The sequence below is a fragment of the Rhizobium leguminosarum bv. viciae USDA 2370 genome (genome assembly GCF_002008365.1).
Taxonomy (GTDB): Bacteria; Pseudomonadota; Alphaproteobacteria; order Rhizobiales; family Rhizobiaceae; genus Rhizobium; species Rhizobium leguminosarum.
Map to the genome: position 1 here is coordinate 340,291 of NZ_MRDL01000025.1, position 44,844 is coordinate 385,134.

Genomic DNA, 44,844 nt, shown 5'->3' on the forward strand with positions numbered 1-44,844 from the left:
TTTCGGGCATTGAGACGGATGCCGGCAATCTCGCCATCGTGCGCGCCGTCGTCGGCATCGGCTCCGGCTTCAACGCGACGACGCTGGCCGAAGGGATCGAGACGGAAGAGCAGTTGCAGAAGCTGCGCGCTGAAGGCTTCAGTGAGGTGCAGGGCTATCTGCTCGGCCGGCCGATGCCGCAGCACGAGGCAGAGGCGCTGATCCACGGCCGCGCTCTGAAGGCGGCTTCGTCACGCAGATAGAGTCGTTTAAGCGACAGCTGGGAGTGGCGTCCGAGGAAATGCGTGCCGCCGGATCCCATCAAGCATTCGTCATTTTGAGAAAGGTGGGCGAAGCCGCATAATTGTCGTGGGCTGGAAAGGAGGATGTTTATGAAACGCTTTTCATTCTCGATGATCGGACTGGCGCTCGTAACCGCCATCATCGCCAATCCGGGCATTGCATTCGCCTGCAACAAGCTGATCGGCACCTGAGCCGCACCCCCCGCTTCCAAGGCGCGGCTTTGGCTGCGCCTTCTCTTCACGCGGGAATGCGAAATATCGGTGCCCGAAGGCTGCCCCTTGCGCCCAAGGACAATCCTTTCTATATCGGTGCCTCATCGAGAGACGGCGGCCGATCCCGCCGGAGATCAGCAATCCGCCGCAATTGCAGCGCAAGGGCGGATCGTGACCGCGCAGAATTGGCACCATCGTTGAACACACTGGATTTTGACAAGAAGCCGGAAGAGACCCGTGTCGTCGTCGCCATGTCGGGCGGCGTCGATTCATCCGTTGTCGCTGGCCTTCTCAAACAGCAGGGTTACGACGTGCTCGGCATTACGCTGCAGCTTTACGATCATGGCGCCGCTGTTCACCGCGCCGGCTCCTGCTGCGCCGGCCAGGATATCGACGATGCGCGCCGCGTTTGCGAAACACTCGGCATCCCGCATTACGTGCTCGATTATGAAAAGCGATTTCGCGAGACCGTGATCAACCCCTTCGCCGAAAGCTATGTGGCGGGCGAAACGCCGATCCCTTGCGTTTCCTGCAACCAGACCGTCAAATTCGCCGATCTTCTGGCGACCGCCAAGGAGCTCGGTGCCGATGCACTGGCGACCGGCCACTATATCCGCTCGGGACCGAACCCTTCGCCCGAAAATCCCGGCCGCCGCGCGCTTTTCCGCCCTGCCGATGCCGACCGCGACCAGAGCTATTTCCTCTTCGCCACGACGCAGGAACAGATCGATTATCTCCGCTTTCCCCTGGGCGGCCTGCCGAAGGCCGAAACCCGCAGGCTCGCCGAAGAGATGGGCCTCGTCGTTGCCAAGAAGGCCGACAGCCAGGACATCTGCTTCGTGCCGCAGGGCAAATATTCGGACGTCATCACCAAGCTGAAGCCGAATGCGGCGCTCGCCGGCGAGATCGTCCATCTCGACGGCCGCGTGCTCGGCACCCATGAGGGCATTCTGCACTTCACGATCGGCCAGCGCCGCGGCATCGGCATCGCCACTGGCGAGCCGCTCTACGTCGTCTTTCTCGACGCCCGCTCGCGCCGCGTCATCGTCGGACCGAAGGAGGCGCTGGAAACGCACCGCGTCTACCTGCGCGACGTCAACTGGCTGGGCGACGAGACGCTTTCGGAAGCCGCCTCCGGCAACGGCTTTGCCTGCTACGCCAAGGTCCGCTCGACACGGGCGCCGGCACCCGCCGTGCTGCATATCGATGCAACAGGCACCTATGTCGATCTGACGGTCGGCGAGGCGGGCATCGCGCCCGGCCAGGCCTGCGCGCTTTATTCCGCCCCCGGCGACAACGCCCGCGTCTTCGGCGGCGGTTTCATCGAACGTTCCGAGCGTGAACCTTCGGCGGAAGCCTGCCTGAAGGCCCTCTTGGCCAGCCCGGTCGCCGCCTGAAACCGATAGGTAACGACGGCCGGCAAAGCCCACCGTTTTTCTCGATCATGCGCTTGACACAAAGCCGAAGCGCACCTTATAAGCCGCTCATCCCACGAACCGGCATCGCTTCGCGAGCGGGTATCGTTGACCAGTGGCGGAGTAGCTCAGTAGGTCAGAGCAGAGGAATCATAATCCTTGTGTCGGGGGTTCAAATCCCTCCTCCGCTACCATTTCCTTATTGCAGAATTAGCGATTTTTTCGGCTCGATTTTGAGCCGGTTCCGAAGGCCGTGGTAGCACATTGATCGCAGCGTCAAACGTCGCGGCGAGGGGACAAAAGCAGTTCGACCTCCTGCAGCATTTCCGCCAACGCCGAGGACAGGCCTATCTGTAGAGCGTCAAAAGCAATACAGGCATCTTCGTCGCCCAAAGTGGGATGCGACAGCGATAATAATAGCCCATACGGCAAGCGAGAACATGACCGCCGCTAACCTCATCCCGACTGGTTGCATCATTTCCTCCATCCCAGCATAACCGTGCCTCCTCGCACGATCCCATGCTAGCAAGACGCAACCCGGTCAGCTATCGCAAGATATTGGTATCAGATAGCCACAGCAGGGCGAACTTGGCAAAGATGCAAAGATTTCGGCGATACGACGCCCCTTTCCCCCTCCGTCAAACGATGAAATGAAAGTTGTCGTATCGCGCGCCATAATAATCCGGGCCGCTCGTCTCTGTGATGACGGGCTCCGTGTCGAGCACGAGATAGTCGATGTCGCCGTAGGCGCTGAGATCGATCACTTGCGGGTCATGAATGCTGTCGGCGGTGACGTTGACCGTGACCAAGAATACGGTATCGCCGTTCAGCTTACCTTCGATCGTCAGAACGTTGTCATAGTCCGATGTGCCGTTTGCGACACTGAATTGCTCGATCTGAAAGTGACCGCCATCGGCGGCTTGGATGGGTGTCCAGAACACGCCGCCTGACAGATAATGGTTGCCGTCGGCTTCCTTCTGTACCGTTGCGTCGTCACCATCGTGCCAAGCACCCCAATCAAAGCCCTTGTAGCCCGTCGGGAAGTCGTATTTGCCGACATCCTCGAAATTGACGAATACGTCGCCATGTTCCGGCAAGTCGACCGCGATGTTGAGCAAGCCGAAATCGGTGGCGCCTTTGCCATCCGAGATCTTGAAGTTGAACTGGTCGACGAGTTGGTCTCCCGGGCCGAGCGCTGATACCACCGGGTTGGAATGATCGAGTTCATACGTGTAGTTGCCGTTGGAATAGACGGTCAGCGTGCCGTATTTTCCCTCGACTGTGGTGGTCGTGGCGGGCCCGTTCGGATCGGCCGGTTGCGGAATGCGTTGTCCATTGACGAAGTTGAGACGCACCTGATCTCCGTCGGCATCCACCGAACTGGTATTGTCCAGGATGTTGCCGTCGATCGGGTTGTCGATGTTGAAAATAGGCTGGTATACATCACCTGCGACCGGCTTGTGGTTTGCCATTTCTACCTCCCGTGTGATATTCTGCTCGACTATGCAACCCTATCGGGTATCTGGCAACCAAAATTGAGGGAGCGTCAGAGCAATTCCGCCCGTCAACGCCACACATTCCGGTCGATTACAGCTCAACCGCACAAGTAGAGGGAGCGGCATAAACGTCGATCCTGATTATGAACCAGGATTTACGTCTGATCTTACGTTGCTGCCGCTTCGTCGATCATGGTGTTTCTCGCCTTTTCAGGCGATCCATCAATTCGGCCAGCGGAAAACTTTCAGGCAGGATAACAATGACAGGTCAATCATGACGTCGTCATGACGATATACTGCATGAATTGCTCGGCGCGCCAAGAGCAATCTTGAAGGCGAAAGGGGAGCAATTAGCAGAGCCCGAGCTTCTGCCGATCACCCCATCAATGCAGTCCGCCGACCCCGAGCAGACTCTCGACAGCCTCGTGATCGCTGGTGAGGCTCTGCGGCGTTCCCGTCCAGGCCAGTCTGCCGCGTTCGAGAATGACGACCTGATCGGCGAAATCGAGCGCGCTCTGGATGCGCTGTTCGACCAGCACGATGGTCATGTCTCCTGTCTTGGCGAGGTCGGCGAAGGCAGCCATCAATTCCTCGCAGATAACGGGCGCAAGGCCCTCCAGCGGTTCGTCGAGCAACAGGACGGAAGGGCGGCCGAGAATGGTGCGGGCCGTGGAGAGCATCTGCTGCTCGCCGCCGGAGAGCTGGCTGCCGAGATTGCGGCGGCGCTCCTTCAGGCGCGGGAACATCGCATAGGCTTCCTCCAGCGCCGTCTTCGGTCGCGCCTTCAAGCCAACGAAAAGGTTTTCTTCGACTGTCAGCGTCGGGAAGATGCAGCGTGCCTGCGGCACATATCCGAGGCCCTTATGCGCGCGCGTGGCGCTCGGTGCTGCGCTGACATCCGAACCGCCGAGGCGGATGCTGCCCTCGTATCGCCTGGTCTGGCCGGCAAGCGTTGCGAGCAGCGTGGTCTTGCCCATGCCGTTGCGGCCGAGCACGGCAAGCCGGGCGCCTGCCGGCACGGAGAAGGAAATGCCTTCGAGCACTCTTGTTGGCCCATATCCGGCCGACAGATTTTCGACCTCAAGCGATATGGCTGGCATTGGCATAGCTCCCGAGATAGGCCTCGCGCACGCGCGCATCCTTGGTGACGTCTTGAGGCAGGCCGTCGAAGATGATCGCGCCTGATGCAAGCACGATGACGCGTTTGGCAAAACGGAAGACGAGGTCCATGTCGTGTTCGATCATCAGCACGGCGAGATCGGCAGGCAGATCGGCAAGCGCCTGCTCGATGCGGCCGGTATCGCTTTGCGGCACGCCGGCTGCCGGCTCGTCGAGCAGCAGCACCTTCGGCTTCAGTGCCAGCGCCACGGCGATCTCGAGAAGCCGCTGCTGGCCATAGGCGAATTCGCTGACCTTGCGATGCATCAGCAAAGCCAGTCCGAGCTTTCCAAGGAGATCGTCGACCTCTGCCATGACATCGGGCATGCGCAGGAAATTGCCGAACATGCGCCCAGTCTTTCCGTCGCGTTGAAGGACGGCAAGTCCCACATGTTCGGCCGGCGTCATGTCCTGGAAGAGCCGCGTCACCTGAAAGGAGCGAACAAGGCCGCGTCTGACCCTGCCGATCGCGTCGATATTCGTTACCACCTCGCCGCCGAGGCGAACCTCACCGGAATCGGGAGAGAGATTACCGGTCACGAGGTTGACGAAGGTGGTCTTGCCGGCGCCGTTCGGGCCGATCAGCGCGATGCGATCGCCAGGCGACATCGTGAGCGAGACATCATTGGTGACGGCAAGGCCGCCGAAGGCTTTCTTGAGATTGGCGACTTCGAAGACCGGGCTCATGAGCGTTGCTCCCTGCGGCGGCCAACGAAGGCTGCTGATGTGCCATAGAGACCTTTCGGCGCAAAGAGCACGACGACGATCAGCAGCGCGCCGACCATGGTCAGCCAATGGAAGGGATTGGCGGCCGAGACGTAGTCCTCGAAGAGCATGAAGATGACAGTGCCGGAGAGCGCTCCGAAGAGAGAACCGGTTCCGCCGAGCACCAGCATAACAAGCGCTTCGGCCGACTGCGTGAAAGACAGGCTGTCGAGGCCGACGACCTGTGTCGAAATCGCATTCAAGGCGCCGCCGACACCGGCAACGGCGCCGGAGATCGCGTACATTCTGATCAGAGCTGCCTTCGGCGAAGCGCCCATGGCGCGGATGCGCAGCGGATCCTGCTTGATAGCGTGGCAGAGCATGCCGAAGGGCGAGCGGACCAGGAATCGTAGCAGCACAAAGACGATCAGCAGCAGCGCCATTCCGAAGAAGAAGGCGGTGTGACCGTAGAGATCGAATTCGAAGAGGCCGAAGACCGGGTCCGGCGCGATGCCGGAAAGTCCATCGCTGCCGCCTGTCCAAGACGAGGCCTTGTTGGCGAATTCATGGAAGAGGTTGATCAGCGCAATCGACAGCATCAACTGCGGCAATCCATGTGCACGCAGGATGATGACGCCGCAGAGCAACCCGGCAAGCGCGCCGCCTGTGATGCCGGCCAGTATCATCAGCAGCGGGTCATTGATGCCGTAATGCGCCGACAGGATCCCGGCGGCATAGGCGCCGGAGCCGAAAAGGGCGGCATGGCCGAGCGTTGCCACGCCGCAATAACCGGTCACGAGATCGAGCGACAGGACGAGCAGCGCGATCGTGATCATCCGAGTCAAAAGCGCGAGATTATCGGGGAAGGCGAAGTAGCCGATCGCGGCAATGGCTATGATGACCGCTATTCCGGCGAGATCGCGGCTGATGAATCCGCGCCGATGCTGGAGACGTTGGTTTTCGTCGTTCATGACAAGCGCCATGTTATTTCGCCCTTCCGGCAAGGCCGCGTGGGAAGACGCAGATGATTGCGATCACGGCGAGATAGAAGAAGAATTCGCCGAATTCCGGCATCAGATACCGCCCGGTCGTATCGATCGCGCCCAGCAGCAGACAGGCAATCAGCGCGCCCGGAATGGAACCCGCGCCGCCGACGGAGACGACGACCAGGAAGGTGACCATGTAGCGCAGCGCATAATAGGGTTCGACGGGCAGGAGTTCGGCGCCGACCACGCCACCGAAGGCGGCAAGCCCGACGGCAACGGCAAAGCTCACCGCATAGATGATCTCGGTGCGCACGCCGAGTGCCGCAGCCATCGCCGCATCATCGACGGAGGCGCGCAGCTTGACGCCGAAGCTGGTCCTGTCGATCGCGAACCAGAGGGCGAGCGCCACGGCCAGGCCGCAGAGGATGACGAAAAGCCGGTGAACGGGAATGGTGCGGAAGCCGAGATCGGCCGATCCCTGCAGCGCACCGGCAAGCGGGATGGTCTTCAGCGTCGGCCCCATCATATAATTGGCGATGCCGATGACGCAGAAGGTGATGCCGATGGTCATCAGCACCTGGGTCAGTTCCGGCGCGCCATAGATCCGGCGGTAGAGAAAGCGTTCGATCGGAATGGCGACGATGATGGTGATAACAACGGCGGCGATGACTGCCGTGGCATAACCAAGGCCGAGGTCGCGGGCGACATAGGAGGCGATATAGCCGCCGATCATCGCGAAAGCGCCGTGAGCGAGGTTAACGACACGCATCAGCCCCATGGTCACCGAAAGGCCGATCGATATGACGAAGAGCACCATGCCATAGGCAAAGGCATCGACGGCTATGCTGAAGACTGTCTGCATGGACATACCTTGCTTCGATGCGACGGGCTCGACGCCTTCGGGCAGTCCGGAGAGATCGGAAGTCTGCCCGAAGCACTGCCCAAGCCCGTCGCATGTTGTGATGCTCGATGTTACTTGACGGCCGCCAGGCCCGGATCGCCCTGCTTCTCGAAGGTCTGAACCTCCTTGTTGATGTAGGTCCCGTCATCGGCCTTGGTGACTTCGCGCAGATAGATGTTCTGTGTGATGTGGCGGCTTTCGGGATCGATCGAAACCGGCCCGCGCGGGCTGGTCCAGGCAAGGCCCTTGACCGCATCGACGGCCTTTTCAGCATCCTGCTTGCCGCCCGTCGCCTCGATCATCTTGTAGATGACATACATGCCGTCATAGGCGCTGACCGCGGGAAAGGAGAGTTCGGCCTTGTTGCCGATCGCTTTGGTCGCCGCCTCGACGAAAGCCTTGTTCTCCGGAGAATCGTGCGACACGGCATAGTGGAACGTCGTCTGGATGCCGAGTGCCGCATCGCCGAGCGCCGGCAGATCGGATTCCTGGGTCAGATCGCCCGGCGCGAAGAACTTGATGCCGGCCGTCTTCAGGCCATTGTCGTTGTAAGCCTTGACGAAGCCGAGCGTCGTCGGACCTGACGGCAGGAAGGCGAAGACGCCCTCGGCGCCGGAATCCTTGATGCGCTGCATGATCGGGCTGAAATCGTTGGTCGCAAGCGGCATGCGGATTGCCTCGACCACCTGACCGCCGGCCTTTTCGAAGCCGGCCTTGAAGGCATTCTCGGCGTCGATGCCGGGGCCGTAATCGCTGGCGACCGAAATCACCTTCTTGACGCCGGCATCGAAGGCGACCTTGGCGATCGGCGTCGAGGTCTGCCAGGTGGTAAACGAGGTGCGGACGACAAGCGGGCTCTTGGTGACGATCGCCGAGGTGGCGGCGTTCATGATGACCATCGGCACGTTGCCCTGCTTCAGGATTGGCGTCACCGCCATCGCATCGGGGGTGAAATAGAAGCCGGCCAGATATTGGACCTTCTCCTTGACGATCAGTTCCTGCGCCAGCGCCTTGGATTGGGCGGGATCGGCCTGCGGCACGTCGCGATAGACGATCTCGACCGTGTCGCTGCCGACCTTGTTGCCGTTGACCGCCATATAGGCGTCGATGCCGGCCTTGAAGTTCTTGCCCTGCAGCGCGAACGGACCGGAGAACGGGCCGATGACGCCGACCTTGATGGTGTCTGCATAGGCCGTGCCGCTGAGCACGACGGCCGCAACGGCGGCTAGAAATAGCTTCTTCATTCTCTCTCTCCCTTTTTGGCGCACTCCCGCGCCGTATTCGCTAGCCGCCCAAAATTGAGCGTTAGCTTGTCATGCGAAATGGTGATGTAAAATGAAATAAATGCCGTAATCCATGACCTGGCGATTATGATTGTGCATCGAGGATGCAGAATTATCCTCGTCTCAGAATGGTAATCCCACATAATTCTCCGCGAGCGCCATCGAGGCGGCGCGGGAATGGGTGAGATAGTCGAGCTCCGCCTCCTGGATTTTCTGGTCGAAATCACCGGTATCCGGAAAACGATGCATCATCGTCGTCATCCACCAGGAAAACCGCACGGCTTTCCACACACGGGCGAGCGCCTTATGCGAGTAAGCGTCAATGCCACTATTCGAGCCTTCGCGGTAATGCTCGATCAGCCCGGAGAAAAGGTAATGGACGTCGCTGGCGGCAAGGTTTAATCCCTTGGCCCCGGTCGGCGGGACGATATGGGCAGCGTCGCCGACCAGGAAAAGCCGGCCGAAACGCATCGGTTCGGCAACGAAGGAGCGCAGCGGCGCAATCGATTTCTCGAAGGACGGCGCGGTCGCCAATGCCTCGGCATGATGCGTCGGCAGCCGCCGTCTCAACTCGTCCCAGAAGCGATCGTCGCTCCAGTCATCGATTTTCTCGTCGAGCGTACATTGGATGTAGTAGCGGCTGCGGGTGGCCGAGCGCATCGAACAGAGCGCAAAGCCCCTTGGATGGTTGGCGTAGATCAGTTCATGGCTGACAGGCGCCACGTCGGCAAGGATCCCCAGCCAGCCGAAGGGATAGATCTTCTCGAAACTCCTGATCGCCCGTTCCGGGACGGCCTTGCGGCTGGCGCCGTGAAACCCGTCGCAGCCGGCGATGAAGTCACAATCGATGCGCTTGGCAACACCGTCTTTCACATAGGTGACGAAGGGAGAAGGGCCGTCGAAGTCATGCGGCGCGACGTCGACGGCATCGTAGATCGATAAGGAGCCGCTTTCTTCGCGCCGCTCCATGAGATCGCGCGTCACTTCGGTCTGTCCGTAGACGGTGACGCGCCTGCCGCCGGTCAATTCGTGAAGGTCGATGCGATGGTCGCGTCCGTCGAAGGCCAGCGAGAAACCGTCATGCGGCAGCCCCTCGGCATGCAGCCTCGCGCCTGATCTGGCCTGATCCAACAGCCCGACGGTGCCTTCCTCCAGAACGCCGGCACGAACCCGGCCGAGGATGTAATCCTTGTTCACACGATCGAGGATGACATTGTCGATGCCGGCTTCGGTCAGAAGCTGGCCGAGCAGCAGGCCGGATGGCCCCGAACCGATGATGGCGACCTGAGTTCGCAAATGCTGCCTCCCTGCATTTTTGCGTTTTGTCAGATTCTGCCGTGCCGCGCTTGCCGCAGCAATGGACATGCCGACCTTAAAATTGCACTAATCGAACATTGGTGTCGGCGAAGCCCCACGGAGCCCCATGAGCAGACAGGTCCCTACCTATGAACTCTACGGCGAAAAGACCGGGCGAGAACCGGATTTTTGGGTGCATTGCGAAACAATTCGCTCTCGCAGCAGTTTGCATCACTGGGAGATTCGCCCGCACCGCCACGAGAGTTTCTTTCAGATATTGTACATCGAAAGCGGTTCGGGCGATGCGATTTTCGGCGAAAAGAGCCATGCCATCCGTCCGCCGGCCATCATCACCGTGCCGCCCGGGCTCAATCACGGCTTTCGTTTTTCACGCGATATCGACGGCCTGGTGATCACCCTGTTGAGATCCCATCTCAGCCATCCGCCCGGCGACCGAAGCCAGCTCGGCGAATGGCTGGCGGCGCCGCATCTGACGCCGCTCGATCCCGATCATGCCGAGGCAGCCTATGTCATGCAGACGTTGAGGCGGCTGGGCGACGAATTCGAAAACCGCCGCAGCGGCCGCAATGAGGCGTTGGCCGCCTATGTCGCCCTGGCGCTACGGCTGACGGCAAGGATTTCCCATGAGGGGAATACGCATGAACTTCCGCCCAACGAGAACGAGCGGCGGATGGAAATGCTGAGCGAGCTCATTCAGCAGCATTTTCGATCGCACAAGCCCGCGTCTTTCTATGCCAGAGAGCTTGGGGTTTCGCCGACGCACCTCACTCGCATTGTCCGGTCGATGACCGGCAACACTCCCCACGAACTGATCGCCGGCAAACTCGTCGAAGAGGCGAAACGCCAGCTGGTTTTTACGCTGGGCAGCGTTCAGGAGATCGGGTTTCGGCTCGGCTTTGCCGATCCCGCCTATTTCTCGCGCTTCTTTTTTAAATATACGGGAGAAACGCCGCGGGTCTGGCGCATGAAGGAAAAAGTCCGGCTCGAACATGCGTAGGGTTCCGGCATTCCGGGTGCGACGCGCTCGCGGACAGGCATCCGCGAGGGTCGCCCGGTGGGGATCGCCCTACCAGGCTTCGGCGCCGTCTTCCGTGTTGCGGGCGCGTTCGTCGGCGCGGGTCTCGTATGCCTCGCATTCCCCAGCTGACTTGACGGTATCGGCTGAGCCATCCGGCCGGGCTTCGGGCGTCATGTAGAAGGCGAGCGCCTTTTCCAGCCGGGCGGCGGTGAGCGTGGCAGCGAAACCCTTCATGTCGTTTCCTCGGTCAGGGGCTTAGAGCTTTCCCAAGACACATAGCCTACGATATGGCCATTCTGGAACAGCGCTCCGGTCGTTTTCACCAACTTTAGACGTTGCTTGACATTTGCTACCGCCGGATGGTCTCCGCCGACCAGTTCCGCGCGACTCTGTTTGGTTTTGGCTTCACGCCGTCGGCCATGTCCAGTTCCGCACAATCTCGCTGTAGATGCCTTCGAGATAGGTGTTGGCGACCATGCCCGGCCCGCCATGGCCGGGGCCGCACATGTAGATGATATCGAGGTCGCGGGCGCGGATCAGGCGGTTCAGATGCGCATAGATGAAGTTGAGGCCGGGTGTCGTGCCCCAATGGCCGAGCAGGCGGGGCTTGATGTGCTCTGGTTTCAGCGGCTCGCGCAGCAGCGAATTGGATAGCAGATAGATCTGGCCGATGGAGAGATAATTGGCGGCGCGCCAATAGCGGTCGATCAGAGTGAGTTCGGCATCGGTAAGAGCGGCGGTCGAGACATGCTTTTCCATGGGTTTCTCCCGTTCGAAAATGTCTTCAACGTCAATTCTACCGGCGGATGCCGGCAAGCTGTTAATCTGGATCACCCGCCGCGAAGAAGAGACAGCGCCTCGTCAGCGATGACCTGTTCCTCATCGGTGGCGATGACCTGGGTGGCGATGCGGCTTTCCCTGGTGCTGATCGTAAAATCATTGGCGGCATTGGCCTTTTCGTCGATTGCAAGGCCAAGCCAAGACAGCCGCCTGGCCACGCCGGCGCGGATCTCTGGTTGATGTTCGCCGATGCCGGCGGTGAAGACGATGGCGTCAAGCCCCTTCAGCGTTGCCGCCATGCGGCCGATTTCGCCGGCAATGCGCAGCGTGAAGAGGTCGACCGCCTGGCGCGCCTGCGGCCGGCCGTCCTTCAACAGCTCGCGTGTATCGGCGCTGATGCCGGAGACGCCAAGCAGGCCGGATCGGTGATAGAGCAGGTCTTCGATCTCCTCGAAGGATTGTTTCCTCTGACCGGCCAGATGCAAGATGACGCCGGGATCGAGCCAGCCCGGGCGCGTCGCCATCGGGATGCCATCGAGCGTCGAAAAGCCCATGCTGCAATCGCGGCTGATGCCGCCATCCAATGCACAGAGGCTGGCGCCGCTGCCGAGATGGGCGACGACCACCTTTGCCGCGCGCGGCGCCTTGCGGCGAAGCTCTCCGGCGATGAATTTATAGGAAAGGCCGTGGAAGCCGTAACGCTTGATGCCCTCGTCATGCAGCGCGCGGGGAATGGCGAAGCGGCGAACGAGATCGTCCTGCGTGGCGTGGAAGGCGGTGTCGAAGGAGGCGGTCTGGGCAAGATGCGGTTTCAGATGCTTGAGCGCGCGGATGAAACGCAGCGCCTGCGGTTGGTGCAAGGGCGCAAGCGGGGTCAGCGCATCGATGGCATCGATTGCGGTGGCGTCGAGGGCGATCGCCCTGGTGAAGCGGTCGCCGCCATGGACGACGCGGTGGCCGGCAGCGTGCGCGGCGGTCATGTCGAAATGATCGGCGAGAAGCGCGAAAGTCTCATCGATGACGCCGTGCAGATCTTCTGTCACCTCGGCCTTCATCGGAATCTCGAAGGTCTGCGGCCCTTTCGTCAGGCCGAGCGACAGCGGTTCGGCGCGGAAATCGATCACGCCCTTGCCGATGCGCCGTGCCTTGCCGCCGTCTATCGCGAAGATGCCGATCTTAACGGTCGAGGAGCCGGTGTTGAAGGTCAGCAGCAGGCCGGTCGATGACATGTCTTCTAAGACTCCGCGCGGGTGTGAGATGACCGAACTTAGCGTCGGATGTCCAGGCGGGAAGGATTTATTCGCTCGGGGCGCGCTTTGTTGCTGCATAGACAACCATCGTCCGCCGCTTGGGATCATAACGCGGCATCTTTTATGGAGGCGAGGGTACCAGGCGCATCACCGTCAATATCGTCGGACATCAGTGGCTTACGGGCGGCTCAGTCGGGGCGTCATGAGAGCTTCACGCGGCGGAATTATTAACAAAAGGCAAATTTGCAAACGGAATAAGGAACTATGCCATGGCCGATATTGCCCCTAGCCAGGTTCATAGCGACACGTCCCACCCTCTCCACAGTTCGAATTCGGCCGGCAAGTGGTTCTTGCCGCTGTTTGCGCTCGTTCTGGTCTGCGGCCTTGGATATGTTGCCTATGCACTCGGCCGCGACCTCACGACCGCAGTTGCCGTTCCCTGGATTCTCCTAGGCCTTGCGTTGCTCATCGCGCTCGGCTTCGAGTTCGTCAACGGCTTCCATGATACGGCCAATGCCGTCGCCACCGTAATCTACACCCGCTCCATGCCGGCGGAATTCGCCGTCATCTGGTCCGGCTTTTTCAACTTTCTCGGCGTGCTGACCTCGAGCGGCGCCGTCGCCTTCGGCATTCTGGCCCTGCTGCCGGTGGAATTGATCCTGCAGGTCGGCTCCGGCTCCGGCCTTGCCATGGTTTTCGCGCTGCTGATTGCCGCGATCGTCTGGAACCTGGGCACCTGGTATCTCGGCCTGCCGTCGTCGAGTTCGCATACGCTTGTGGGATCGATCATCGGCGTCGGCCTTGCCAACCAGTTCCTGGCGCCGGCAGGCACTGCGACCAGCGGCGTCGACTGGTCGCAGGCGACCAATATCGGCCTGTCGCTTTTGATCTCGCCGCTGATCGGCTTCGGTCTTTCCGCTGTTCTCCTGCTGGTCATGAAGCTTCTGGTGCGCAACAAGGCGCTCTATGCCGAACCGAAGGGCAACCAGCCGCCGCCGCTCTGGATCCGTGCGATCCTGATCTTCACCTGCACCGGCGTCAGCTTCGCCCACGGCTCCAACGACGGCCAGAAGGGCATGGGCCTCATCATGCTGATTTTGATCGGCCTGGTGCCGACGGCTTTCGCGTTGAACCGCACGCCCGATGTCAACTATCTCGAAGCCTACAAGACGGCATCGGCTCAGGTGGAAACCGCGCTCGGCAAGTATGTGAAGCCGGGTGTTGCTGTCGCAGACTACAAGGCCGAAGTCAGCAACGCCGTCAAGAACAAGACATGGACGGATGCGACGACGCCGGCCCTGCAGCAATATATCCACCAGACGAGTGCCGAAGTCGCCGGCTTCCCGACGCTCGAAGCGGTGCCGACCAATCTCGTCGGCAACGTCCGCAACGACATCTATCTCATCGGCGAGGCGCTGAAGCTGATCGACAAGCAGAAGCTGCTGCCGATGGATGCCGGCGACCTCGGCGCAGTGACGAACTACCATAAGGCGGTCGACAACGCGACGAAGTTCATCCCGCTCTGGGTGAAAGTGGCGGTCGCGATCGCGCTCGGCCTCGGCACGATGGTGGGCTGGAAGCGCATCGTCGTCACCGTCGGCGAGAAGATCGGCAAGACGCATCTGACCTATGGTCAGGGTGCGGCAGCCGAAGTCGTGGCGATGGTCACCATCGCCTCGGCCGATCATCTCGGCTTGCCGGTCTCGACGACGCATGTGCTGTCATCCGGCGTTGCCGGCACCATGGCGGCGAATGGCTCCGGCCTGCAATGGTCGACCGTGCGCAACATGCTGATGGCCTGGGTGCTGACGCTGCCGGCCTCGATCGCGATCGCCTTCGTGCTCTTCGTGATCATGCGTCAGGTTTTTTAGGGCGTCCCGTCAGGCCGTGGAGGCCAGGCTGGCATTGCGATCGCTGATGAAGATGCCCGCCTCGGCGGCGGGCATCGCCTTGCCGAAGAGATAGCCCTGGCCGATGTCGCAGCCGAGCTGCAGCAGGAAGGCGAGCTGGCCGTGCTCCTCGATGCCTTCCGCAGTCGTCTTGATGTTGAGGCTCCTGCCGAGGCCGAGCATGGCGCGGACGATCTTTTCCTGGCGTTCTTCGTCGCGATAGGTGGCGATGAAGCTTTTGTCGATCTTGATCTTGTCGAAACGATAGCGGGCGAGCTGGGCGAGGCTCGAATAACCCGTGCCGAAATCGTCGAGTGCGATCTGGATGCCGGCGGCGTGCAGTTCGTCGAGAATGAGGGCGGCGACGGCGGGATCCTGGATCAGCGCGTTTTCGGTGATCTCCACTTCCAGGCGCTGCGGTGGCAGCCGGCTTGCCGAAAGCACCTTCAGAATGCGCGACGTCAGCAATCTGTCTTCCATCTGCACCGGCGAGACGTTGAAGGACAACGTCACATGCTCCGGCCAGGTGAGGGCGTCGCTGCAGGCCTGGGCAAGAAGATCCTCGAACAATGCGGTGATCATGCCGGTTTCCTCGGCGATATCGATGAAGACCGGCGGCGGGATGTTGACGCCGTCGTCGCCGATCCAGCGCGCCAGCGCCTCGAAGCCGCAGAGCTGGCCGGTCTTCAGGTCGATCAGCGGCTGATAGAAGGGCTTGATCGCCTTGTTGGAGATTGCGGCGCGCAGCCTGGTTTCCAACGCGGCGCGTTCCGTAACTTTGTCCTGCATCGAAGGTTCGAAGACGAAATAATGGTTGGGCCCGCGTGATTTCGCCTCGTACATGGCGAGGTCGGCACGGTGGGCGGCATCTTCCAGCGGTTCGGCTTCCTCGACCCAGCGGTCATAGCCGACGCTAGCGCCGACTTCGACGGCAAAACCATCGATATGGATCGGCCGGGTGACGGCCTGGATCAGCAGCCTGGCAAAACGCTCCTCGCGCTGCGCCGTCAGGGCGAAGGCGACGATGATGAATTCGTCGCCGCCGAAGCGGTAGACGCAATCGGCATTGCCGAGCGCGCAGATGCGTCTGGCAACCTCGATCAACAGGATGTCGCCGCCCTTGTGGCCGACGAGGTCATTGACCTTCTTGAAGCCGTCGAGGTCGACGGAGAAGATGGTGACGTTGCGGTCCCACTCCTCGATCTCCGCCTCGTCGTCCTTGATCGGCCGTGAGAGGATCTTGCGCTCGAAGGCGTAGCGGTTCGGCAGCTTGGTCAGATGGTCGTGGGTTGCGGTCCAATCGGCCTTCGACTGGGCAGTGGCGCGCAGTTCCATTTCCTTACGCAGATCGGCGATGCGCAGGACCGAATAGATGAAGCTCATGGCGCCGGCGATGCCGAGCGCCAGAACGAGCTTGTCGGCGCCGTACTCGCCGAAGCCGATCATGAAGGAGACCAGGCTGTCGTCGAGCTGCAACAGCGTGCCGAGGAGCCAGAGGGTTACCCCAAATCCGACGATCGACACGCATTGCCTTCCGGCCCTGCTTTGGAAAAACACCGGCATTATGCCTTCTCCATCTCCCACCATTCGCGGAGATATCACGAAAGTCTGAATGTTTGTTGAAACCAGAAGGCGAATTATCGGAGGCAGCAGCCTGTTGCTGTGCCGCTGAGAGACCGACGGGCTTGGGGGAATCTGGGCGTCGTCGTGGGCGATCCCGGTTCAGGAGACCAGTCGACGCGGGAAAGAACGAAGGCGAGCGTGCTAATGCATCGCTCGCCCTTTCTCGTGCTTCAGGCGGTGGCGATCAGCAGCGGAACGCTGACGATGAGACCAACCAGAACCGTGACTGTGGCGAGACGCATGAAACGCAGCCGTCGCGTGCGCTCGCCACTCCAATCATATGTCATTCTTCCATCTCCTTGGGACAAGGAAGTAGTCCCCGCGAAACCGGGTTCAACAGAGATGACGCGATTTGCTTGTGCAAGGCTGGATAAGAATCAGCAGTTTCTAATGCTGGAAGCGCAGCGACCAGCGCAGTCCGTTGCTGGTCATGCGAACGATGGCGAGCGGCTCGACGTCGCTCAGCCAGAAAGAGGAGAGCGGCGCCTGAAGCACATGGGCGACAGCCGCCCGGATGACGGCCGCGTGGCTGACGGCGATCACATGGCCGCCGAGGGCGGATTCACTGTCCATCCAGCCGGCGACGCGGGTGCGCAGATCAACAAAGCTCTCGCCGCCATGCGGGGCCGCTTCCGGATCGCTCATCCAGGCCATGAGGTTCTCCGGCTCTTCGGCCTCTATCGCCGCGATCGACCTGCCGGCCCACCGGCCATGGTCGCAGTCACGAAGTGCGAGGTCTATCCTGGCTTCGAGGTGGAGCGCTTCCGCTGTCTGGCGGGCACGCAAAGCGGGGCTCATGGCAATGCGGTCGGCGCGCGGCGGGGCGGCCATTTTGCCGGCTTCTTCCGCCGCCTTGCCTTCCAGCGGTTCGTCGAGCGGGAACAGCGCCTTGCGGTTCGCCGTCGTCGCGCCGTGGCAGATCCAGGTGAGGCGCGTGTTCACGGTCGTTCTGATCTCCCGGAATGCGGCTCCGGCGCCGCGCGTCTTTTCGAGAGGCGCAAGGGACGCTGTAGCAGTTTGAATGGCTCCATAATCTATCCCTGAATCAATTCCGATTTAAGGAATTATGCAGCAGGACGCCTCTCTGCCGGCTTGTGAAGTTTCGTTGACAGTCTCTTCGGCGTGCAGATATAACCGTGCTGTTGCGGGTTTGGAAGCCGGTGTAAGTCCGGCGCGGTCGCGCCACTGTGACCAGCGTGTCGAAAGTTCTTCGCGCTGGAAGTCAGACCCTACTGCACAAGCACTCTTTCGACTGAACGCGTCATTCCCGGAGGAATATATGTCTGACACCACTTTCGCGCCCGTTGCGGTACCGGCGCCGATCCCTGTAGGCGAGATCCTGCCCTGGGCGATCTTTGGCGGCCTGCTGATGCTGATCGTCCTCTATTTCGTCGGCACCGAGGAAGGCGCGATGGCGCTGTTCAACGGCATGTATGTGCACGAATTCGTGCATGACGGCCGCCATCTCCTCGGCTTTCCCTGCCACTAAAGCGCGTCGCGATCTTTCAGATTCGCTCGTCGCGCTTTAGGTTTTCGTTTTTACGCATGTCGTTATCGCAAAACCGCTGCACACTTTTGCGCGACATGCTTTAAGGGAGTTCCTGACATGGTTGGAAACCTTCTGCTTCGCGGCATGCTCGCGGGCCTGATTGCTGGCATCCTCGTTTTCGCTTTCGCCCATACTTTCGGTGAGCCGCTGGTCGATGCGGCGATCGCCTTCGAGGAGGCAAGCGCCCAGGCGGCCGGCGAAGCTGCCGAACCTGAAATCGTCAGTCGCGCCACGCAGGCCGGTCTCGGCCTTTTCACCGGCGTCATGGCCTACAGCGTCGCTGTCGGCGGGCTCTTCGCACTTGCCTTCGCTTTCGTACACGGCCGTTTCAGCAGCCTTTCGGCGCGTGGCACCTCAGCCGTCATCGCCATTGCCGCCTTCGTGGCGATCGTCATCGTTCCCAGTATCAAGTATCCGGCCAACCCGCCGGCGGTGGGCAATCCCGACACGATCGGCGTCAGGACCGAGTTGTTCTTCCTGATGATCGTCGTCTCGCTCGCAGCCCTGATTGCCGCGGTGGCGCTGTCTCGCCGCCTTTCCGAGCGCTTCGGTCTCTGGAACGGCGCGATCATCGCCGGCATTGTCTATCTCGTCTGCATCGGCGTCGTGCTCTATCTGCTGCCGCCGATCAACGAGGTGCCGGAGAACTTCTCGGCGATGGTGCTCTGGCGGTTCCGCACGACCTCGCTTGGCATGCATGTGATCCTCTGGGCAGCCTTGGGGCTGGCCTTCGGAGCGCTTGCCGAAAAGCGGCTTGCAGTTAAGGGCGGGCAACGAGGTCGGCCGGCAACGGCATTTCACTGAAAGCGTCGAAGGGCGCCGCTTTGCCGGCGCCCTGAACTTTGGGAGCTAGCCCGACTTTTTCGAGCGAGTATGAAAAGCAGCAGAACCACACCAATCCTGTCGGCGGCGTTAATCACGGCCGCCTTTTTGTGTGTGGTTGCCGGAAGCGCTTCTGCTCATAGCCGTAGCGATGGCGGCAGCCATGCGGGCCTCAATATCCCCGAGATTTCCCATGGCGAGATGGCTGTCATGTCTGACTATCGCAGTGGGATTATCGACCTTGCATCCCGCGCAGTCGATACGAACGAGCCGTTCCGGCGCGTTCTGAACTATGCCGAAATCCAGTATTCCTACTGCCTATGGGGCCGGATGCCGGGCAGTGTGACCGATGAGCAAAGCCCGTTCAACGAATGCGCCCATGCCTATCTCGCGGCGGCCAAGGCGGTCTTGCTTTCGATGCGTGAGATGCCGCGGGAGAGAGCTGCGGCGGATGAAATTATTTCCGCGGTCGATGCCGATATGGTGCGGCGCGGTCTTGCGCTCATCACCTGTCGATTCAGCGGCGAGGCCTTCAACACCGCTGACATCATCAAGCCACGCTGGAGCGGGATACCATTCCATGCCGCCAGCATGGCGTCGATGACGGGGCTTGCCTCCTTGTTCGGCCTTGGCGTGTTTGCGCTTCGCCGTTTCTCGCGGCCGAAAGCTCAATCGTCGGAATAGCGCTGCTCGCGCCAGGGATCGCCATAGATGTGATAACCGTTCTTTTCCCAGAAGCCGGCCTGGTCGGCGGGCATCAGCTCGATGCGGCGCAGCCATTTGGCGCTTTTCCAGAAATAGAGATGCGGCACGACGAGGCGCATCGGGCCGCCGTGATCCGGTGTCAGCGGCAGGCCTTCCCAAGCGGTGGCAAGGATCGCATCCTCGGCGGCGAAATCGGCCAGCGGCAGGTTGGTGGTATAGCCGTCATAACTTGTCAGCATGACGTAAGCCGCTTCGGGCTTGGGCATGGCGAGATCAAGCAGATCGCGCGTCGAAACGCCCTTCCATTTGTTGTCGTAGCGCGACCACGTGGTGACGCAGTGGATGTCGCTGACCTTGGTGCTCTGCTCGATCGCCTGAAAGGCGGCCCAGGTGAGGGTGAGCGGCGTTTCGATAAGGCCGCGCACGTCAAGCCGCCAGGGATCTGTGGAGACAACAGGCTGCTGGCCGAGATCGAGCACCGGCCAGTTCTTGACAAGGTGCTGGCCGGGCGGCAGGCGCTCGGCTTCGGGACGGCTGATGCGGCCGGTCAGGAACTTGCCCTCGGCCGCCCAACGGCGCTTGGATATGGTGAGCTTGCTGTCGGCGGGCGTCTGGTCGTCGCTCATGGGCGGGGCCTCCTTGCGGTGCAGCAATAGGACATCCGCCCCTGCCGGGTGTCAAGTTTCGGCAGGCCCTTGGAAATCCCTGTCCACCCCATAGAGCGCCGCGCGTCCGGCAGGGAGCGCTAAGGACGCTCTATCACTTTGAATTGGCGCATAATCCTTTCCGAAAATCGATTCCGATTTTCGGGGTTATGCGTTAACTTGAGCCGTCGGGTATGCCTCGCTGGGGAGTGGAGGCAGAAAGGGGAGGAGCCGGATCTGTCTTCGAGATATCGTGCGATAGCGGCTTTGCTGGTGGTGCCGCTGATCATCTTCGCCTTCTTCACTTATGGGAGCGCGATTGCGACGCGCGCCTATATGGAGGAGGCTTCGGCACAGGCAGGAACGGCGCTGCGGCTTGCCGTTTCGGCACTCAGCGGCCATCTCAACCGCTACGAGGCGCTGCCGGCGCTGATCGCCGATCACGACGACATCAAGGAATTGGTGAGCGCGCCCGAGGATGCGGCGCTGCGCGATGCGGCTAATCTCTATCTCAAGGAGATCAACGGGCTGCTGAAATCCTCTGACATCTATGTGGTCAAGCCGGATGGAGAGACGATCGCTGCCAGCAATTACGATGGGCCCGGAAGCTTCGTTGGACAGAATTTCAGCTACAGGCCCTATTTCCAGGATGCGATCGAAGGCCGGCAGGCGCGCTTCTACGCGCTCGGCACCACCTCGTTGAAACGCGGCTATTATTTCGCTGCGCCGATCCGGACCGGTGCGGATATTCGCGGCGTCATCGTCTTCAAGGTCGATATTGATATGATCGAATCCTCCTGGGGCGGCGGCGAATACAAGATCTTCGTCTCCGATCCCGAGGGCATCATCTTCATGTCCGGCAGCCCGGAATGGCTTTACGGCGCGATCCTGCCGCTGACGGCGGACCGCATCGCACGCACGGAGGCCTCGCGGCGCTATGCCAATGCCAGGCTGGCGGCGCTGCCAGTGACGCGACATCACTTCGAGCAGCATGAGCTGATGACGCTGGCCGGCGAGCGCGACTCGAGCGAATATCTGGTGCTCTCGCATTATATGCCGGCCGAGGACTGGACGGTGAACGTGCTGATGGAGACGAGTTCCATCCGCGCCCAGGCGCGCACGGCGCTTGCCGCCGTGTTTCTTATTCTCTGCATTGCAGGGCTTACGGTGGCCGTCCTTCGCCAGCGGCGGGCGCGGCTTGCCGAGCGCATGCAGTTGCAAGCGGAGGCCCGCAACGAACTGGAACAGCGCGTCGAGGAGCGCACGGCCGATCTTGCGCGCGTCAACAGCCGCATCGAGGAGGAGATCGCCGAACGGCGGCTGACCGAACAGCAGCTCCGCCAGACACAAGCCGACCTCATCCAGGCGGGCAAGCTTGCCGGCCTCGGGCAGATGTCGGCTGCCCTTTCGCACGAGTTCAACCAGCCGCTCGCCGCCGCCAAGACCTATACGGACAGTGCCTCCGTCCTCATCGACCGTGGGCGGACGGAGGAGGCGCGGGATAATATCCGGCGGATCGGTGGGCTGATCGACCGCATGGCTGCGATCAGCCGGCACCTGCGCAACTTCGCCCGCAAGCCGAACGAGAAGCTCGGGTCGGTGTCTCTCGACGAGGCGATGCATGATACGCTCGAGATCATTGCCTGGCGGCTGAAGGCGGCGGACGCCGAACTCCTGCTGGATCTCGGGCCGCGTCCGCCGGTTGTGCGCGCCGGTTCGGTGCGTCTGCAGCAGGTGCTGGTGAATGTGATTTCCAACGCGGCCGATGCGGTGGAAGGGCTGGATGACAGACGCATCGAGGTTTCGGCCTTCGAGGAGGCCGGCAAGGTGGTGCTGACAGTGCGGGACCATGGGCCCGGCGTGCCGGCGGCGATCGCCGAGCGTATCTTCGATCCCTTCTTCACGACAAAGGGTGTCGGCAAGGGGCTCGGCCTCGGGCTTTCGATCTCCTACAACATCATCAAGGATTTCGGCGGCAGCCTTGCTGCTGCCAATCATCCCGAAGGGGGGGCGGTGTTCCGCATCGAGCTGCAATCGGCGGCAGGGCTGATGCCGGAGGCGGCGGAATGAACGATGCGAAGATCCTGCTGGTCGACGACGAGGAGGAACTGCGCCGCTCGACGGCGCAGGCGCTGGAGCTCTCCGGCTTCAGCGTCGAGACCTATTCGAACGGCGATCATGTGCTGGAGCTGATCGGCTACAGCTTCCCCGGCGTGGTCGTCAGTGACATCCGCATGCCGGGCATCGACGGCATGACGCTGATGCAGAAGATCCGCGAGCTCGACCCGGAGGTGCCGGTCATTCTCGTCACCGGGCACGGCGATGTGCAGCTTGCGGTGAAGGCGATGCGCGAAGGCGCCTATGATTTCATCGAGAAGCCGTTCACGCCCGAGATGCTCGCCGGCGTCATCCGCCGGGCGATGGAGCGGCGCGGCCTCGTGCTCGAAAACCGGCTGTTGAAAGCGGTCGCCGGCAAGCGCGACGATATCGAGGCGCGGCTGCCGGGTCGCACGCAGGTGATGGTGGATTTGCGCTACCGCATCCGGGCGATCGGGGCGAGCGATGCCGATACGCTTATCGTCGGAGAAACGGGTGCCGGCAAGGAGGTTGTGGCGCGTGCGCTCCACGACATCAGCGCTCGGGCGAGCCGGCCGTTTATCGCGATCAATTGCGCCGCACTGCCCGCAAACCTGATCGAGAGCGAGCTTTTCGGCCATGAGGTGGGGGCCTTTCCGGGTGCGGTGAGGCCGCGTTACGGAAAATTCGAACATGGGCGCGGCGGCACGATCCTGCTCGATGAGATCGGCTCAATGCCCTTCGACCTGCAGGCGAAGTTTCTGCGGGTGCTGCAGGAACGGGTAATCTCACGGCTCGGATCGAACGAAGTGGTGGCGCTCGACGTGCGCTTCATCGCGACGAGCAAGGTCGATCTGGAGGCGGAGGTGGCGGCGGGGCGTTTTCGCGCCGACCTCTTCTATCGGCTGAATGTCGCGACGCTGCACGTGCCGTCGCTGTCGCAGCGGCGGGCGGATGTTCCGCTGCTTTTCCTGCAGCTGGTGCGGGAAGCGGCGGCCCGCTATGGCCGCGACGAGATGGCCGTGCCGCCGGACGTGATCTCCGATATCGCTCAGCGCGACTGGCCCGGCAATGTGCGTGAATTGAGGAACGCCGCAGACCGTCTGGTCCTCGGTCTCGACAATGGCGGGCGCCAAGCCGAGGAGGCGACCGGGCTTGCTGAGCGTGTCGCCGAATTCGAACGAGGGGTCATTGCCAGCGCGCTGGTGGCCCATGGAGGCAGCCTCAGGCCGGTCTATGAGTCGCTCGGCATTTCCCGGAAGACGCTCTACGAAAAGATGCAGAAATATGGTCTCGACAAGCGGATGCTGACCACCGAAAGTTAGCCATTTTCGGAAGGAGCATGCTTTTCGAAGTGACGATTTCGGCGGCTGGCCGCGCATTCTCTCCAACCTCAAGGCGCTGATCGAGCCCGGCGAAGTGGTACTGCCTCAGAAAAGTAAGGGTGTGGCTACAGTGTGATGGGTGGATTTCCACCCATCGCACTGCCTGTTTGTTTCCGAATCGACCCATGCTGCATCGCACTGTCGCAAAATCGTCTTTCGAAAGCGGCTGGAATGATTGCGGGTCGATTTTTCCCGGCGGCAAATAGGTGATCCGAACCGGCGCGGAGGATGTGTCGGCGGGCTTGCTTATTTCATCAGGGAGGAAACGATGAAAATTCTGAAGGCCATGCTCGGCCTGACCGCGGCTGCCGCGGTCTCTGTTCTCGCCAGCGTCGCTTCGGCGCAGACCTATCCCGAGCGCACCATCACCATGGTCGTGCCCTTTGCGGCCGGCGGCCCCACCGATACCGTCGCGCGCCTGGTCGCCGAATCCATGTCGAAGGATCTCGGCCAGCAGATCGTCGTCGAAAATGTCGGTGGCGCGGGCGGCACGCTCGGCGCCGGCCGCGTGGCGAATGCCGATCCCGACGGTTATACCATCCTGCTGCACCATATCGGCATGGCGACCAGCGCCACGCTCTACCGCAAGCTTGCCTATGACACGCTCGGCGCCTTCGACTATGTCGGCCTCGTCACCGAGGTGCCGATGACGATCGTTGCCCGCAAGGACATGGAGCCGGCCGACCTCAAGGGGCTGATCGATTACATCAAGGCCAATAAGGACAAGGTAACGGTCGCCAATGCCGGAATCGGTGCGGCCTCGCATCTCTGCGGCATGATGTTCATGAGCGCCATCCAGACGCCGCTGACGACCGTTCCCTACAAGGGCACCGGCCCTGCCATGACCGATCTGCTCGGCGGCCAGGTCGACGTCATGTGCGACCAGACGACCAACACGACGAAGCAGATCCAGGGCGGCACGATCAAGGCCTATGCCGTGACCTCGCCCAAACGCCTCGACGTAATGAAGGACATTCCGACTGCCGTCGAAGCCGGCCTGCCGGGTTTCGAAGTCGGTATCTGGCACGGCATCTATACGCCGAAGGGCACGCCGGCTGAGATCAACGAACGTCTGTCGAAGTCGCTGCAGGTGGCGCTGAAGGATCCGAATGTCGGCGCCCGCTTCGCTGAGCTCGGCACGACGCCATCCTCCGACGCTGATGCGACGCCGGCTGCGCTGAAAGCCAAGCTCGAGAGCGAGATCGCCCGCTGGAAAACCGTGATCGAGGCTGCCGGCGAATATGCCGACTGAGGATTATCCTCGTCCAGGATATGCCGGATGAGCCCTTCACTCTAACCCTCTCCCTGCATGCGGGGAGAGGGTGCCGGCAGGCGGATGAGGGGCAATCGCATCAGCAGCGCATCACGAACCATCTCCAACCCCAGGAGACACCATGAAATCCATCAGTTTCGATACCACCAATGCGATCTGCGGCGCGCTTTTCGTCGTGACCGGTGCTTTCTTCGCCATTCAGTCGCTGGGGCTCGACCTCGGCACGACAGTGCGCATGGGGCCTGGTTATTTTCCCCTGGTGCTTGCCGGCGTGCTCGTGCTTCTCGGCGCGATCATCTTCATTCAGGCTCTCCGCGTAGAGGGCGAGCCGATCGACCCGTTTGCCTGGCGCGGCATGCTCTTCATTCTGCCGGCACCGGTGTTCTTCGGCTTGACGGTGCGGGGGCTGGGTTTTGCGCCGTCACTGTTCTTCACCGCCTTCATCGCCTGCTTCGCATCGCAAAAGATGAACCTGTTCTTCGCGATCATCCTCTCGCTGCTGCTGACGATCTTTTCGGTGGCGGTCTTCAGCTACGGGCTCGGCTTGCCGTTCGAGCGCTTCGGCCCCTGGGTCCGGTTCTAGGAGACGATGATGGATCTTTTCAGCAATCTCGCGCTCGGCTTTGCGACGGCCGGAACTCCGGAAAACCTGTTCTTCTGCCTGATCGGCGTGCTGCTCGGCACGCTGATCGGCGTGCTGCCCGGCATCGGCGCCACGGCGACGATCGCCATGCTCTTGCCAATCACCTTCCAGCTCGAGCCGGTCTCCTCGCTCATCATGCTCGCCGGCATCTATTACGGCGCGCAGTATGGTGGTTCCACGACGGCGATCCTGATCAACATGCCGGGCGAATCCTCTTCGGCCGTCACCGCGATCGACGGTTACCAGATGGCCCGCAAGGGCAGGGCGGGGGCAGCGCTTGCGATCGCGGCGCTCGGCTCGTTCTTCGCCGGCACCGTGTCGACCTTTCTCGTCGCGATCTTCGCGCCACCGCTCACCGCAATCGCGCTGCAATTCGGTTCAGCGGAATATTTCTCGCTGATGATCGTCGGTCTCGTTTCCTCGATCGCTCTTGCGCATGGTTCTGTCGTCAAGGCGCTGGCGATGGTGGCGCTCGGGCTGCTGCTCGGCCTCGTCGGCACCGACATCTATACCGGCACGCCGCGCTTCACGCTCGGCATCCGCGAATATGCCGATGGGCTGAACTTCGTGGCGCTCGCCGTCGGTGTCTTCGGGGTGGCGGAAATCCTGCGCAATCTCGAGGGCGAGTCGACACGCACGGTGCTGATGGCCAAGGTGTCCGGCCTTTTGCCGTCCCGCCAGGAATTCAAGGAGATGATCGCGCCGGTCATTCGCGGTACGGCGATCGGTTCGGCGCTCGGCATCCTGCCGGGCGGTGGCGCCATCCTTGCCTCCTTCGCCTCCTATACGGTGGAAAAGCGGATGTCGAAGACGCCGGAGGAGTTCGGCAAGGGTGCGGTTGCCGGCGTCGCAGGGCCGGAATCGGCAAACAATGCCGGTGCGCAAACCTCGTTCATTCCGCTCCTGACGCTCGGCATTCCGGCCAATCCCGTCATGGCGCTGATGATCGGCGCAATGATCATCCAGGGCATCGTGCCCGGTCCGAACGTCGCCACCGAGCAGCCGGCGCTGTTCTGGGGCATCATCGCCTCGATGTGGATCGGCAACCTGATGCTGGTCATCCTCAACCTGCCGCTGATCGGGCTCTGGGTGAAGCTCTTGACCGTGCCTTACTACGTGCTCTTCCCCGTCATCATGGCTTTCTGCTCGATCGGGGTCTACAGCGTCAACGCCAACGTCTACGATCTCTATGCCGTCGCCTTCTTCGGGCTCATCGGCTATGTGCTGGCAAAGCTTCGTTGCGAACCGGCGCCGCTCTTGCTCGGCTTCGTGCTTGGGCCGCTACTCGAAGAGAACCTCCGGCGCGCCATGATCCTGTCGCGTGGTGATCCGACGACCTTCGTCACGCGGCCGATCAGTGCCATTCTTCTGGCCATTGCGGTTGCCGTGCTGATCGTCGTCTTCCTGCCGAGCGTCAAGAAGAAGCGCGAGGAGGTGTTCGTCGAGGAGGCGTAGAGCATGATGCCGAAAAGTGTGAGCGGTTTTCGGACGACATCATGCTCTAACTCTTTAATTGAGAACAGGATTCAGATTTTTGGCCCGGCCTAAAATCATCCTGTTCTGGGGTTGAACTTGTGGGCCGTTTGATAAACAAAGAATGATCTGATGCGGGCGCCGGTTGGGCGCCCGTTTCGCATGACAGGATATCCAGGCCCCAGGACCATTGCCCGATGAGCATTCCCGCCCGGATCAAGGACGATCTGCCGTTTCTGACCTCCCTGCGCCGCGACCTGCACGCGCATCCCGAACTCGGTTTCGAGGAGGAGCGTACCGCCGGCATCGTCGCGAGGCTTCTCGAAGAAGCTGGTATCACGGTGCATCCCGGCCTCGGCGGCACCGGCGTGGTCGGCACGCTACAGCTCGGCAACGGCTCGCGCAGGATCGGGCTGCGTGCCGATATGGATGCGCTTGCCATGCCTGAAATGGCAGAGCGGCCTTATAAATCGACCGCGCCCGGCAAGATGCATGCCTGCGGCCATGACGGCCATACGGCGATGCTCCTCGGCGCTGCGCGGCATCTTGCTGCGACGCGGAATTTTTCCGGCACGGTGCATTTCATCTTCCAGCCGGCCGAAGAAGGGCGAGGCGGAGCAAGGCGCATGGTCGAGGAGGGGCTGTTTAAGCTTTTTCCCTGCGATGCCGTCTACGGGCTGCATAACATGCCTGGGCTTGCGGTCGATGAGATCGCCGTGGTCGAGGGACCGCAGCTTGCCTCCTCCGACAGCTGGCGCATGACCTTCCGCGGGACCGGCACACATGGCGCCAAGCCACATCTCGGCCGCGATCCGATCACGGCCGCCGGCACATTCCTGTCATCGCTGCAGACGATCGTCGGACGGGTGGTCGATCCGCTGCAGCCGGCCGTCGTCAGCGCCTGTTTCCTGCGGGCGGGCGACCCGAAGGCGCTGAACGTCATTCCTGATATCGTCGAGATCGGCGGGACGGCGCGGGCCTATTCGTCTGATGTGCGTAATCAGCTGGAGACCGAGATCGGACGACTGGCGCAGGGTAGTGCAGCTATGTACGACATCACCGTGGACTATGCATTCGAACGGCGGATTCCGCCTGTCATCAATGACGCGGATGCGACCATGCGGGCGCTCGCGGCGGCCGGCTCGGTGTTTGGCGGGAAGGTGCAGACAAGTTTTCCGCCGTCGACGGCGGGCGACGATTTCGCCTTTTTCGCCCAGAATGCGCCGGGCTGTTACGTCTGGCTCGGCAACGGCCCGGCGGTGGACGGCGCGCTGCATCACAACACGGCTTATGATTTCAACGATGAAGCGCTTGGTTATGGGGCGGCTTACTGGGTGGCGTTGGTCGAGCGGGAATTGAAGGTCTAGCTGGAGTTTGAGGTGGCGGGACGCACGCCCCTTTGTATAGGGTCTGTGCGTCTCGGCTTACATAACCTCCAGCACCGGACTCTCAAGCACTTTCCCCGTCACCACATCGGCAATTCCCCGATCCGTCTGGTGCGGGCCGGCATTGCAGGCGAGCGTTGCGCCGAAGCAGGCCTTGAAGACCCGATAGGGTGGTTTCCAGTCGACAATCTTTTCCATGGCCTTGCGGATGCCGACGAAGGCCAAGGCGGTCTCCTTCAGCGATGCATCCGTCACCAGGCCGGAGAGCGGCAGCCGCAGGATCGCCTCGATTCGGCCGTCCGTGGCGACCGCCATGCCGCCGCCGGCTGATATGACGGCGTTGGCGGCGAGCGTCATGTCGCGCGCGTTGCCGCCAAAGACGGTGAGGTTGTGGCTGTCATGCGAAACAGTGGTACAGAAGGCGCCGCGCCATTCACCCCAGCCGGTGAGGAAGCCGATACGCGGGGTACCATCGGCTTTGCCGTGGCGATGGGCGACGGCGATCATGGCGCTGCCGGCCGGCGGAACGACGAAACCGTCCCTGACCTCGGTTTCGGCCTCGCCCCATTGCGTGAAGCGCGGGCGGTCGATGGTGGCGACGCGGACGCGCTCGCCCTTCGCCGGAATGCGGAAATCATTCTCAGTCAGCGGCGGCAGCTTCACCGAATTGACAAGCGGCGCCGTATCAATCTGCTGGACGGCAGCCTGCATGCTGCCGTTGCGGGCAGCGATGCGGCCACCTGATATGACCAGCCGTGCCCGGAATTCCATGAGGTCGTCGAAGAGCACAATGTCGGCGCGGCGGCCGGCGGCGACAAGGCCGAGATCGGTGCGCTTCAGACGTTGTGCGGCATTGAAAGTCGCGGCACGGATGGCCCATTCCGGCTTCATGCCGTAGCGCACCAAGCGCCTGATGACGTCGTCGAGGCCACCATCTTCCTGGAGTTCGTCGGGAAAGACGTCGTCAGTGCAGAGCGTGACGGTCGGAGGCAGGTGACCGAGACCGTTCAGCACATCGACGAACTCCTTCAGCAGATGGTCGTGCGAGCCGCGCAGCTCGATCGTCAGGCCGGCGGTAAGCTTGGCGAGGAGATCGGCACCGGAGGTAAGTTCGTGGTCGGAGGTGATGCCCGATGCCATGAAGGCGTTGAGATCGGCGCCTTCGAGGCCGCGGGCATGGCCGCAGACGAGCTTGCCGGCGGCGAGGCCGGCATTGACGATGGCCGCCATGCGCGGATCGCCGTCGATGACGCCGCGCATGTTCATCACTTCGGCGATGCCGTCGACGGCGGAGGAGCGCAGCATCTCGGCGACGACGGAGGCATCGAAATCGGCGCCGGCAAGTTCCAGGCCCGGTGCGGAGGGCACGCAGGAGGGCGCGAGCAGGATCATGCGCAGCGGCAGGCAGCGCGCCGCCTCGATCGCCCAGCGCACGCCGTCGAGCCCGTGGACGTTGCCGAATTCATGCGGATCCCAGACGATCGTGGTGACGCCGCGCGGCAGGACGGCGCTTGCATATTCGGCCGGTGTCACCATCGAACTTTCGACATGCATGTGCGTGTCGATCAGGCCGGGCGTCATGATGCTGCCCGAGGCATTGATGATCTCGACGGCATCCGTGCGGCTTGCCGGGGCATGGACGCTTGATATCAGCGCGCCGACGAGGCCGACATCGGCTTCCCGGATTAGGCCTGTCACCGCATCGAGCAACCGGCCACCGGTGATCAGCATGTCGAAAGGGGCGTCGCCGCGCGCAGCAGCGACGGCGCGGGCGCGCAAGGCGGGATCATTGAGATCGGCGGGTTCTTGACGAGGGATGGCGGTCATTTGCGGGCCTCGTTGACCAAAGCGGCGAGAATGATGACACGCGCCATGTCGGCATCGATGTCGGCGGCGAATTGGGCATTGAAGGTCGCATGCGTGGCGCGGGTCTCGACGACGGTGCGGCCACGGGTGAGGGCACCCTGCAGCTCGACGTCAATACGCGCGGGGCGGAAGCTGACGATATCTGGAGTGACGAAGGCGACCGCGGCGGAAGGGTCGTAGATCGCCATGGCTGGGCGGCCGCGGCTGGTGCCGATGCGGATATAACCCGAAAACATATCGGCGATGAGTTCGGCATTGACACCGCCGGCATGGCGCACCGGCTCGGCATCCTCGGGTCTTGCCAGCACCTTGCGGCAGAGGTCGAGATCGACCATGCGCAGCGGCAAGCCGTGGGCGATGACGATCGACAGGGCTTCGGGATCGGCGAGCGCATTGAATTCGGCGGAGGCCGTATGGTTGCCTGATGTGACGCCGCCGCCCATCCAGACGAGTTCGGTGATACGGGCGGCAAGATCGGGTCGGGCAAGCGCCACGGCAGCGATGTTGGTGAGCGGGCCGAGCGCCAGGATGCGGTGCTGGCCTTTGCGCTCCAGCCAGCGGCAGAGTGCTGCGAAGGCATCGCTTTCGGCAAGGGCAGCCGCCTGCGGCAGGCTCTTGCCTGATGTCGGGATGCCGGTTTCGCCAAGGATCGCCTGAGCGGTTTCGAGCTTGCCGAGAACAGGCATGGCGCGACCCGTGTGGATGGGGAATTTCCAGCCGAAGGCACTGGCTGCACCTGCGGCATTCATTCTCACCTGCGGCAACGGCGTATTGCCGAAGACCAGTGATACGCCGTCGATCTCGAATTCAGACTGCACGACCACCAGAATGGCGGCGATATCGTCGAAACCCATGTCTGTGTCGATCCAGACGCCCATGATTTCACCCGGACCGTTTGAGGGTTGCCGCGCCGGCAACCGGCAGATCGAAGGCGAGCGCGGTATCGAGGAGGAGTGCTGCCGAGGCAATGAAGGCTTTTTTCATCTTACATGTTCTCCATCTCTGAAGTCTTTTGTGCCGGTTTCGCAGGCCCGGATGATTGGCGGACGATCAGCTGCATGGCGACGCGTTCAATCTTCGCGGTAACGAGCACGCCCTCCCGGATGCCGCTTGTTTTTATCGTATCCACCAGCGCCGACACGGCAATTTCGGCAATCCTCTCGATGTCCATCCGGACCGTAGTCAGCGACGGCGTAACAACAGGCGACCAGATGAGGTCATCGAAGCCGGTGACACTGACATCGGCGGGAATGTTGATGCCAGCCTGCTGCAACTCCGTCAGTGCCCGCAACGCGTGCAGGTCGGAGAGGGCTGCGAAGGCGGTGAAACCCTGCCTGACTTTTTCGGCGAGGCCGAGCGGGCAGCCAATGCCGTTCTCCTGCTCCAGCCGGTCGATCCACAGGGTTTCCGAATGCATGCCCGGGCGCATACCGGAGCGGATGCCGCCGGTGCGGTCATTCTGAACGTTGGATTCCTGGTTGTTGCCGATGATGAGAACACGGCGATGGCCGAGACCCGCGAGGTGGCCGGCGATTTCGAACCCGCCCTGCCAGTGGTCGGCAGCAACGGTGTTTCCAGGCGTCGAGGGAGTGTCAATGATGGCGACCGGACAGGCAGCGGCTGAAATGCGGGTGGCGCGGCGGGGAATGATGACCATGCCGTCGACGCCGCGCTCGACCAGCCGGTTGATCGCCTCGGTCTGGGCGGCGACATCGCCGCGGGAATCGGCGATCAGCACGCCGTAACCGGCGGCGGAGGCTGCGAATTCGATCGCCTGGGCGATCTTCGGGAATAGCGGGTTAGCGATATCGGGCAGCACCAGGCCGAGAACGCCGCTGCGGCCGGTCCGCAACGCCCGGCCGGCCTGGCTCGGGACGTAACCCAATTCGGCTGCGTGCTCGCGGATTCGTTCGACCAGTTGGCCGGAGACCCGCCCCTTGCCGGAAAGAGCGTTGGAGACCGTCGCGACGGAGACGCCGAGCGACGTCGCAATCCTGCTGAGGTTCGGTCCCGGGCGCGATGGAGGCATATTTGGGGCGTTCTGATTAAACGATTAATCAAGGCCATACATCAGCTCTTTCTGCTTGTCGATTCTAAATTCATCCTCTGCGCAATTATCTGGCGGCGGAATTCAGCGGCTACGAAAAAGCCCCGCGAGATGATCGCGGGGCTCAGTATTTCCAGAAAGGTCAAACGCCGGTCAGCTCTTGGCGGGCTTCACTGGCGCGGTGGTTTTGCCGCCGGGGGCGAAACCGCCGCCGATCGCGATGTTCAGCGAGACATAGTCTTTGGCCATCTGCTGGACGGATGCGGCAAGGCTTGCCTGGGCGAGCGAAACCTGGCGCTGCGCGTCAAGAACGTCGAGCAGCGAGGAGGCGCCGTCCTTGTAGGATGCTGTGGAAAGTTCGAGCGTTTCCTGCGTGGTCTTCACCTGGGCCTGAAGTGCCGCGACCGTTTGAGCGTCACGCCGGACGGCCGAAAGTGCGTTTTCGACCTGCTCGACCGCGGTCAACACCGTCGACTTCCAGTTGAGATAGGCGGTCGCGGCATCGGACTGTGCCGACTTGACGTTGGCGCGAAGGCGGCCACCATCGAAGATCGGCAGGTTGAGCGTCGGGCCGAAGGACCAGGGCGTCAGGCCGCCATGGATGCCACGCTGATTGATGTAGGACGGCGAGATCGAGCCGCTAAGCGAGATGCTCGGATAAAGCTGCGCCTGGGCAACGCCGATATTGGCTGTTGCGGCGGCAAGATCACGTTCCGCGACGCGGATGTCCGGGCGATTGCGGATCAGGTCGGCCGGGATGCCGGAGGTGATGCCGCCGCGGAATACCGGCTGACCGGAGCCCTTCAGCAATTCATCGACAAGAGCCGAAGCCGGCAGGCCGAGCAGCGTGGCGATGTGATGGGCTGATATGCGGATGTTGGTTTCAAGGCCCGGAATTTCGGCGAGCGTCGACTGGACGAGACCTTCGGCCTGAACGACATCAAGACGCGACGCGGCGCCGGCTTCAAGCTGGAACTTGGTAAGTTCGTAGGTTTCCTGGCGAGACTTCAAGTTGGCCTTCGAAAGCGCCAGGCGCTGCTGATAGAAGCGAACGTCGATATAGCTCGAGACAAGGTCCTGAATGAGGGTCAGCCTGGCAACGTCAGCCGATGCGTAAGCGGAATCGAGCGAGGCAAGCGCGCTCTCCGTATTGCGCTTGTAAAGCCCGAATAGATCGAGCAGCCAGCTCAGCTGGACGTCGCCGGCACTGGTGTTGCGCGTGTCGAGCTGCGTGCGCAGCTCGCCCTTCTGGCCGCTGACCGTTTGCGAGGCGCCGACCGTCAGGCTCGGCAGGCCGCCGGCGCCGGCGGTGGTGACGTTTGCGGAAGCTGCATTGATTCTTTCGATCGCCTGCTGAACTGTCAGGTTCTGATCGAGGCCGGCCTTGACGTAGCCGTTCAGTCTTGAATCCTTGAAGGCGGTCCACCATGCTGCAGTAGCAACATCGCCATCACTCTTGGTCCCACCCTCTCCGAATTTGGCGGGCAGCGGCATCTCAGGAGGAACATGATCCGGGCCCACAACGCAGCCCGACAATAATAACAATAATGCCGGTGTGGCAAAACGAAGAGATACCATTCATTTCATCCTGTACTCGAGCAAGTCAATTCTTGTCCAAAGCTTCATGCTTCACTATCGGCCGCCGCGCCTCGTTCTACCAAAAACACCATTCCGAAGCAGTCGGGCGCAATGTAGCAACGGCAACTGCATTATCACAGTGCATTTATATCACAGTCCTGCCGCATTTTTGCCGCGTGTGGCAAAGATGCGTCGAATGACGACGAAAAACGACGGCACGAAGAAAATTCCGAGCATCGTCGCCGCCAGCATGCCGCCGAGAACGCCGATACCAATGGCATTCTGTGCCGCCGAGCCCGCGCCTGTCGCGATCGCCAGCGGCACGACGCCGAGAATGAAGGCAAGCGAAGTCATGATGATCGGCCGCAGGCGTAATCTCGCTGCTTCCAATGTCGCCTCGTAGAGCCCCATGCCGCTTTCCATACGATCCTTGGCGAATTCGACGATCAGGATCGCGTTCTTCGCCGCCAGCCCGATAGTGGTGAGCAGGCCGACCTTGAAATAGACGTCGTTCGCCTGGCCGAAGAGGGTTGCCGCCGTCAGCGCCCCGAGAATACCGACGGGCACCGCCATGATCACCGAGAAGGGGATCGACCAGCTTTCGTAAAGCGCAGCCAGGCAGAGGAAAACGACGAGAACCGAGATCGCATAGAGCATCGGTGCCTGCGAACCGGAAAGGCGCTCCTGATAGGATATGCCCTGCCAGGCGACCGTATAACCGCCGCCGAGCTCATTGGTCAGGGCTTCCATTTCATTCATCGCATCGCCGGAGGAAACTCCGGGAGCGGACGCGCCGTCGAGCGGAATGGCGCTGACGGCATTGAAGCGGGCAAGCGAGGGCGCGCCCTTCACCCACTCCGTGCGGGTAAAGGCGGAGAAGGGCACCATTTCGCCGTCATTGTTGCGGGCGTACCAGTGGTTGAGGTCGCTCGGCTGCATGCGGAAGGGCGCATCGCCCTCGACGTAGACCGGCTTGATCTCGCCATTCAGCGTGAAGTCGTTGACGTCGCGGCCGGTGAAGATGATTGACAGCATCGAATTGACCGAGGCGATGTCGACGCCCATGGCGCCGATCTTCTCCTGATCGAGCACGATGCGCATCTGCGGCTCGACTTCCTTGTTGCTGCTGCGCAGCGCCACGATCTTGCCCGACGTGTTGCCCATCTGGATCAGCCGCTTGGAGGCTGCCGTCAGGGCGTCGTTGCCGTGGCCGCCGGTATCGACGAGATACATCGAGAAGCCGCTCGACACGCCAAGCCCCTGGATCGCCGGCGGCAGCAGCGCGAAGACCTGCGCCTCGCGGATCGTAAAGAAGCTGCGCAACGCACGGTTGACGACCGATTGGGCGCTCAGCGTCGGATCGGTGCGCTGTGCGAAATCCTTCAGTTTGGTGAAGACGATGGCGCTGTTCTGGCCGGAACCGCTGAAGCCGAAGCCGAGCGCGCCGAAGACGGAATCGACGGCGTCCTTCTCGCTTTCACGATAATATTTCTCGACCTTCTCGACGATCGCCTGGGTCTGCTGCGTGGTCGAACCCGGCGGCGTGGTAACGATGGTCAGCAGCACGCCCTGGTCTTCCTGCGGCAGGAAGGAGCTCGGCAGGCGGGTGAAGAGATAAGCGCAGCCGGCGCCGACCAGAAGGAAGACCAGCATCACACGGATCGGCCGCTTCAGCAGATAGCCGATGGCGCTGATATAGCCGTTGGTCGAGCGCGTGAAGTTGCGGTTGAACCAGTCGCCGACACGGTGCTTCCTGTGTTCGCCGACCGGCTTCAGCATCGTGGCGCAAAGTGCGGGCGTCAGCACGAGGGCGACGAGCGCCGACAGCAGCATGGCCGAGACGATGGTGATCGAGAACTGGCGATAGATGATGCCGGTCGAACCACCGAAGAAGGCCATCGGAATGAAGACGGCAGTCAGGACGAGCGCAATGCCGACAATGGCGCCGGTGATCTCGCCCATCGATTTTTCCGTTGCCTCGAGCGGCGAGAGCTTTTCTTCGGACATGATGCGTTCGACGTTTTCGACGACGACGATGGCGTCGTCGACGAGAAGACCGATCGCCAGCACCATGGCGAACATCGTCAAGGTATTGATCGAGTAACCGGTGACCGCCAGCACCCCGAAGGTGCCGAGCAGCACCACGGGAACGGCAATCGTCGGGATCAGCGTCGCACGGAGATTCTGCAGGAAGACGAGCAGCACCACGAAGACGAGCACGATCGCCTCGATCAGCGTGTGCACGACCTTCTCGATCGACAGTTCCACGAAGGGCGTGGTGTCGTAGGGATAGGTGATCTCCACACCTGCCGGCAGGCCGCGGCCGATAACCTCCAGGGCGGAGCGCACGCGAGCAGCGGTATCGATTGCGTTGGCGCCGATCGCAAGGTTGACGGCAAAACCGGTCGATGGCTGGCCGTTGTACCGCGAACTACCGCCGTAGCTTTCCTGACCGATCTCGATGCGCGAGACGTCGCTCAGGCGCACCGTCGCGCCGTCCTTTTCGACCTTCAGGATGATGTGCTCGAAATCGGCGACGGTGGTCAGCTGGCTTTGAGCGGTGATGGTGACGTTGATCTGCTGGCCGGGGATCGTCGGCTGGGCGCCGAGCGAGCCAACGGAGACCTGGGTGTTCTGCGCCTGGATGGCTGACGTCACGTCGCTCGGCGTCAACTGGTATTTCAGCAGCTTGAACGGATCGAGCCAGACGCGCATGGCGTATCCCGAACCGAAGACATTGATGCTGCCGACGCCTTCCAGGCGCTGGATCTGATCCTCGATCGAGGTCGACATGATGTTGCCGAGGTCGACGGAGTTGCGTTTGCCGTCGGTCGAAACAAGCGAGCCGACGAGAAGGATGCTCGAGGTCGAGCGGGTGACGCTGATGCCGGCATCGATGACGTCGCTTGGGAGCTGCGACTGAACCAGTTGCAGCTTGTTCTGCACCTGCACCTGGGCGATATCGGGGTCGGCGCTCGTCCCGAAGGTGAGCTGGATGCTGGCCGAACCGGTCGATGAGGTCGAGGTCATATAAGTGAGATCGTCGAGGCCGGTCATGCCATCCTCGATGATCGTCGTCACCGATTTCTCGACAGTCTCGGCGCTGGCGCCGCGATAGGTGGCGTTGATGCGAACCGTCGTCGGGGCGATGTCGGGATATTGCGAGATCGACAGCGTGAAGATCGCCAGCAGGCCGGCGAGCATGATGGTGATCGCAATGACCCAGGCGAAAATTGGACGTCGGATGAAAAACTTGGCCATCGGTTGTTCCTGTGCGACGAGACGGTGACGATGCGGGGCTGCAGCGATTACTTCGCTGCAGGCTTCTGTGCGTCACCGGCCGCGGGCTGCTCGGCAGGCACGACCACGCCGTTGTCATTGATCTTCATCGGGACCGGCTTCACCGGCATGCCGGAGGTGATCGATTGCAGGCCACTGACGATCAACTGATCGCCGTCCTTGATGCCTTCGGTCACGAGCCAGGAATTGTTGGAAGGCGAGCTGTTCTCGAAGGCGCGGGTTTCGACCTTGCCGTCGGCGGAAACGAACTGTGCCGTCAGCCGGCCGTTGGCGTCACGGCTTGTCGCCAGCTGCGGGAGCGCATAACCGGCCTCGGCGCCAAGCTCGACGGTTGCGCGGACATACATGCCGGGCAGGACAATACGGTCGGGATTGGGAAAGAGCACGCGGATGATGAAGGTACCGGTGGTCTCGCTGACCACCTGCTTCGACATGTCGAGTTTGCCCTGCTGGTTGTATTCCTTGCCGTTTTCCAGGATCAGGTGGAAGACGACATTGGCTTCGCCCTTGATGTCCCCGGCGGCCATCGCATCACGCAGCTTCAAGAGGTTGGTGCTCGATTCCGTCAGCGAGATGTAGATCGGATCGAGCTGGCGGATCGTGGTCAGCGCCGTCGTCTGGTTGGCAGAGACGACGTTGCCGACATTAACGGCCGTCTGGTCGATGATGCCATCGAAAGGGGCGACGATCCTGGTGTGGTCGAGGTCGATCTGTGCCGCGGAAAGCGCGGCCTTCGCCGACTCGACTTCGGCCTTGGCCTGGAGCAGAGTCGTCTTGGCTGTTTCGAATTCGATCTGGGTGGCGCCGCTGCCGACGAGGCGCTGATAACGGTCGAGATTGCTTTCAGCGCTCGGCACGCTGGCTTGCGCCTTGGAGATAGCCGCCTTGGCCTGCTCGACGATGGCGATATAGGGTGCATCCTCGATCTGGTAGAGAAGGTCGCCCTTCTTGATTTCGCCGCCTTCCTTGAAGGCGATCTCACGGATGAGGCCGCTGACCTGCGGCCGGATATCGGCTGTCTGAAATGTCTCGGCGCGGCCGGGCAGGATCGTGGTGATTGGGAACGTGCCCTTCGTCAGCGCAATCACGCCGACGGGGGCAGCCGGCTGTGCCGCGCCTGCGCCCGCATTGCCGGCCGGCTTGGAGCCATTGTCGCTGCAGGCGGCGAGAAGGGCTGCGAATGCCAGGGCCGAGGAGATGAGGAGGGCACGCCGTATCATGCTGAATTCCTGTGCGGTGGCAATCGCCGTTCAATCTACGAGCTCGGGCCTGCGGGCTCGGCTTGACCAAGCGCAGGCTTATATAAGCGTCAGGATTGAGTTCGCTCCAAATGCCGTTATCCGAATTTAAGAAAAGCTTTACGAAGTGACGTAATTCAGCAATCATCACTTAGCAAGCGCTATTTTGCAGTGCGGCATCGACGAAACACACGATTTTTTCGGCGCGGCGCACGAGCGTCTCCTTGTCGTCGCGGGCGATCAGTACAGGGTGCAGCACGCAGGCCAGGACGTCTGCGACGGTATGTGCCGCACTCCCGGCATCGCGGCAATGATAACGTCCCTCCGCCATGCCTTCGTGGATGATCTCGCCGAGCTTCGCTTCGATGCGGGCGCGATAGCGATTGCCGGCCTCGAGTTTGGCTTCAATCGTCGAGAGTACCATTTCGAAGATATAAGGGTTCTTCTGGATGTCCTGCAGGTGGCTCTCCAGCAGGCGCAGGATGAAGCGGAGCAGTTGTTCCCTCGGCGGCAGGTTCCCATCAAAGGCTGCGAAGCGCTCGGCAGCATCGTCGAGATGGCGTCCGGCGATCGCATCGACGAGCGCGACCTTGGAACGGAAATGCTTGAAGACATTGGCGGGCGACATGTGGAGCGCGCCGGCGATGTCGGCGATCGACACAGCAACGAAGCCGCGCTCGCGAAACAGCATCTCCGCCATGGAGAGAATGTCCTCTCGCGTTTCCTCGGCCTTGCGTCTTGGCCTTCTTGTCATCTGTTCCCCGCCGGGCCGAGCCCGATACCCCTTTTTGCCAATGCTAGCGCATAAGCCCGAAAATCGGAATCGATTTTCGGAAAGGATTATACGCCGATTCAAAGTGATAGAGCGTCCTTAGCGCGTCCTTTCGGGCGCGCGGCGCTCTAGCGCTATTGGACGAAATGCTGCAAGCCGATGATCGGCCCGGCGGCTTTCGTGTGCCGCGATTTCAAGGGAAATAGCGGGCGAGGTTGGTTCGGACACGGGCAAGCGGCGTCTCGCCGCTATTGTCGGGAACGAAGCGCTCACCGGTGATCGCCTCGTAGGCTTTGATGTAGACGGTCGAGGTCTGCTCGATCAGTTCGGCGGGGATTTCCGGGATCTCGTCCTTATAGGGATCGCAACGCTCCGCCACCCAGGCGCGGACGAAATCCTTGTCGAAACTTTCCGGGCGTTTTCCAGCGGCAAAGCTTGCCGGATAGCTTTCGGCAAGCCAGTAGCGACTGCTGTCCGGCGTATGGATCTCGTCGGCGAGGATAATGTTGCCGTCACCGTCGGTGCCGAACTCGTATTTGGTATCGACCAGGATCAGCCCGTTTTTCGCCGCCATCTCCTGGCCGCGAGCAAAGAGGGCGAGCGCATATGTCGACAGCGTCTGCCATTGCTCTTTCGTCAGAAGGCCACGCGTGACGATTTCGGCCGGCGTCAGCGGTTCATCGTGGCCGCCGTCGAATTCCTTGCTGGTCGGCGTGATGACAGGTTCGGGCAGGATCTGGTTGTCGCGCATGCCATCGGGCAGACGCATGCCGTACATCTCGCGCTCGCCCTTTTTATAAAGCGTCAGGATCGAGGTGCCGGTGGTGCCGGCGAGATAACCGCGCACGACGATCTCGACCGGCAGGATGTCGAGCCGCTTGCCGATGACCACATTCGGATCGGGATAGTCGAGAACGTGGTTCGGGCAGATGTCCTTCGTCGCCTCGAACCAGTAGCGCGCCGTCTGCGTCAGTACCTCGCCTTTATAGGGGATGCAGGTGAGAATGCGGTCGAAAGCGCTCAGCCGGTCGGTGCTGATAATGATGCGGCGTCCGTCCGGAAGATCGTAATTCTCGCGCACCTTGCCGCGATAATAGTTCGGCAATTCCGGGAAATGGGCTTCGGAGAGAATTCGCACGGCGCTCGACTGTCCTTAATTATTGGGTGAAGACTTCCTGCTCTAGTTTCATTGCTGGGGAAGTCAAGCCGATCGGGTAATGCATCACAGCCAGAACAGAGCGGTAAGAAGCAGGGCGAGGCCGTAACTTGTGACGGCAAGCGGCCAGCCGGCGCGCAGGAAATCGCCGAAGCGGTAGCCGCCGATGCCCATTGCCAGTGTGTTGTTGTGATGGCCGAAGGGCGTCAGGAAATCGAGGGAGGCGCCGGCGGCGACCGCGATCAGATAGGCGTCCGGCGCATGCCGGCCGGCTCTTGCGAATTCCAGAGCGATCGGGGTCAGGACGATCGCGACCGTCGCGTTGTTGACGAAAGGCGTCAATGCCATGGCGAGGAAGAGGATGAGGGCGATGCCGATGAGCGGATGGGTGATCGGCACGACGAGGCTGAGCCAGCTGGCGATGGTTTCGGCCGCTCCGGTGCTCGCCACCGCCTGGCCGATGGGGATCATCGCCGCGAGCATGATGATGATCGGCCAATTGAGATCGGCCATCGCCCGACGGATGTTCAGATGATTGAGCAGCGCGAGCACGAGTACGACGCCGGCAAAAGCGACGTCGGGACGCAGGCCGGCCGCAGAGGCGGCGACGCCACAGGCAAAGAGCGCGAAGGGCCGCCAGGAAAGGAGCGCCGGTTCGGCCGGTGCTGTCGAGGCGAGTGGGCACTCGCTTTCCTCCAACGCTTCTGAAATCGCCGGGCGCGGCCCCTCCAGTGTCAATATATCGCCGATCGACAATTGCAGGTCGAGGAAGCGGCCCTCGATGCGTGGCGCGCGCATGGAAAGGGCGGTGACCGCGATGCCGCGACGGTGGAAGATTTCGAGCGAGCGGACGCGCGAACCGACCAACGTGCTTTCCGGCATGACGACGGCTTCGACATGGGTGAAATCCGGCTGCAGGCCATGCGGATGGGCATCGGCCATCAGCGCCTGCGTGGCGGCAAGGTCGGCAAAGACCGCATCGGCGCCCTCGGCAAGCAGCACGTCGCCCGGTTCGATCACCGACTGGTCGAGCGGACCGAAGACGAAATTATCGCCGCGGATCAGCGCGTGCGGCTTGATGCCGAAACGCACCGGGCAATCGGAAAGCCGCACGCCGATCAGTGGCGAGATATCAGGGATGTAACGCTCGACGACGACGCGGCGCGCGGCCGGGGAGGTCGTCACCGGTGTTTCGTCGGGTTCCGGAAACAGGCGCTGCACGCGAAAGGCGATGAGCAGAATTCCGGCGATGGCGACCGGCAGGCCGTTATAGGCGAAATCGAAGAAGCGAAAGCCGGCTCCGGTCGCCTTGGCGAGCCCATCGCTGACCAGCAGGTTGGCCGGGGTGCCGATCAGCGAAACGAGACCGCCGAGCAGGGCTGCGAACGAGACCGGCATGGCGAGCTGGCGGCGGGGGATTTTCAGGGCCGCGCCGAGGCGTAGCGCCACCGGCAAGGTGATCGCAAAGGCGCCGATATTGTTCATGAAGATGGACATGAAGCCGGCGAGTGCGGAAGTGCCGGCGATGACGGTGAAGTCGGAGGGTCTTGTGGCCGCGAAACGGGCGGCGAGACTGTCGAAGAGCCTGGCGCGCGCGAGCACCTGGACGATCAGCAGGATCTCGACGACGGTGATGACGACGGGACTGGCGAAGCCCGTGAAGATCTGGTCGGCGGGATAAAGGCCGAGCGCATAGCCGGCAAGCAGGCCGGCGATCGAGACCACCTCGATGCGGATGCGATCGAGCGAGAAGAGAGTGAGCATCGCCAGCAGAAGGATCAGCAGGGATGCTTGCTCGAACATGGGCGGGTCCGTTGTTTCATCGATCAGGCGGACTGTAATCGTTCCTCATGCGCTGTACAGTGGCGCCTTCAGGTCAGGATTGAACAATCCTCACATCTCGCGTCAGGCTGGTGGTGCCTGCCACCGGCCGGCGGCATTCCGCTCCAGAATGGGCGTTGCGAAGACGCTGACGGTACGCGCGATCCATTGTGGCCCGACGGCTGCGAGGCTGTCGCGCCACCGCTCCGATTGCAGCATGGCCGCACCGATGGCGACGGGTTCGATACCACAGGCCATCAGCAGATGCAGGCCGGCAACGATCGAGGCACCGCTGGAAATGACGTCATCGATGAGTGCGACGCGCCGTCCCTGAAGCAGCGGCAACATGCGTGGATCGATATAGAGGCGTTTCTGCTGTGTCGGCGTGGTGATCGAAGACAGGGCAACGGAGAGTTCGTCGCGATACCAGAATTTGCGTGAGGTGCCGAGCGGAACATAGCGGTCATGGCCGAGCTTCTGCGCCACGGCGGCGGCCAGCGTCAGGCCGAGCGTCGGCAGGCCGGCGACGACATCGATGCGCATGGACCTGATCTTTTCGGCGAGGCTTTCGGCGAGCGTATCGAGGACGAGGAAGCTCGCCTGGTTGACGATTAGCGAGGCGAGGGCGTGATTGCCATCCGCCAGCTCACGGATCGGCAGGCGAAGCTGACGGCCATCTTCGAGCGCGGCGACATAGAAAGAGGTGAATTCGCCATCGCCGGCAAAGGTGCCGGGCGGGTGGATCTCCTGCCAGAAATCGTGCGGCGTCATCTCCGTCACAGCAGTCAATTGCGTCTCGTCCTTTCCAAGCCGGTTCTCCGGCGTAGTGCCTGCAATTCCGGTTCGGTCAGCGCACGCACGGCGCCTTTCGGCAGTTCGCCGAGTTCAAGCCGGCCAATTGCGACGCGCACGAGGCGCAGGCATTCGGTTCCCAGCGCCTCCAGCATGCGGCGGATCTGGCGGTTGCGGCCTTCGTCGAGCTCGACCTCGATCCATGAATTCCTGTCGCCCTGGCGCAGGCGCCGCGCGGCGGTCGCCGTCAGCAACTCGCCGTCGTGGCGGATGCCCGATGTCATGGCGGCAATGTCCTCGTCGTCCATGATGCGGTCGATCTGGACATGATAGGTCTTCGTCACATGCGTGACCGGATCGAGCAGGATCTGGGCGAATTCGGTGTCGTTGGTGAAAAGCAGCAGGCCCTCGCTCGCTTTGTCGAGCCGGCCGACGGGAGAGAGATGCGGGATGTCGAAATCCCTGAGGCAATCATAGACCGTCGGCCTGCCTTCTGGATCGTGGCGGGTGGTGACGAGACCGCGGGGCTTGTTGAGCATCAGATAGATTTTCGCTTCGGCAGCGATGGCGAGGCCATCGATACTGATCCTTGCCGTGGCAAGATCGACCCATGCGGAGGTATCGCTGACGGTGCGGCCGTCGACCGCAACGCGATTTTCGGCAATCAGACGTTCGGCCTGCGTGCGGGAGCAATAACCGAGCTTAGACAGGGCGCGGGGAAGGGTAACCCGCTTAGCCGCGGCGTTATCGGCGGGCTTTGTCCGCTCACGCGTCTTGTGCGGTGGGCGCCGCTCCCTCATCTGCCATCCTTGTCCTGCTTTTGGTGCCGCTTTCTTGCATGAACGGCGCAAGGATGCCAGCAAGGCAAATTAAAAATGAGGAGGAATAACAGGCGTCGCAAAAGAGGCTCAGCGCTTTGGGGTAAAGCGCCGTCACGGCTTTATAGGGTGGCGCTGCCTCAGCGGCAGGCCATGAAGCCGGCCAGTTCCTTACGGCTGACGACGATACCGGCGGCGGCCTTGACCGGGTCCGGATGTGTGTAGGACAGACTAGGCATTTCCGGCAAATCGAGTGCCTGGCGCATATTCATGATGCCGACCGCATAGCGGCCATTGGCGCTGTCGACGCTGACTTCGATTATGCAGTTGGCTCGCTTGTTTTCCATGGTAGTCCTCCCTTCGTTTTTTATGTTCCCATAGCTCACATTAAAAATTGGTTTTTGTAAGACATAAGCATTTACGCACCCTGCCGAAAAACGTTCGGCGGGTGCGTAAAAGACTAGTTTATGGGTCGGTATAACGTGTTCAGCGCCACCATTGGCGAGGCTGGGGCTGTGGGCTGCCGGAAAGCAGGTATCCGGCGAGGAATCCGATGGCGCCTGCAAGCACCAGCGCAGTGGTCGTTGCGGCCGGATGCTCCCGGGCGGCGTCGGCGGCAGCGACGCCTTCGGCCCTGATCTGGGCGACAGCATTCTTTGCCCGAGGCAGGGCTTCATCATAAGCCTTGCCGGCGCGGCCGCGCACTTCGTAATAGGCTTCGGCGCCCTGAGCGGAAATCATCTTCTGCAGGCGCGAGACTTCCTGCTGGAGTGCGGCAATGTCCTTGCTGACAGATGCTCTGATATCATCGGTATTGGCAGCCATGTTGGTCTCCTTCCTTCAATGGGAAAGACAACACCCAACTCGGTGATAGGTTCCGAAATCTCAGCCGCTGATGTGTGTCGGAAATTTAAAGCTCGCCGGTTGGCGCTACTTTAATCCTCTGTTAACCATAAATCCGCGCAAGATCCTGTTTTTTCGCTATCTTTCGGTAGTTGAGAGCGATTTTCCGATGGATTTTTGACCAGTCGGTAAAGGAATTTTCGAGAATCCGCTCCGAAAACGCGTCCTGTGGATAATATCCATCAACAAAACACCAGCTGAATCAACCTGTTACAAAAATGTCAAAAAACTTTTGTTTGGTGTGTTGACTGTTTGGGAGGGTTAGTTCTATAAGCCCACTCAC

38 protein-coding genes, 1 tRNA gene and 1 pseudogene (1 of these 40 only partly in view) are annotated in these 44,844 nt (G+C 61.6%); 14 read left to right on the forward strand and 26 right to left on the reverse strand.

What is annotated here, in order from left to right; translation table 11 throughout:
• The 3 genes from BS629_RS12615 to BS629_RS12625 form a co-directional block, all read left to right on the forward strand.
• On the forward strand, positions 1 to 242 hold the final stretch of the coding sequence (locus tag BS629_RS12615; RefSeq protein ID WP_018243429.1) for a putative bifunctional diguanylate cyclase/phosphodiesterase. The gene continues 1,912 nt to the left of window position 1, outside the view; 242 of the gene's 2,154 nt are visible here — the last part of the coding sequence; the start codon falls outside the window, past its left edge; it ends in the stop codon at positions 240 to 242.
• 449 nt (positions 243 to 691) lie between these two features.
• Entirely contained in the window at positions 692 to 1,891 is a 1,200-nt protein-coding gene (gene mnmA, locus BS629_RS12620) for a tRNA 2-thiouridine(34) synthase MnmA (RefSeq protein ID WP_018243427.1), read from the forward strand.
• A gap of 135 nt (positions 1,892 to 2,026) precedes the next feature.
• Positions 2,027 to 2,103 (forward strand) — tRNA-Met (locus BS629_RS12625).
• A gap of 444 nt (positions 2,104 to 2,547) precedes the next feature.
• On the opposite strand, the gene BS629_RS12630 is transcribed toward BS629_RS12625, so the two are convergent.
• From BS629_RS12630 to pobA, 7 genes are all read right to left on the reverse strand, one after another.
• Entirely contained in the window at positions 2,548 to 3,381 is an 834-nt protein-coding gene (locus tag BS629_RS12630; protein ID WP_018243426.1) for a VCBS domain-containing protein, read from the reverse strand.
• 407 nt (positions 3,382 to 3,788) lie between these two features.
• Entirely contained in the window at positions 3,789 to 4,505 is a 717-nt protein-coding gene (locus BS629_RS12635; RefSeq protein WP_018243425.1) for an ABC transporter ATP-binding protein, read from the reverse strand.
• Positions 4,486 to 5,250: an ABC transporter ATP-binding protein gene (locus BS629_RS12640; RefSeq protein ID WP_018243424.1), complete on the reverse strand. Its 765-nt coding sequence runs from the start codon at positions 5,248 to 5,250 to the stop codon at positions 4,486 to 4,488. Before BS629_RS12640 ends, BS629_RS12635 begins: the two co-directional genes overlap by 20 nt.
• On the reverse strand, positions 5,247 to 6,251 hold the full coding sequence (locus BS629_RS12645) for a branched-chain amino acid ABC transporter permease (protein WP_018243423.1): 1,005 nt from the start codon (positions 6,249 to 6,251) through the stop codon (positions 5,247 to 5,249). Before BS629_RS12645 ends, BS629_RS12640 begins: the two co-directional genes overlap by 4 nt.
• A gap of 1 nt (position 6,252) precedes the next feature.
• A complete protein-coding gene (locus BS629_RS12650) occupies positions 6,253 to 7,116 on the reverse strand; it encodes a branched-chain amino acid ABC transporter permease (RefSeq protein WP_026188516.1) in 864 nt (287 codons plus the stop codon).
• A gap of 110 nt (positions 7,117 to 7,226) precedes the next feature.
• Positions 7,227 to 8,399, reverse strand: coding sequence for an ABC transporter substrate-binding protein (locus tag BS629_RS12655; protein WP_018243421.1), 1,173 nt, complete (start codon positions 8,397 to 8,399; stop codon positions 7,227 to 7,229).
• A gap of 162 nt (positions 8,400 to 8,561) precedes the next feature.
• Positions 8,562 to 9,734 carry a 4-hydroxybenzoate 3-monooxygenase gene (pobA, locus tag BS629_RS12660; RefSeq protein ID WP_026188515.1) on the reverse strand — a complete coding sequence of 391 codons (1,173 nt, stop codon included), beginning with the start codon at positions 9,732 to 9,734 and terminating at the stop codon, positions 8,562 to 8,564.
• Positions 9,735 to 9,861: 127 nt separating this feature from the next.
• Between pobA and BS629_RS12665 the strand changes: the two genes are divergently transcribed.
• Positions 9,862 to 10,752 carry a helix-turn-helix domain-containing protein gene (locus BS629_RS12665; RefSeq protein ID WP_018243419.1) on the forward strand — a complete coding sequence of 297 codons (891 nt, stop codon included), beginning with the start codon at positions 9,862 to 9,864 and terminating at the stop codon, positions 10,750 to 10,752.
• Positions 10,753 to 10,821: 69 nt separating this feature from the next.
• Here BS629_RS12665 and BS629_RS12670 read toward each other — a convergent pair whose 3' ends face one another.
• The 3 genes and pseudogenes from BS629_RS12670 to BS629_RS12680 all read right to left on the reverse strand — a co-directional run bounded on the left by BS629_RS12670 (position 10,822) and on the right by BS629_RS12680 (position 12,782).
• Complete coding sequence (locus BS629_RS12670; protein ID WP_018243418.1) at positions 10,822 to 11,007, reverse strand: hypothetical protein; 186 nt, start codon at positions 11,005 to 11,007, stop codon at positions 10,822 to 10,824.
• Between the two features lie 201 nt (positions 11,008 to 11,208).
• Positions 11,209 to 11,532, reverse strand: a pseudogene (locus BS629_RS12675) (phosphoketolase family protein); the annotation flags it as partial.
• A gap of 71 nt (positions 11,533 to 11,603) precedes the next feature.
• Positions 11,604 to 12,782: an acetate/propionate family kinase gene (locus tag BS629_RS12680; protein ID WP_018243416.1), complete on the reverse strand. Its 1,179-nt coding sequence runs from the start codon at positions 12,780 to 12,782 to the stop codon at positions 11,604 to 11,606.
• Positions 12,783 to 13,072: 290 nt separating this feature from the next.
• Between BS629_RS12680 and BS629_RS12685 the strand changes: the two genes are divergently transcribed.
• Entirely contained in the window at positions 13,073 to 14,674 is a 1,602-nt protein-coding gene (locus tag BS629_RS12685; RefSeq protein WP_018243415.1) for an inorganic phosphate transporter, read from the forward strand.
• 9 nt (positions 14,675 to 14,683) lie between these two features.
• On the opposite strand, the gene BS629_RS12690 is transcribed toward BS629_RS12685, so the two are convergent.
• Together BS629_RS12690 and BS629_RS12695 are read right to left on the reverse strand one after the other, a co-directional pair.
• Complete coding sequence (locus tag BS629_RS12690; protein WP_018243414.1) at positions 14,684 to 16,255, reverse strand: putative bifunctional diguanylate cyclase/phosphodiesterase; 1,572 nt, start codon at positions 16,253 to 16,255, stop codon at positions 14,684 to 14,686.
• 447 nt (positions 16,256 to 16,702) lie between these two features.
• The gene (locus tag BS629_RS12695) at positions 16,703 to 17,257 is read right to left on the reverse strand and encodes a histidine phosphatase family protein (RefSeq protein ID WP_018243412.1); all 555 of its coding nucleotides are present in this window, start codon (positions 17,255 to 17,257) and stop codon (positions 16,703 to 16,705) included.
• A gap of 337 nt (positions 17,258 to 17,594) precedes the next feature.
• Here BS629_RS12695 and BS629_RS12700 point away from each other — a divergent pair, with 337 nt between their 5' ends.
• The 3 genes from BS629_RS12700 (at position 17,595) to BS629_RS12710 (ending at position 19,370) form a co-directional block, all read left to right on the forward strand.
• Complete coding sequence (locus BS629_RS12700; protein WP_003542661.1) at positions 17,595 to 17,804, forward strand: CbtB domain-containing protein; 210 nt, start codon at positions 17,595 to 17,597, stop codon at positions 17,802 to 17,804.
• 117 nt (positions 17,805 to 17,921) lie between these two features.
• Positions 17,922 to 18,668, forward strand: coding sequence for a CbtA family protein (locus tag BS629_RS12705; RefSeq protein ID WP_018243411.1), 747 nt, complete (start codon positions 17,922 to 17,924; stop codon positions 18,666 to 18,668).
• Positions 18,669 to 18,737: 69 nt separating this feature from the next.
• The gene (locus BS629_RS12710; protein ID WP_018243410.1) at positions 18,738 to 19,370 is read left to right on the forward strand and encodes a hypothetical protein; all 633 of its coding nucleotides are present in this window, start codon (positions 18,738 to 18,740) and stop codon (positions 19,368 to 19,370) included.
• On the opposite strand, the gene BS629_RS12715 is transcribed toward BS629_RS12710, so the two are convergent.
• Positions 19,355 to 20,017 carry a sulfite oxidase-like oxidoreductase gene (locus tag BS629_RS12715; RefSeq protein WP_018243409.1) on the reverse strand — a complete coding sequence of 221 codons (663 nt, stop codon included), beginning with the start codon at positions 20,015 to 20,017 and terminating at the stop codon, positions 19,355 to 19,357. The two genes, BS629_RS12710 and BS629_RS12715, sit on opposite strands and share 16 nt — an antisense overlap.
• Before the next feature lie 291 nt (positions 20,018 to 20,308).
• Between BS629_RS12715 and BS629_RS12720 the strand changes: the two genes are divergently transcribed.
• The 6 genes from BS629_RS12720 to BS629_RS12745 all read left to right on the forward strand — a co-directional run bounded on the left by BS629_RS12720 (position 20,309) and on the right by BS629_RS12745 (position 28,252).
• Positions 20,309 to 22,105 (forward strand): sensor histidine kinase, encoded by a 1,797-nt coding sequence (locus BS629_RS12720; RefSeq protein WP_315855463.1) that lies wholly within the window; start codon positions 20,309 to 20,311, stop codon positions 22,103 to 22,105.
• Positions 22,102 to 23,436 carry a sigma-54-dependent transcriptional regulator gene (locus tag BS629_RS12725; protein ID WP_011653327.1) on the forward strand — a complete coding sequence of 445 codons (1,335 nt, stop codon included), beginning with the start codon at positions 22,102 to 22,104 and terminating at the stop codon, positions 23,434 to 23,436. Before BS629_RS12720 ends, BS629_RS12725 begins: the two co-directional genes overlap by 4 nt.
• Positions 23,437 to 23,764: 328 nt before the next feature.
• A complete protein-coding gene (locus BS629_RS12730) occupies positions 23,765 to 24,748 on the forward strand; it encodes a tripartite tricarboxylate transporter substrate-binding protein (RefSeq protein ID WP_018243407.1) in 984 nt (327 codons plus the stop codon).
• A 142-nt stretch (positions 24,749 to 24,890) separates the two neighbouring features.
• Positions 24,891 to 25,352: a tripartite tricarboxylate transporter TctB family protein gene (locus BS629_RS12735; RefSeq protein ID WP_018243406.1), complete on the forward strand. Its 462-nt coding sequence runs from the start codon at positions 24,891 to 24,893 to the stop codon at positions 25,350 to 25,352.
• 9 nt (positions 25,353 to 25,361) lie between these two features.
• Positions 25,362 to 26,867, forward strand: coding sequence for a tripartite tricarboxylate transporter permease (locus tag BS629_RS12740; protein ID WP_018243405.1), 1,506 nt, complete (start codon positions 25,362 to 25,364; stop codon positions 26,865 to 26,867).
• A gap of 215 nt (positions 26,868 to 27,082) precedes the next feature.
• Positions 27,083 to 28,252, forward strand: a complete 1,170-nt coding sequence (locus tag BS629_RS12745) for a M20 aminoacylase family protein (protein WP_018243404.1) — start codon at positions 27,083 to 27,085, stop codon at positions 28,250 to 28,252.
• Positions 28,253 to 28,309: 57 nt separating this feature from the next.
• Here BS629_RS12745 and BS629_RS12750 read toward each other — a convergent pair whose 3' ends face one another.
• The 13 genes from BS629_RS12750 to BS629_RS12810 all read right to left on the reverse strand — a co-directional run bounded on the left by BS629_RS12750 (position 28,310) and on the right by BS629_RS12810 (position 44,483).
• Complete coding sequence (locus BS629_RS12750; protein ID WP_018243403.1) at positions 28,310 to 30,097, reverse strand: adenine deaminase; 1,788 nt, start codon at positions 30,095 to 30,097, stop codon at positions 28,310 to 28,312.
• A complete protein-coding gene (locus tag BS629_RS12755) occupies positions 30,094 to 31,014 on the reverse strand; it encodes a nucleoside hydrolase (protein WP_026188514.1) in 921 nt (306 codons plus the stop codon). The genes BS629_RS12750 and BS629_RS12755 overlap by 4 nt, the downstream gene beginning before the upstream one ends.
• Before the next feature lie 107 nt (positions 31,015 to 31,121).
• Positions 31,122 to 32,165 carry a LacI family DNA-binding transcriptional regulator gene (locus tag BS629_RS12760; protein WP_018243400.1) on the reverse strand — a complete coding sequence of 348 codons (1,044 nt, stop codon included), beginning with the start codon at positions 32,163 to 32,165 and terminating at the stop codon, positions 31,122 to 31,124.
• Between the two features lie 171 nt (positions 32,166 to 32,336).
• Entirely contained in the window at positions 32,337 to 33,761 is a 1,425-nt protein-coding gene (locus tag BS629_RS12765; protein ID WP_018517646.1) for an efflux transporter outer membrane subunit, read from the reverse strand.
• A gap of 150 nt (positions 33,762 to 33,911) precedes the next feature.
• Positions 33,912 to 37,022 carry an efflux RND transporter permease subunit gene (locus tag BS629_RS12770; protein ID WP_018243398.1) on the reverse strand — a complete coding sequence of 1,037 codons (3,111 nt, stop codon included), beginning with the start codon at positions 37,020 to 37,022 and terminating at the stop codon, positions 33,912 to 33,914.
• Positions 37,023 to 37,069: 47 nt separating this feature from the next.
• Entirely contained in the window at positions 37,070 to 38,281 is a 1,212-nt protein-coding gene (locus tag BS629_RS12775; RefSeq protein ID WP_018243397.1) for an efflux RND transporter periplasmic adaptor subunit, read from the reverse strand.
• A 169-nt stretch (positions 38,282 to 38,450) separates the two neighbouring features.
• Entirely contained in the window at positions 38,451 to 39,053 is a 603-nt protein-coding gene (locus BS629_RS12780) for a TetR/AcrR family transcriptional regulator (protein WP_018243395.1), read from the reverse strand.
• A 211-nt stretch (positions 39,054 to 39,264) separates the two neighbouring features.
• Entirely contained in the window at positions 39,265 to 40,209 is a 945-nt protein-coding gene (locus tag BS629_RS12785) for a phosphoribosylaminoimidazolesuccinocarboxamide synthase (protein ID WP_018243394.1), read from the reverse strand.
• An 84-nt stretch (positions 40,210 to 40,293) separates the two neighbouring features.
• Complete coding sequence (locus BS629_RS12790) at positions 40,294 to 42,030, reverse strand: SLC13 family permease (protein ID WP_077988262.1); 1,737 nt, start codon at positions 42,028 to 42,030, stop codon at positions 40,294 to 40,296.
• A gap of 102 nt (positions 42,031 to 42,132) precedes the next feature.
• On the reverse strand, positions 42,133 to 42,819 hold the full coding sequence (locus BS629_RS12795; protein ID WP_018243392.1) for a phosphoribosyltransferase: 687 nt from the start codon (positions 42,817 to 42,819) through the stop codon (positions 42,133 to 42,135).
• 14 nt (positions 42,820 to 42,833) lie between these two features.
• Complete coding sequence (locus BS629_RS12800; RefSeq protein ID WP_018243391.1) at positions 42,834 to 43,640, reverse strand: pseudouridine synthase; 807 nt, start codon at positions 43,638 to 43,640, stop codon at positions 42,834 to 42,836.
• 158 nt (positions 43,641 to 43,798) lie between these two features.
• Positions 43,799 to 44,005 (reverse strand): hypothetical protein, encoded by a 207-nt coding sequence (locus BS629_RS12805; RefSeq protein ID WP_003542611.1) that lies wholly within the window; start codon positions 44,003 to 44,005, stop codon positions 43,799 to 43,801.
• A gap of 139 nt (positions 44,006 to 44,144) precedes the next feature.
• Positions 44,145 to 44,483 carry a hypothetical protein gene (locus tag BS629_RS12810; protein ID WP_018243390.1) on the reverse strand — a complete coding sequence of 113 codons (339 nt, stop codon included), beginning with the start codon at positions 44,481 to 44,483 and terminating at the stop codon, positions 44,145 to 44,147.
• Positions 44,484 to 44,844: the final 361 nt, after the last annotated feature.

Coding starts and splice junctions, on each gene's coding strand:
- BS629_RS12630 (WP_018243426.1), bottom strand. CDS start 3,381: ATGGCAAACCACAAGCCGGTCGCAGGTGATGTATACCAGCCTATTTTC.
- BS629_RS12635 (WP_018243425.1), bottom strand. CDS start 4,505: ATGCCAGCCATATCGCTTGAGGTCGAAAATCTGTCGGCCGGATATGGG.
- BS629_RS12640 (WP_018243424.1), bottom strand. CDS start 5,250: ATGAGCCCGGTCTTCGAAGTCGCCAATCTCAAGAAAGCCTTCGGCGGC.
- BS629_RS12645 (WP_018243423.1), bottom strand. CDS start 6,251: ATGGCGCTTGTCATGAACGACGAAAACCAACGTCTCCAGCATCGGCGC.
- BS629_RS12650 (WP_026188516.1), bottom strand. CDS start 7,116: ATGCAGACAGTCTTCAGCATAGCCGTCGATGCCTTTGCCTATGGCATG.
- BS629_RS12655 (WP_018243421.1), bottom strand. CDS start 8,399: ATGAAGAAGCTATTTCTAGCCGCCGTTGCGGCCGTCGTGCTCAGCGGC.
- BS629_RS12665 (WP_018243419.1), top strand. CDS start 9,862: ATGAGCAGACAGGTCCCTACCTATGAACTCTACGGCGAAAAGACCGGG.
- BS629_RS12670 (WP_018243418.1), bottom strand. CDS start 11,007: ATGAAGGGTTTCGCTGCCACGCTCACCGCCGCCCGGCTGGAAAAGGCG.
- BS629_RS12680 (WP_018243416.1), bottom strand. CDS start 12,782: ATGTCATCGACCGGCCTGCTGCTGACCTTCAACACCGGCTCCTCGACC.
- BS629_RS12685 (WP_018243415.1), top strand. CDS start 13,073: ATGGCCGATATTGCCCCTAGCCAGGTTCATAGCGACACGTCCCACCCT.
- BS629_RS12690 (WP_018243414.1), bottom strand. CDS start 16,255: ATGCCGGTGTTTTTCCAAAGCAGGGCCGGAAGGCAATGCGTGTCGATC.
- BS629_RS12700 (WP_003542661.1), top strand. CDS start 17,595: ATGTCTGACACCACTTTCGCGCCCGTTGCGGTACCGGCGCCGATCCCT.
- BS629_RS12705 (WP_018243411.1), top strand. CDS start 17,922: ATGGTTGGAAACCTTCTGCTTCGCGGCATGCTCGCGGGCCTGATTGCT.
- BS629_RS12710 (WP_018243410.1), top strand. CDS start 18,738: ATGAAAAGCAGCAGAACCACACCAATCCTGTCGGCGGCGTTAATCACG.
- BS629_RS12715 (WP_018243409.1), bottom strand. CDS start 20,017: ATGAGCGACGACCAGACGCCCGCCGACAGCAAGCTCACCATATCCAAG.
- BS629_RS12725 (WP_011653327.1), top strand. CDS start 22,102: ATGAACGATGCGAAGATCCTGCTGGTCGACGACGAGGAGGAACTGCGC.
- BS629_RS12730 (WP_018243407.1), top strand. CDS start 23,765: ATGAAAATTCTGAAGGCCATGCTCGGCCTGACCGCGGCTGCCGCGGTC.
- BS629_RS12735 (WP_018243406.1), top strand. CDS start 24,891: ATGAAATCCATCAGTTTCGATACCACCAATGCGATCTGCGGCGCGCTT.
- BS629_RS12740 (WP_018243405.1), top strand. CDS start 25,362: ATGGATCTTTTCAGCAATCTCGCGCTCGGCTTTGCGACGGCCGGAACT.
- BS629_RS12745 (WP_018243404.1), top strand. CDS start 27,083: ATGAGCATTCCCGCCCGGATCAAGGACGATCTGCCGTTTCTGACCTCC.
- BS629_RS12750 (WP_018243403.1), bottom strand. CDS start 30,097: ATGACCGCCATCCCTCGTCAAGAACCCGCCGATCTCAATGATCCCGCC.
- BS629_RS12755 (WP_026188514.1), bottom strand. CDS start 31,014: ATGGGCGTCTGGATCGACACAGACATGGGTTTCGACGATATCGCCGCC.
- BS629_RS12760 (WP_018243400.1), bottom strand. CDS start 32,165: ATGCCTCCATCGCGCCCGGGACCGAACCTCAGCAGGATTGCGACGTCG.
- BS629_RS12765 (WP_018517646.1), bottom strand. CDS start 33,761: ATGGTATCTCTTCGTTTTGCCACACCGGCATTATTGTTATTATTGTCG.
- BS629_RS12770 (WP_018243398.1), bottom strand. CDS start 37,022: ATGGCCAAGTTTTTCATCCGACGTCCAATTTTCGCCTGGGTCATTGCG.
- BS629_RS12775 (WP_018243397.1), bottom strand. CDS start 38,281: ATGATACGGCGTGCCCTCCTCATCTCCTCGGCCCTGGCATTCGCAGCC.
- BS629_RS12780 (WP_018243395.1), bottom strand. CDS start 39,053: ATGACAAGAAGGCCAAGACGCAAGGCCGAGGAAACGCGAGAGGACATT.
- BS629_RS12790 (WP_077988262.1), bottom strand. CDS start 42,030: ATGTTCGAGCAAGCATCCCTGCTGATCCTTCTGCTGGCGATGCTCACT.
- BS629_RS12795 (WP_018243392.1), bottom strand. CDS start 42,819: ATGACGCCGCACGATTTCTGGCAGGAGATCCACCCGCCCGGCACCTTT.
- BS629_RS12800 (WP_018243391.1), bottom strand. CDS start 43,640: ATGAGGGAGCGGCGCCCACCGCACAAGACGCGTGAGCGGACAAAGCCC.
- BS629_RS12805 (WP_003542611.1), bottom strand. CDS start 44,005: ATGGAAAACAAGCGAGCCAACTGCATAATCGAAGTCAGCGTCGACAGC.
- BS629_RS12810 (WP_018243390.1), bottom strand. CDS start 44,483: ATGGCTGCCAATACCGATGATATCAGAGCATCTGTCAGCAAGGACATT.